A 57,671-nucleotide genomic window follows, 5' to 3' on the forward strand; every position below is an offset into this window, starting at 1 on the left:
AGACTCAAAGACATGGCTGAGGTGCTTAGAATTCAACACTTTGAGCGTAACCCTCAGCCTTTCTTTCTGCACTTCACTCGTTGTCGAACTCAGGTTTTAAGCAGGAACACCTGGCCAAGATTTTGAGAGATCAGACAATCTCGTCGGCAGCGCCGCAGCCTAGACGAGTAAAGCAGTTTGAGCACTTGTTGGAGCTATCGCTACGAATCATCGCGATGCTTAAACTTTTGGCTCTAGACCTAGTCGCCGCATGTCTAATACCGCAGTTTATTTGAATACCCCCGCTTTGCAGGGGCGTAGCATGCTGCGCCCCGACGAGGTCTCTGATTATGAATGGGGTTTCCCAAATTGAATTTCGGGCAAGATGGACCTGCCTAGGGCCACAGGGGTTAACTACCCTATACTACTGGCGCTGGTTTCATCGCCTCTGGTGCAGCGTTAGAGGCGGCGAAATTTAGCTAACCAAAAAAGCTCTTACTATCCCAAAGTGGGGAAATTTGTCTTGCAGCCAACCCAGGGCTGGATTGTCGACTGAAGTAAGCATCGAAGCTGACGCCCCAACATCCCCAGCCTGATTCTAAAGAATCTTGCAAGAGAGGGAGGTCGCCGTCTTCATGCCGGACGGTATGACTCGGGTTTAGACTTGAGGATTAGGCCCAATGCCCCACTCGTGCTTGAGAAAATGCTTGTACATCGTCTCGCGCATCATCATCTGCTCGTACATTTTGACCAGGAACTGCTGGGCCTGCTCCCGACTCATTTTGTCAACCTGAGTCTCAAAAGACCGCAGATTAAACTGCTGCTCCAGGGAAAGTTGCATGGGTTCGTTCATGGATTTACTCCTGAGAGAGAGAACAACATTCCGTTAGTTGGTGACCCAAATGGTTAACCTAGGCCACTGCTGCTATTACCTGTGGTCATTCTCCAGCAATGGATTGTGACACTGGGGCATTGGGCTGCGCCTACGGACGTTAGTTGTAACCACAGTTAGGACAAAGTCAGTTCACCATGGTTTACAAATTATAACAATCATTTGACAAAGATCCACTTGTTGGAACTACAAGCGAATATAACAAGTCATCCCCAGATCGTCATCTATCGATCGGTGATTTACAATTTTTAGCAACGGTTGCTAAGTAATAATGCTCAAGGCAAACTTCTTAACGTATTCTTTGCCTTGGTTCAGGCTTGGGGTCAAAGACCGTAGGCCACAGTCAAGATCCCTGAACCGTTTTGCATACCCTTAGAGCCCTGGCCATAGGTTATGACAATGTCTCAGGTTGCATCTGATATCAAATCCGAGTCCTATACCCCCGATTCCCGGCCGACAAACCTGTAGGGGCTAATGGTATTGGCGTTCGTCGCCTCAGTCTTGGCTAAAGACAGTACTGACGGTCTTTAGCGGTCAGTACCGAAGGAGTATAGGCCCATGGCAGCGGTTTATTCGGCGGGAGAGAGGTTGAGAACGACCACCGTTATATTGTCGCGTCCTCCCCGCTGTTTGGCGGAGTTTACCAGGGCTGCTGCCGCTGCCTCGCAGGCGCGGATCGACTTGAGGTGCGAGGCAATCAGGTGATCAGACAGTTCTTCGGTTAGGCCGTCGCTGCACAGCAACAAGCGATCGCCCCCCTGAACTTCGATGGGCTGAATATCTACCTCTGCCAGATCGCTGCGCCCCAGGCACTGAGATAGCACATGACGCCAGGGGTGGCTGCGCGATTGAGCCTCGCTGACCTCGCCCGCACGAATAGCTTTAGCAATCCAGGTGTGGTCTTGGGTAAGTTGCTCTAGGTGGTGACCCCGCAGCCGATAGAGGCGAGAGTCGCCCACGTGGGCGCACCAGGGTTGCCCATCACGATCGCGAAAAGTGACCACCACAATGGTAGTGCCCATGTCACCTCGCACCGGATGCTGGCGCTGATCGTCGAGAATCGCATTGTTGGCTTGTTTGAGAGCCTGCTCTAGCAGCAGGGGCATGGATGTCTCAGAGTGCCAATACTCGTTGAGGTAAGCTTTAGTGGTGGCGGTAGCAATGCGGCTAGCCTCCTGCCCTCCGGCGTGCCCCCCCATACCATCGGCCACAATAAAGAACCGCCCACTGGGGTCAATGTAGTAGTCATCTTGGTTGCTGGAGCGCAGCAGTCCGGGGTCAGATAGCCCTGAAAATAAGCGATCGATCATAGAGAACTTGGGGCTAAACCATTAGGGCATGCGGTCGGCCCGGTTGACCTTGAGCACCGATCGCAAAAATGCAATGCCAGTGCCCACCGCTAGAACTCCGGGGAGCGCCGCCAGCCAGACAAACTCTGACAGCAATAGCACTGTCGCTGACAGGGTAAACGCCCCTACCAAGATCGCATAGTTATTGGCCATCGTCACGCCGCTGATGCGCCGCAGGGCACGGTCGGTCTCAATCGATCGCACCCGCACCCGAATATCGCCCCGCTCTAGCTTGTCGAGGGTGTCTTCTATGCGCCGGGGAAGACCCAGGGCAGAGGTGCTCACCTGGGCTGCTTGGCGGCTGAGCTCGCCCAGCAGACTGTTTGCTCCATCGGTCGGGTTGCCATTAGTCATAAGCTGTGCAGCAAACGGCTTAGCCGCTTCCATAAAGTTAAACTCGGGGTCGAGCCCTTTGCCCACCCCCTCAAGGGTAGAAAAGGCCCGCATGACAAAGGTAAATGTGGCCGGAAAGCGAAAGGGCTGATCGTAGGCGACGGCGTACAGGTCGTCGCTGATAGCATTGATGGACTGCTCCTCAAAGGGCTTGTCCATAAAGTTATCCAAAATATACTGGATGGAGCGGCGCACCGGGCTCATGTCTTCTACCTCGGTCAGCGCCCCCAGCTCCACCAGCGAATCCATCACTTGTTCAGCGTTGCGCTGGGCTACCCCCATAAAGGTACTCATCAATCGCTGGCGGGTGAGGGGTTGTACCTGGCCCATCATGCCAAAATCGTAGAAAATCAGCGCCCCGTCTAGGCTGACGGCGATGTTGCCGGGGTGAGGGTCGGCGTGAAAAAAGCCCTGGTTGAGCAGCTGGTGCAGGTAGGCCTGGGCTCCCAGCTTGGCTAGGCGCTTGCGATCGAGACCAGCAGCCTCAAGGGCGTCGTAGTGGCTGATCTTGATCCCTGGCATGTACTCCAAGGTGACCACTCGAGAAGAGGTCAGCCGCCAAAACACCCGGGGCACATTGACCCAGTCTTCGCCCCGAAAGTTGCGGCGAAAGGTGTCGGCATTGCGGCCTTCGTTGAGGTAGTCGATCTCTTCCCAGAGAATGCGGCAACACTCTTCGTAGATGCCAATCCAGTCGCGGCCCTTGCCCCAGCTGGGATGCCTTTGAAAGTAGTGGGCAATACCTTTGAGAATCTCAAGGTCGATGGTGAACAGCGATCGCAGCCCCGGCCGCTGCACCTTGACTACCACATCCTCACCGCTGTGCAGCTGGGCTCGATGCACTTGGCCCAGGCTAGCCGCTGCCAGAGGGATGGGATCAAAGCTGCGGTAGAGGGTGTGGATGGGCTTACCCAGATCGCCCTCGATAATGTCTCGGCTCTGTTCGTAGCTGAAGGCCGGCACCCGATCCTGGAGCTTTGACAGCTCTTCTACAAACTCAATAGGGAAAATGTCAGCCCGGGTCGAAAAAAGCTGACCCACCTTGATAAACGTTGGCCCCAGATCGAGCAGGGTCTCACGGATCCACACCGCCAGCTTGCGCCGCCGCAGCGCTTGGGCCTCGGGGGTGATGCTACCCCCAGGGTAGCTCCAGGCTTTGCCATAGAGCCAGCGGGTACCTAGCAGCCGCAGCACAAAGCTCCAGATATCGACAAAGCGACGACGACGAGAGTAGCGCCCCCGGTTCCAGCGGTAGGCTTCCTGACCGAAGGGAAGGGGCTTTTCTGCGGCGGTGGACAGGGTTGTTGTACTGGCCAGAGGGAGAGGGTCAACTGGCAATCGAGCATGGTCGAAGCTCTCAGGCTGAGGGTGCGCCGCAGGCCTAGCTGTGTCCAGAGCATAGCCCAGGTCTCCCTCCCCGAGGGTGGGAAGAGACGTTGTCTGGGGCAAAGATGAGGAATCAGAAACAGCGGACACTCAGGCTCCTAACAGATGAGAAATAAAAATATAGCCAAGGGGTAGACAACAGCTAGCTCCTTGGCGGCAAGGGCTGCCTTCCCAGGGCTATCTGTCCTTTGCTTGCTAGACCTGAGAGGTAGACCGATACTGCTGAAGCGCTACTCTCACTTGGGCAATTTCGGCCCTCAGGGTATCAATGGTGGCTTGCAGGTCGGTACCGGTAGCAGGCTCTCCCGAGGTGCCAACGGCCCCGGCCTCAGCCTCAGCCTGCTGAGCCCGAGCTAATACCTCGGCAGTGAACTGCCGTAAGTGTTCCCGCTGCTCAGCGTCAAACTTGCCCACTAGGCTCAAGCCGTCAGTCAAGAGCTGTTCGGCGCGCTCGTTAACAGCATCGGCCAGGGCACGCCCGACAAAGAACGCATGCAGCACGGGGCTACTCATGGTTAACCTCAAGAAAACTTGTTCGTAACATAACGCATGTAACTGTAGAGAATTATAACGTCCTTATTCTCCCTCTACCGGACATATCTCTCCAGCGATCGCCGTCTTTTACAGCGATCGCTCACTTGGTAGGGAGAACTCAAGTGGCGGAAACCAGAGTGTAGACATCAGCCCGAGCTAGGGGCCGGGGCCGGGGCCGGGGCCGGGGTATCAAGGGGAGGTGGGGTTACCTCAATGGGGCGAGGTGCCTCTAGGGGCGGCGGCGCAGCCGGAGCCGGAACGACCGGTTCTGGCGCTGGAGCTGGGATGGTGGGCTCTGCGGGGGCAGGCTCGGACTCGGGTGACGTCGGCTCGGGCAGATCTTCAAAGGGGGTGAGGGGGGCCGGAGTGTCGATCTCGGGCTGAGTCACTGCCGGAGGGGGGGCCGCCGGCTCGGTGGGATCGGGGGTGTAGTCTCTTTCGGGAGCCAAATTGGTCGGTGGGGTGGTGCCGTAGTTGGGGCGGTTGCGCAGGGTCGGCGCTTCTTCCCAGGGTTGCCAGAGGGTATCGCCACTCCAGTCAGACTGGGGTGGAAATGACTGGTTGGGGTTGAGCCGCTCTTGGCCAGCGACGGAGCTAGCGGGCTGAAGGCGAATATGAAGACCCGCCCCGAGACCGACGACGGTGGCTACTAGGCCGGTTAGCCCGAGGGCTAAGGCCGAAGTCGATCGCGGCTTGGCGATTGCCCTCGGGGGTGCCAGTGATACTTCGGGTCGTACTTTGGATTCACTGCTCGCGACGGTGGCCATACCAGCGCCCGCTACAACCTGGGTGGGCTGGGGCTGGGGCTGGGGCTGGGGGATCGGCGGCGGGTCGAGGGGCAGATCTGCGATCGCAGGCAGGCGCGATTTCCACTCCGTTAGGGAAACGGTGGCCAGCTCTTGAGCGGGAATCTGCACGACCTCCAACGCTCGGTCTAGGCTGCCGGGCAGGGTTGGAGGCTGACGACGTACCTCCACCGCCAGCGGAGCCTGAGTGGCCTCGGCCCGCTGCCCGGTGAGTAAAAAGTAGAGCAGTTGGCCCAAACCTTTGACCACAGCCGACTCTTGCTCAGGCGCTGTGCCAGCGACGGGCACAGCTAGGTCAAACCCGGTGAAGTAGATGTCAGATTCGCGATCGGCGCACCACACCTGGTCAGGGGTTAGTTGCAGCCCGGCCCAGCCCAAGGGGCGCAAAGCTTCTAGCTGATCGATGAGGGGGTAGATGATGGCGAGGCTACGTCGGGGGGGCAAGGGGGCGATCGGGGTAATCCAGCGATCGAGGGGCACACCCTCGGGGGCGATCAGGGTTTGGTAGCAAATGCCCTCCTCCTCAAAACCGCCCAGCCGAGCTGGAAAGGCGGGATTCTCTAATTGTTTGACGTGATCTAAGTACTCATAAAATCGCTGGCGATCGCTCTCTTCGGGCAGTTGCCCCAGACGGCGGCTGCCCAAAATTCGCAGCTGCACCCACTGGCCTGTGGGCACGTGCATGGCCAGGTAAACCGGGCCAATGGTATCTTCGCCCGCCCAGGCATCGACGACGTAGGTGCCATGCTGAAGAGTAGTGCCAACGGCTAAGGTCATGGCTAGAAAGAGACAGTAACCCTGCCACTTTAACCCGTCTTTTCGTTCCTGAGATTTGCATTGTGCCAATAAAACCCGTCTCAGTTCAGACGGGAAGTTTTGTCTGTTCTTTAGGTTTGACGCAGCCCTAGGGTAGGGGGGTAGTGCAGCGCTAAGAATGCCTCGGCCTCGGCCTCTGTGGTGACAGTGCCATCAATTTGGGCCGCCAAAACAGCGTCTAGCATGGGCCGAAAAGCCCGGCCAGGCTTATACCCTAGAGCCTTGAGCTGATTGCCGTCGATCAGCGGTGCAGTGGTCGACCACTGTCGCAGGTGTCGCCAAATCGGTGGCCCCAGGGTTTGGGGGTGGCGCGCACTGGCTAGCAGTAGGGTAAACGTATCGGCTTGGCTAAACGCTGCATAGAGAACACTGGGGGCAGGCTGGGTAGCTCCTAGGGCCTGCCACTGGCACTCTAGCTGGTCTAGGTGGGCCAGGCGCTCAACGGTGCGATCGGGAAGTTGTAGGGCGGCGGCCAGGGGCGATCGCGCCTCCTCTGGCACTGCTGCCAGCAGCCCCTCAAGGCGCAGTAGCCAGGGCTCGCCAGTGGCCCAGGGAAAGTGGTTGACCCAGCGGCTGAGGCGGCGCAGCTGCTGCCATAGGGCGGGGGTCATTGTCAGGTCGCTGTGCAGACAGCGCAGAGCCTGGAGCTGGTCAAGCAGGGCCAGGGCAGGTTGCCAGTAGGGCGCGGCGAGAATGTACTTCAGCTCCTGCTTAAGCCGAGCTTGCAGGGCGGGCACCTGCCTCACCTGGCGCTGCATCTGGGCGTAGATACCGCTGGCCATGGCGTGGTGAATATAGCCCTCGGTTTGGCCGTCAAGGCTAAAGCCCAGCCGCACCGCAAACCTCACCGCCCGGTAGATCCGGGTAGGGTCTTCGATAAAGCTGTTGGCGTGCAGCACCCGAATCACCCCTTGGCGCAGATCGATCAGCCCACCAAAGTAGTCGAGCAGCTGCCCCGCCCCAGGCTGAGTCAGACGCAGCGCCAGGGCATTAATTGTAAAATCGCGGCGGTAGAGATCTTGCTGAATGGAGCTGGCTTCGACCTCAGGGTTAGCGGCAGGATAGGGGTAGAACTCGGTGCGGGCCGTGGCAATATCGATCATCAGGCCTGCCAAAGGGTGATCTAGATCTCTGCGCCACACGAGAGACGCGGTCTGAAACCGCCCGTGCACCTGGAGGTCAACCTCTGGAAAGCATTCTTTAATCACCGTAGCTAGCTCTACTCCAGCTCTGGCTTGGGCAGCGTTGAAAAAACCATCTACGACTAAGTCGAGATCGGGCAGGGTGGCGGCTGGGTCGTGGCAGATCAGTAAATCGCGCACGGCTCCCCCCACGAGGTAGAGATGCCACCCCCGAGACTGGGCCGCAGCGACAATCTGCCGCAGCACAGCCTGAAGATCAGGGGAAAGGCAGGAGTCTAGAGTATGTTGCAGGTCCTCGGCAGGAGGTAGCGCTATTGCTGCCGATGGGATCGGGTACCGAGTGGTTTCCTGATGTCGGTGGCGCAGTAGATCGGTGCGAGTGACCATGCCCACCAGAGATCCCTCGGCGAGCACTGGCAGGCGGCCAATGTCGTAGGTCACCATCAGATGTTCGAGGGTGGACAGGGGGGTGTCGGGAGTGATGGTTTTGAGCTGGGTGGCCATGTAGCCCTTGACCGGAGCATGGCTGAAGCCGTGGTGCAGTGCTAGATCAATATCGCGGCGCGAGATAATGCCGACTAGGCGATCGCCCTCATCGACCACGGCCAGACCCGAGTGGCCGTAGCGCAGCAAAATGCGCTGGGCTTCAGTAATGGTGGTGTCGGGGCGCAGGGTGCGTACCGGCGACGACATTAGATCGCGGGCAATGGGCTGGGGGGGCAGCTGCGATCGCGCCTTAGCCATCAGCTCCGATACCACTGACTCAGGATCTGTGGTTGTGAGGTTAGCCGCCGCCGCCGTGGGGTGCCCGCCGCCCCCCAGCGCTGTTAGCAGATCGCCCCAGTCGAGGCGATCGCCTGTGGAACCTCGCGCCCGTCCAATCAAGGTCAGCTTGTAGGCGGTCGATGTCTCTGGCTCAGTTCCAGATAGCTCTGTACCAGACGACACTGTAGGCACCACTGGCTCCTGGCTTGGGTAGTAGGCCCCCAACAGCAGCCCATCCACATCAGCCAGTGAGATCAATCGCTCTGCTAACCCTGACAGACCCGGCACATAGCCACTGACTGGCATCAGCACCGAGGCCAGTCTATGCCCCCCGACCACGTCGACTTGTACCCTGTCCATAGCTGCGGCCAAGAGATCTTGCAAAACCGGGCTCAGACCCGGCTCGACAAAGTCAGCCACCACTGGCAGCCTGGCTCCGTGGCCCATCAGCCAGGCCAGGGCAGCGGCATCTCGCGCCGTCGCTCCTTCATAGAGCAACGACCCCGTATCCACATGAATGCCCAGGGCCATGACCGTGGCTTCGGCGATGGTGGGTTCAATATCTGCCCGCTGAAGCGCCTCGACCACCAAAGTAGTGGCGGCTCCCACCGACTCGATAACCTGCTGAGAGGGGCTTAGATCGTTGCTAGGCAGGGTGATGGCAGGGTGATGGTCATAGACAGCGATCGGGATCTGGTTGCGCTCGGCTTGGGCAATCCACTCGGCGGCGGGGCCAAAGCGATCGCGCTGCTGAGCGTCTACCAGCACGATCTGGCGAATGTGGCTGGGGTTGACCGCCCGCCGCTCGATCAGCGGATACTCATCTCGATAGAGGGCCAAAAACCGCTGTACCGTTGGATGGCACCCCCCGGTCAGCACAATACGTCGTCCTGGTTGCAGCCGCGCCAGCCCCACGGCAGCCCCTAGGGTGTCGAAATCGGCAGTCGTGTGACAAAGTACCAGATCCATACTTTTCTGGGGTGCCTCTTTCTGATAGCGTACTGGTTAGGGTAGTGTGGCCAATGGCTTGGCCCTTGAGCTGCTTCCCAGGCCGTTCACCACCATCTCCGCTGCTGTGTTTGAGAGAGTAAAGATAAACCCATGGTAATTCTGTTTCAACTCGCTCTGTTTGCCCTGGTGCTGATGTCCTTTGTTTTGGTAGTGTACGTGCCTGTGGCCTACGCCTCTCCCCAAGACTGGGATCAGTCTAAGAAACTGATTTTGTTTGGCTCCATTATCTGGGGCGTGCTGGTTGTGGTGGTGGGCGGCCTTAACTATTTTGTGGTGTAGGCACTAGACTAAACATTTACGTCTATGGCTGTTTTTGAAGGCACGTTAGTTTCCACAGGATCACCCCGGTTTGCCATTGTGCTGGGTCGATTCAATGATTTAGTTACCGGCAAATTGCTAGAGGGCTGTCAAGACTGCCTGAAGCGCCACGGTATCGATGTCAGACCCGAGGGTACCCAGGTTGATTATGCCTGGGTGCCTGGCAGTTTTGAGATTCCGCTGGTGGCGCGGCAGCTTGCCTTGAGTGGCCGCTACAACGCGATTATCTGCCTGGGAGCGGTGATTCGTGGGGCTACTCCTCACTTCGACTACGTGGCGTCTGAGGTGGCTAAGGGCGTTGCGGCGGCGGGCTTTCAGACGGGGGTGCCCATTATTTTTGGGGTGCTGACTACTGATACCCTCCAGCAGGCTTTAGAGCGAGCGGGCATCAAGGCCAACCACGGCTGGGACTATGCCATGAGCGCTTTAGAGATGGCCAGCCTGATGGGAGAAATTCATGCAGCCATGGGGTCTGGTGGGGCCAACGGCTCGGCCCGGTTGGGTCCTGGAGTTGCCGTCTCGGCTCAGCCGATCATCGCTCCAGAGGCCAGCTCACTCTAGCCTCTAAGCAATCTCAAAAAAGTGTTGACATTGCTACACTTTTTTGAGATTCTAGATAAAGTCAAAACCGGCGACGAATTCTTCTGAGTCTGGTTTTAAGTGCGGGTATAGCTCAGTGGTAGAGCGTCACCTTGCCAAGGTGAATGTCGCGCGTTCGAATCGCGTTACCCGCTTATTGAGATAGCTTTTGAAGCCGAGCAACTAGCTTGTGCGAGCAGTTGTTACTGTTTGAGCGTTAGGCCATCGGGCACTGTTCAGGCCCTGAGAGGCTTAGCAAAAGGGGCCACCGGTATGGCTTGAACTTCCCTTTGCTCAAGTGGCGTCGGTTAGGGCGGTCACCATGCCCCGAAAGGTATAGCAATCGCCCCCGATGGCAGGAGGTTTTGTCTAGAAGCTCTTGGGAGGTTGCGAGCCGTTTTAGGTTTGCTGACGAACTGAGCGGCTGCGTCCTAAGCTTGCTGGCAGCACTATAAACGGCGAGGGAAATAGTGCGCTGCCGCTGAAATTCTGACTGTAGACCACCGCTAGAATGGGGCCATCGGAGGGGCATGACCATGACGGAGCCTAACCTAGAGGCCAGGCGCATTCTCAAAACTCGGGTGGATGCTACCAACTACGGGGATGCCTGCGATCGCATCCAAACCTGGGCCAACTCTGGCATCTCCTGCTACGTGGTCGCCGCCAACGTGCATGTGGTGATGACCGCCTACTGGGATGCGCAGTACCAAGGCATTCTAGAAAACGCTGCCTTGGTGACCTCGGACGGGATGCCTCTAGTAATGGGGTTGCGCCTGCTGGGGGTAGCGGGCCAAGAACGAGTCTATGGGCCTGACTTGATGTTGGCCTGGTGCGATCGCGCCGCGCAACTCGGTATGCCCATCTATCTCTACGGCGGCACTGCCCCCATGCTTGAGAAGATGCAAGCCTACTTAAAACACCGCTTCCCTGGGCTGCCCCTGGCCGGAACTCATTCCCCTCCTTTTCGCCCTCTTTCCCCACAGGAAGCTACAGCCGATGTCGATCGCATTAATCAATCTGGGGCAAAGGTCGTCTTCGTCGGCCTCGGCTGTCCTAAGCAAGAGCAGTGGATGCATCGCCACCAGGGGCAAATTCAGGCCGTGATGATCGGGGTTGGGGCCGCTTTTGGCTTTTTTAGCGGCGAGGTTTCCCAGGCTCCCCGGTGGGTGATGCGGCTAGGGCTAGAGTGGCTCTACCGGTTTTGCCAAGAGCCGCGTCGCCTGTGGCGGCGCTATCTGGTGAACAACCCTCTGTTTGTATGGCTATTTGGGGTGCAGGTAGTCAAATATCAGCTTTTAGAACGCCTCAGACAGAGGCCTGTAAACAAATTTCCGCCCTGATAATTTCTCAGCATAATTGCGGAATACTAAGGGCAACGTGATTCCCCTGCGTCTGCCCCCGCTATGGCCCCTGTTATCTCCTGTCGCCGCTCTCTCTCGCCTGTCCTAGGTCAGCGCTCTGGCCCCCGCCCCCGCCAGGATATTCGTGCTCCTCGGGGACTGCGGCACCAGCTGCGCGCGGCCCTTACGGGCTCTGGGCTGAAGGGGCTAGTGCTCTTGGCTACCGATATTGTGGCCCTGGGGCTATCGTGGCACCTGGCGCGATCGCTCAACCAGTTCTTTTCGCCCATTCCCTCCCAGTTGGTCTGGTGGAAGTGGCTGGGGTTGCCCAGCCCGTTTTGGGTGCTGGTGGCCTGCACCGTGGGGCTATTTGCCTACGGTGGCCTCTACGAGACTAACGCCCACAAGCACCTGCGGGCGGGCAAGCTGCTGAGCCTGGTGTATCTGGGGTCGCTGGTGGGGATGTATTTTTATGACCCGAAGCTCGATCTGCCGCGATCGCTGTTTTTCTCAGCCTGGTTTAGCGGGGTGGGGCTGGTGGTAGGGCTGCGGCTCATGGCTACACTGCTGCTGCGCCCCCTCACCCAAGCCAAGATACCGGCCTCAGTTTTTCTCATCGCCCCAGCTCCCCGGCTGAAGCGCCTAGCCGACGTACTCTCCCAGAGGGCTAAAGTGCCGGTGATTGGGGCTGCCCTGGCCACCACGGCCAATTCGCCCACCACCTATCAGGCGATTTTGGCCTCGGGGGCCACCCTGGTGCTGGCCGAGAGCATTCCCTCCGCTGACCTGGCTTCAGAGCTGTACTGGAAACTACAGCGATCGGGCATTGCCATGCAGCTGCTGCCCACCAGTCGCGACATGCTCTACCGACGGGGCACCCCCGAAACCGTGGCGGGTCTGCCCACCCTACGCCTTGATGCGCCGCTGATGGGCGGTTGGGACTACCGCCTCAAACGCTGGATGGACTATGTTGGGGCGGGGCTGGGGTTAGTGGTGTTGGCCCCGATGCTGCTGGGTATTGCTGTGGCCATTCGCCTCGACTCAGCCGGGCCGATCTTCTTTCGCCAGGAACGGGTGGGTCTGCACGGCAAGGTCTTTCAGGTATGGAAGTTTCGCACCATGGTAATGGATGCGCCGCTGCTTCAGGCCGACCTAGAGCAGCAGAATGAGTCGGCAGACGGGGTACTGTTTAAGGTCAAACATGACCCTCGCATTACCCGGGTGGGTCGCCTACTGCGCCGCACCAGTCTAGATGAGCTGCCGCAGTTGTTTAATATCCTCTGTGGGCAGATGAGTCTGGTGGGGCCGCGCCCCCTGCCGGTGCGCGACGTAGCCAAGTTTGACGGCTGGCACAACATTCGCCATCAGGTGCTGCCGGGGGTAACGGGTCTGTGGCAAATTTCGGGCCGTTCTGACATTGACACCTTTGACGATGTGGCCCGCCTCGACCTGCACTACATTGACAACTGGTCGCTCAACTTAGACCTCGAAATTCTTACCGCTACCCTGGGCATTGTGCTCTGGGGCAAAGGAGCCTATTGACCGCCGACTTGCCCCAGAGCCCGGCAGTGGGGCAGGCTACCGATGGGCAGGGTTGGCTGGCTAGGCCGGGCCTATGGCTGGCGGGGGGGCTGGTGCTGCTGGTGTTTAGCTGGTTGCCCCTGAGCTACTACCGCATGGTGGGCTGGGCCTGGATTTTGCTCTGGCAGCTGGGCGGTGTCGCCCTGTGGGTAGGGCTGTGGCGGCAGTTGCGAGCGGGGCGAGCCATCTACGCTCTGGGCCACGGTCTCGATTGGGTAATGCTGGGGCTCGGTATCGCCCTGGGTGGATCGGCACTGGTCTCTCCCTTCCCTCGGGTGGCGCTGTGGAATGTGGGCCTGGTAGTGACCTACGGGGCAGCGCTGTACTTCTATCGCTACGAGCTGGATGGGACAGGCCACTGCCCTAACCAGAGCAGTGGCCTGCCCCGCCAGCGACTTTGGGGAGGCCTGGTGGGCATCGCGGCGGGGACAGCGGTGGTGAGCCTGGCCCTGTGGCGACCCGATGCCGCTATGTGGGTATCAGACAATTTTTTGACGGCTCTGCGAAATCACCAGCCTCTGGGGCACCACAACTTTGTGGGCGGCTATTTTGCTCTGACCCTGCCTCTGGCGGTAGCGGCGGCGGTAGCTACCCAAGGCTGGCGGCGGTGGTTGTCTATTACTGCCGCTGCGTTGATGCTGGTGGCGCTGTATATCAGTGGTTCGCGGGGAGCGGTCTTGGGTCTGGCCGTTTGGCTGGGGGTAACTTGGCTGACTCGGCTGGGGCGCATTCAGCCCGCTCAGCGCTGGCGCTGGGGGCTAGCCGGGGTGGGTGGGGCGATCGCCCTAGGGATAGCCCTCATCAGCAACCCTCGCATTCGGGCTTGGTTTAGCGCGGGTGGGTTTACCCCCGATGGCCCCACCCTCGATCGCTGGTTTATGGCGCGTCTGGCGGTCAATATTCTGCGCGATCGCCCCCTTTTTGGCGTTGGGCCTGGGGTGATGGGCCGGGTGTCAAATCTCTACCGCCCCATCGAAACCGGGGCTGGCCTTGACCACATTCAGCAATTGCACAATACACCCCTTCAGATCGTCGGGGAGCTGGGTTTGGTCGGCTTTGCGGTGGTGCTGGCAGGGGTGGTGGTGCTGGTGAGGTTGTGGGCGCAGCTGTGGCAGCAGCCCCTAGCCCCCGTAGATCGCGCCCTGCTCGGTGGCATTGGCGGTAGTCTGCTGGCCTACGGGGTCTCGAGCCTGACTGACTATCAGCTAGAGAATATCCCCATTGCCGGTGTGCTGGTGGGGCTAGTGGTGCTACTGCTGGCCCTGGCCGATACCTACCTGCCCATGGCCCTAGCCCTGGGGGGAGATGCCCGACGGCGATCGCGGCTGGCTGTCGGCCTGGGTCTGGGGCTCTTGATCACCCTGTGGCTGCCCTTTACCCTCACCGTGGCCTTTGGCGCGTTGGCTGACGAAGCGTTTTATACCCAGCAGCTCAACCTGGCCGACACGCGCTGGTACAAGGCCCAACGTCTCAGCCCCTGGGATCCGACCGCTCCGGCGGTGGCCAGCGAGGCGCTGTGGGGGCTAGACCAGATGCTCGGTGAGTCTGAGGCCCAAACCAACCTGCGATCGCTGTTGTTAGACTACGCCCGCCAGGCTCAGCAGGCTGCCCCCAACGACGCCTGGTTTAACCACAACCTGGCAGTGCTGTACCAGGCCACCGACCCAGCTACTGCCTTGCCCTACGCGGCCCGAGCCGTGCAGCTAATGCCTCGCAATCGCCACTACGGATATTGGCTGCTGGGCGATCTGCTGCTGAGAACAGGGGATACCCAGCGGGCGATCGCCGCCTTTACCCTCGAAACCTTGGTCAACCCGGCGGCTCTCACCTACCCCCAGTGGCAAGAGGCCCCCTACCAAGCGATCTACCCCGCCGTTACCCAGGCCACCCTAGACGAATACGACCGTCTACTGGCTGAGGTAGCCCCTACCGGCCTGGGGGCCAGTGTTTACGAAACCCGTGCCCTGCTGGCTTGGTGGACGGCCCAGCCTGAGATCGAGGCTGATCCCAACCTGCTGCGCCCAGTGGTGGCAGGGTTGCTCTTGGCCGACTCTGATCCTGCTGCGGCCCTAGAGGCAGTCATGCACCACCTGCGCCTGGGACAACAGAGCCCCGAGCTAAACCTGCTCGCCGCCTGGCTCGCCCCCCAGACCGACAATCTGCCCCGTCAGCCCCAGCCACCGCCCACTGACCAGCCCCCTGATTTAGATGCTCTGCTGATCGAAGAGAGTCTGTCGATTCGCCCCCTGCGATCGTGGCTAACCTCAACAGTGACCACCCCCGACGAAGGCTATCGAGGGATGCTAACCTTTGCCTACCGTAACTACCAGGCTAAGCAAATTACCAAAATACTGCTGCCGCAAAATCTTCAACGCTATACCCTAGTGGGTGAGCTCAACCTGTTTCTCCCCTGGCCGAGAGAATGGCCTACCCTCGATCGCCGCATTGAGACCCTGCGCACCCAGATGCTGGGCTTACCTCACCCCACGCACAACCAGTTTCGCCTAGCTCAGTTCAGCCTGAACTAGCGGTTTGTCATCACTAAATTTTAGGGTCATAGATACCTCGAAGACCCTTCCGCAAACTCAGGGTGACCGTCAGCAACCTCTTCGGGCTGAGCTTGTGGAAGCTCGAATGCTTAGCCTTGACGCTGAACTCGCTAGGCCTTGTGCCAAGTCCGAGTCACATAACCCCGATTCCAAACAGAGAACTTCTGTAGGGGCAAACGGTGTTTGCCCAGCCCAACCGAGGGTAGCCAAGGCGGATTCAGTATTAATCTAGAGGAAGCCTAGATCGGGCTACTTGAGCTTTTGCTTAATAAAGGCCAAAACCTTGCCCAACTGACCTTTTAGCTGCGCTACTTCGCCCTGGAGCTGTGCTACCTGGGCCTGGAGGGCTTTGAATTCGGCGGCGCTAATGTTGTCCCCAGTCGCGCTGGCGTCGCCCGTGGCCGCAGGGGCACCTGCCGTGACCGTGGTGCGGCGCGGCTTGCGAGCCTTGACCATAGCCCCTTTGATAGCTTCGATCAGCTCTTTTTGCTCGAAGGGTTTTTGAATAAACTCAAAGTACTCAAAGGGTTCGGTCATTTTCTCCGTGACCTCTTCCTTCCGTCCTGACATCAGCACTAGGGGAATATGCTGAAGCTCTGGATTGGCCTGAATTTCTTGAAATACTTCCCAGCCGCTCATGCGGGGCAGCAAAAAGTCGAGCATGATCAGGTTGGGGCGCTGGCTGAGAATGGCATCGAGGCCTTCTACACCGTCTTGGGCCTCGATGACCTCAAAATTGCCCTGGGGCAGCATGTCGCGCACGCGCATGCGAATAACCCGGCTATCATCGATGACCAAAATCTTGTGATTTGTCACGGTTGACTCCTCTTGCGGTGTCGAAAGGCTGGCAGACGTGAGATTTAGTATAGTTCAGGTTTTTGATCAGGGTCTCGAAAACCTGGGGTCAGAGCAAAAATGTTGCAAGATCCTGCCCTACTGGGCAAAACCTCGTGACCCAACTCAAAGCATAGTTACAGCATTCCCCAAAAGCCCGCTGATCTGACTACTCCACTGGCAGAGGGTCGTCAGACAATTGGGATAGAGCCTGGCGGTGGGCCATGGTTTACCCAAGGGGACTCGCGACCCTGGCATCAAGTACAAGCTGTGCCGCTTGTTTGACCTGATCGAAGGGGTTGGGGCTGGGAGCCAGGGCAGGCAGGCGCACGATGCATTGATGAGAAAACAGCTCGGCAGGTAGGTCTTGCCCTACCTGGTAGCGGTTGTGCACGATGTAGCGCTGGGCAATGCCTTTGTCTACTAGGGTGTGGTTGAGGCGGCTGGCCTCGGCTAAAATTGCCGACTGGTTTTGTACGACCCCAATGAACTCGGTGTATTGAGGGTCTTTGAGTTTTTCCTGGGCGGCGAGCACCCGCTGGCGCAGGGTGCGCAGTCGGCCCATAAATTCGACCCGACCAACCACGTCTTTGTACTTGATCCAGAGTTTAAAGATCCACCCTAGCCAGTCGCCTAGGGCGGTGGGCATGTCGAGAAAGCGCAGCAGGTGGCCGGTGGGGGCGGTGTCGAGCACGATCAGCTGTTGCTCATTGCGCTCTAGCAGATCCATCACCGTGATTAGCGAGAGCATTTCGTCGATGCCGGGCAGGGCCTGGGCGACGATCTGTCGCCAGGCCGCGGGGCCGTAGGCCATCTGAATGCCCTCGGCGATGTTGCCGTCTCCCGCCATCATGTCGGCTAGTTCCCACAGATAGTCCATGCGGAACTGGTCGAGCACCGCATCGGCGCTCACCTCCTGGGCCTGGAGGTTGGGCCGGAGCCGAATGGGCTCGTGGCTGAGGGGCTGGCCAAAGGCATCGCCTAGGGAATGGGCCGGGTCGATGGACATGACCCGCAGCTGGGCCTCGGGATGGCGATCGGCTAGGCCCCAGCTAATCGCCGCCGACACGGTGGTTTTGCCGACGCCCCCCTTGCCGCCAACAATAATCAACCGTCGCCCAGCATCCACAAAGTCTTGCAGGCCGGGGGGGATGGGCTCTGGCCACTGGCGGGTGGCGGCTGGCTCGGGCTCAGTATGGTCAGGGTTTTGCTCTAGGAGGAACGGCTTTACCTGGAGCATCAGCCCATCTAGAGCTTTGCCGCCTAAGGGTTCTGTGGTTTGGGCGGGCACCCAGAGCACCGGTTGCCCCTGGGCAATGGTCTCGAATTTTTCTAGTACCTGACGGTGGCTGGGGAGAAAGTGCCCTGCGCTGGACTGCACCCGGTTGACTACCAGCCCGCCCACGGGTATGCCCAGCTTGTCGAGGGCACCAATAAAGCGATCGCTCTCCGCCCAGCTCATGGGTTCGGGTATGCCCACCACCCAGCAGGTGGCCCGGCTTTGGTCTTGAATCAGCGATCGCCCCTGCTCTAAATCGTGATGCATGTCGGCGATGAACTGGTCGGCCTCATCGGGGGTGTAGCGACCTGCCAGGGTCTCAGTCAGGGTGCGGTGCTTTTGCTGAAACTGCCCCAAAGACTCCAGCAGGGTGTCCATAAAATCCATCAGGGCGAAGAGGCTGAGGGTGTGGCCGCTGGGGGCCATGTCAACGACGACGCGATCGGCCTCGCGATCGCGCAAAATCCGCTGAATTTCCAACAGTGCCATCAGCTCGTCGAGGCCGGGCCAGCCCATATCCCACACCGGGCTGAGGTCGTCACCTTCGACAAAGCTGCCCCGCTCTACCAGCAGCTCTAGCACCGGGCCATAGTCGGCGCGAAATTGTTCCAGCAGCGCCGTCGCGTCGAGGGCGCGCACCTGCAAATTCCCCAGATCAGGCAGTGCAGTAGGAGTGTTGTCTACCGGTAGCAGCAGCACGTCGCCCAAGGAATGGGCCGGGTCGGTGGAGAGCAGCAAAATGGTCTCGTCGGGGTGCTGCTGGGCGATCTGTCGGGCAAAGCCGCAGGAGAGGGTAGTCTTGCCGACGCCGCCCTTGCCGCTAAACATGATCAGTTGTTGGGGCGATGATGCCAGCATAGGTAAACCCTGGACGGTGCTCCTTTTCAGGGTGCCCGTTGTGGGGGGAGAACGCCAGCCCGACCACGAAACTTAATTGCCCATTCCCTACCGCACTGGATTCTCTGGCCCTCGTCCGCGATAGGCATCGATGAAGGTCGCCGCTGCTTCTGACTCAAACTCGGGCAGGCGCAGTTTGTGGTTCCAGGCCGTGAGTACCACTTCAGCACCTAGGCCGGGGCGGGGCACCACTACTAGACCGTCCCAGTAGCCAGGAAACTCCTGCGCCCAGGCGGTGAGGGTGTCTACAGCCACCTGGCCGGGCTGGTCAACGTAGATTACGATGTTGCCATGCTCGATGGAATGGACTAGCTCTTCTAGCCGCTGCTCTTGGCTGTAGACCCCTGGCAGCACGGGGTTGGGGTCGTGGGGGCCGGAGGTGGGGAAGTCGCTGTCGTAGTTGACGGGCTGGCCGGGGGTGACGTGGGCCTGCCCCCGGTCGGGAAAGGTTTGCACACTGGCCATGGCCGCTTCGCCAATGGTGGTATTGGGCTCAAAGGCGATTGACTGGGGGCGGTTGCGATACCACAGCCCGCCGATGACCGCTACCGTGGCGATCGCAATCCCCACTGGCCCCAGCAAAAATGACAGGGGGTTAGGGGAGTCACCCCGGCGGCGGCGTTTGGTTCGGGTAGTCTGGGTCATTATCTCAATAAAGCTAGAAAAGTAGAGCTAAAAACAATGCCACGCAGGCTTAACCATTATTCTCAGTCAGTGTAGCAATGCAGTCTCAGATCAGTGGGTGTCAGTGGGTGCAGCGCGACTACTGACAATTCTCCTAAGCAGCCTGGGTGTGAAGATAGCACCAGTGAAGGCCGCTCAGCGCCATCTGAAAGGGCTGTGTTGCTCAAGGATTGTGTCGCTCAAAGGGCGGTTCTCATTTTGAGATACTTTGTAAATGCGGCGGTGGCTTTGGCATTCCGGTAACTATCGTTCCTAGCCCTATTCTCTAAAGCGCCTCATGTCTGAAGTCTTTATTTCCTACTCTCGCAAAGACAAGGCCTTTGTGCAAAAGCTCTATAGGGCTCTCGCCGAAGACGATCGCCAGGTCTGGATCGATTGGCAAGACATTCCCCTCACCGCTGACTGGCGGCAGGAGATTTACGACGGCATTGATGCGGCCCACACCTTTATGATGGTGCTCAGCCCCCATTCAGCCAGCTCTACGGTGTGTGGTGAAGAGTTGGAGCGGGCGATCGCCAGCCATAAGAGGCTAGTTCCCCTGGTCTGTCGCGATGTGGCTTCTAGCCAGGTACACCCGGCTCTGGCCAAGCTGAACTGGATTTTTTGGCGCGACAGTGACAACGCAGATCAGGCCTTTCAGGCACTCAGGGCTGCCCTCGATACCGATCTGGATCATGTCAAAGCCCACACCCGCCTGCTTACCCGCGCTCTAGAGTGGGATCACAAAGGCCGAGACCACAGCCTGTTGCTCCACGGCAGCACCCTTAAAAATGCCGAAGACTGGCTGGTGGCGGGCAGCGAAAAAGAGCCGTTGCCGACCCAGCTCCAGCGACTCTACGTCAGCCAAAGCCGCCAGGCCGAAACCACCCGCCAGCGGCGGCTAACCCTGGGCATGGCCGTAGGTACGGTGGTGGCTATGGGGCTGGCGATCGCTGCTGGGTTCGGCTGGCGTGAGGCCAGCCGCCAACGGGTAGTGGCCGAGCAAGAGATGGTCAGGGCCGAGAGCACCGCGGCGCGATCGTTGGCAGCCTCGGGCTACGGCTTTGACGCCATTATGACCAGCCTCAAGGCTGGACTTCAACTCCGGGGAGCCCGGTGGCAGGCTGAGCCCCAGCTCCAGCAGCAGGTGGTCGCCGCTCTGCAAGACACGGTGCACGGCGCTCGCGAACAAAACCAGTTTGCCCGGCAAGACGAGGCCGTCTACGGCGTCAGCTTTAGCCCTGATGGGCAGATCATTGCGGCGGCGGGGGGCGACAGCGGCATCAAACTGTGGAGCCGCGATGGGGCCTTGCAGCAGACCCTCAGCGATCACGGTGATGTGGTGCACCGCGTCGTGTTTAGCCCCGACGGCAGCACTTTGGCCTCTGCCAGCGCCGATGGCACCGTCAAACTGTGGCACCCAGATGGCACCCTGCGGCAGACCTTGACTGGGCATAGCAGCACCGTCACCAGCGTGGCCTTTAGCCCCGACGGCGGCACTTTGGCCTCTGCCAGCGCCGACGGCACCGTCAAACTGTGGAATCTAGAGGGAGAACTGCTCAGTACCCTAGGGGCGGGGGCGGGTCTTCAGGCCTCTGGCTATCATGACCACTACCGGGTCTTCAACCCCCACCTGCCAAATTTGATGGGCGGCGTGCGCGATGTCACATTTAGCCCCGACGGCGAAACCCTGGCCGCTGCCAGCGGCAACAGCATTCAGCTCTGGAGCCGCACTGGCACCCTGCTCACCACTATTGAGGGCTACAGCCGCCCGGTTTTGAGCGTCAGCTTTAGCCCCGACGGCCAGCGGCTAGGGGCCACCAGCGAAGACGGCACCATTCGCCTATGGGGTCTAGACGGCACGCCCCTGGGCAGCGTTGCCGAAGGCAGCGTGGTGCACCAAATCGCCTTTAGCCCCGACGGCAAAACCATGGCCTCGGCGGGGGGTGACACCCTGGTTAAGCTGTGGACTGCTGACGGTAGCCCGCTGCAAATGTTTAGCGGCCATCAGGACGGGGTGTTTGCCTTGGCCTTTAGCCCCGATGGCGAGGCCATCGCCTCTGCCGGTGCCGACGGCACCGTGCGGGTGTGGCAGCCCAATGGCATTTCCCAAAGGCGCTTCCACGAACACACTGACGATGTCTACGAGGCGGTGTTTAGCCCCGATGGCCAGACTATGGCCTCTGTGGGGGCCGACAATGTGGTGCGAATTTGGTCCCAGGATGGCCAGCCTCTCAATACCCTAGGGGGGCATACCGACCTGGTTCACAGTGTCGCCTTTAGCCCCGATGGCGAAACTCTGGTCTCTGCCAGTTGGGATGGCACCGCCAGGCTTTGGCGTACTCGCGACGGCATTCTTAAGCGCACCTTGACCGGTCATACTGGACGGGTATATGGTGCGGTCTTTAGCCCAGACGGCGACATGATCGTCACCAGCGGGGATGACGGTACGATCAGAATCTGGACGGCGATGGGCGAGCTGCTCGATACTCTGATGGGCCATACCGATGTGGTGCATAACGTTAGCTTTAGCCCCGATGGCCAGTCTATGGTGTCGGCCAGCCACGACAAAACCCTACGCCTATGGAGTCGAGATGGTCGGCTACTGCGTACCTTTGAGGGCCACACCAACTTTGTGCACGCCGTCGCCTTTAGCCCCGATGGTGAAACCATTGCCTCTGCTGGCCACGATCGCACCGTCCGTCTGTGGACTATCGATGGCACTCCGCTCCGCACCCTGTGGGGCCACACCAACCGGGTGCAGGGGGTAGCCTTTAGCCCCGACGGGCAGACCCTAGCTTCCTCCAGCGAAGACCATACTATTCGCCTCTGGCATGTGGCTGACGGCACTGAGCTGGGCATTTTGCGGGGCCACAACGGCACCATTCATGGCCTCAACTTTAGCCCCGACGGGCTAGTACTCTCATCGGCCAGCGAAGACAACACGGTGATGCTCTGGGCCCTAGGAACCCTGAACGATCTCGATGGTTTGCTCACGCTGGGTTGTACCTGGCTGCGGGGTTTTTTGCAGCATAGCCCGGCGGTGGAGGAGGACGATCGCACCCTTTGCCACAGCATCTGAGATGGAGAGGTCAGCCTCGCTGTCATGGAATAATGGGACGTTGCATTTTAGGCAAGGGCCATGGCACAGACCAGCAGGGTAAAGACAGTTGGGGTGATTGGCGGCGGGCAGCTCGCCTGGATGATGGGGCCAGCGGCCCAGACCCTAGGTCTAGACCTGGTGGTACAGACTCCCAGTAGCTCTGACCCCGCGATCGCGATCGCCCATAGCGCCCTGCTGGCCCCGGTCGCCGACGCTGCCGCCACCGCTACCCTAGCTGCCCAGTGCGACGTCATCACCTTTGAGAACGAGTTTATCGACTGCGAAGGGCTGCAACCCCTGGCCGACCAGGGCACCCGCTTTTGCCCTAGCCTGGGGGTGCTGGCGCTGGTGCTCGACAAGCGATCGCAGCGAGAATTTTTTGAGCGAGTGGGTCTGCCTAACCCCCGCTACAGCTTCCTAGACGGCGACGAAAGCGACGCTGAGCTAATGGCTAGGGCCGAGACCTTGGGCTATCCCCTGGTGATGAAGACCCGGCGGCTGGGCTACGACGGCTACGGCACCTCGGTCGTCAAGCAGTCATGGGAACTAATTGCCGCATGGCAGGCCTTCAACCGGACGCCAGTGCTGCTAGAAGAATTTGTGCCCTTCAAGCAAGAGCTGGCGGTGATGGTCGCCCGCTCAGCAACCGGGGCAGTGGCGGTCTACCCCACGGTAGAAACCCAGCAGGTCGACCAGATCTGTCGGCGCGTTTTTGCCCCGGCCAATGTGTCGCCCCAGGTCGCTGCCCGCATGGAGAGAATCGCCCGCACCCTGGTAGACCAGCTCGATCTGGTGGGCATCGTCGGCATCGAGTGCTTTTTGACCGAGGATGATCAGGTGCTGATCAACGAGATCGCCCCCCGCACCCACAACTCCGGCCACTACAGCCTCGACGCCTGCGAAACCTCTCAGTTTGAGCAGCAGCTGCGGGCTGTGGGCGATCGCCCTCTCGGCCCCACCGCGCTCACGACCCCCCAGGCGGTGATGGTCAACCTGCTCGGCCTAGACGCATCAGAGGCGACCCACCACCGCCAGCTCGAAGCGCTGAAGCAATTGCCCCAGGCCACCGTCTACTGGTATACCAAAGGCATTCGCCCCGGTCGCAAGCTGGGCCACGTCACCCAGTGTTTGGCTGCTGAGGCTGACCCTGTGGCGGCGGCAGCGGCGATCGAAGCGATCTGGTACGGCGCATCGTAGTCCCAGGTTGAGGTCGAGATCATGGTCTCCTACACCCTGAGGTCTAGAGAAGATTCTCCCCGTTGCTGAACTCTGAGGCAGGCAAGTGGGTCTGCCCCTATGTACACCCCATCATCCATCCTCTCCCATCCCCCTATTCCACCGCCCCATGCCCTACACCCTAGCCCAGCTCAACACCATGTCCGAGGCCGACTTCATTGCCGCCATTGGCCCCGCTTTCGAAGACACCCCGACTATTGCCGCCCAGGCCTGGCCCCAGCGACCCTTTGCCTCGGTGGCCGATCTGCATAGCAAAATGGTGGCGATCGCCCAGGGCATGTCTTCCGCAGAGCAGCTGACCCTGATCAAGGCCCACCCCGATCTCGGCGCTCGGGTGTCAATGGCCGAGGCCTCGATCGCCGAGCAGAGCCAGGCCGGGCTCAACACCCTCAGCGCCGCAGAATATGAGCAGTTTCAGAGCCTCAATCAGCGCTACAAAGAGACCTTTGGCTTTCCGTTTATTTTGGCGGTGGCGGGGCACACCAAAACCTCGATTCTCGAAAACTTTGCCCAGCGCCTAGACAATTCTCCGCAGCTAGAGCAAGCCACCGCCCTGGAAGAGATCAAAAAAATTGCTCGCCTGCGGTTGGAAAGCTGGATCGAAGAGGTCTAGTCAGGAGACTTCCAGGCAAGACGATACCCGCTGCAAGCCAGTGACTTGAGCCGCTGTAGGGTAGGCACTGCCCACCCATGGGCAACTATTTTTCAGAAGTCGCCCAATGAGTCTGAGAAGCAATCGAGGAAGACGGGCAGGTGTGGGCTAGGGTTGAGTGGTCTTTAGCGTTCTGAGGCGGTTGATGGCCGCCGCCAGCTCTAGCCCCCGAAAGCTGACCAGGTCGCCCATGGGCCATTCGGTGAGGCCGTCGAGCCCGTACTGATCGACATCGGCCATGACCGCTGCAATGACCTCTGGCAGTGGGGTGGTCGCCGTCATGCGGTAGCGCTGGGCGTAGACGATCGCCTCTGCGATCGCCCGCACCTGACCCTGTTCGACCAATTGCTCTACTGCCGAGAGGTCGATGGCCTCGGTGCCAATCTGGAGCTGATCGACATCCCGCGCCCGCAGTTTGACGCTGTGCTTGCCTGTGCTGGGGTCGATGCTGGTGGGCTGAATGATGCGAGCAGTGAGGCTGCCGAATCTGGGGCCACCTTCAAGGTCGCGATCGGTCTTGTACTCGGCTGCGATCGCCTGCGCCTGCCTAGTCACATCCTGGGGGACAAAATCATCCATGGCGATCACCCTATCGGCCACGTCGAAGTAGTCGCCGCTGCCCCCCATCACCAGCACCGTCGAGATGCCGTAGTCGGTGTAGAGCTGCCGCACCTTGTCGATGAACGGGGTGATCGGCTCCCGGTCTTTGGCGATCAGAGCCTGCATTCTGCGATCGCGAATCATAAAATTCGTCGCTGAGGTGTCTTCGTCTACCAGCAGCGCCGTCGCCCCCGCCTCGATTGCCTCAATAATGTTGGCCGCCTGGGAGGTGCTGCCGCTGGCGTTTGGCGTAGAAAAATGACGGGTCGATTTGCCCTGGGGCAAACTGCCGATAAAGGGCGAAATGTCGACCCCTGCAATGCTGCGGCCATCCTCTGCTCGCACCTTGACTGCGGTGGGGTCGGTCACCACCTGCTCCCTGCCGTCACCGGGGATGTGGTTATATACCCCCATCTCGATCGCCCGCAGCAGGGTCGATTTGCCGTGGTAGCCGCCCCCCACAATCAGCGTAATGCCCTGGGGAATGCCCATGCCCGTCACCGCTCCGGCGTGGGGGCACGTCAGCGTCACCCGCAGCGATTTAGGGGATTTGAAAGGAATTGCCTGATCCGTCAGGGGCCGCTCATCGACGCCGCTGCGCCGGAGCAAAATCGAGCCATCGGCGACGAAGGCCACCAGGTTGTGGGTGGGGAGCTGCGATCGCAACACCTCTGCATCCTCTGCCGCATCTACCTGGTGCTGAATAGCCTCCCCATCTAGGGATTTATAGAATAGAGTTTGCTCTAATAAATCTGGCACCGCTCGACACAACAGCTCCGCCGCCTGTCGTCCTGCGATCCGCCGCCCAAAGGCCGGCAAGCCCACGGTGAACCGCAGCTCCACCGAGTCTGCCGTCACCTGTGCCGCACTGCGGTTGAGCATCGCCTGGCTGGGCCGCACAATGCCAATCAGCCCGCTCTTGCCCGAGCCCGAGGGGCGCTGCAATGTCTGGCTCGCCCGATGAAACTCGCGGGTTAGGTAATCGGCCAGGGCTACAGCCCGACAGGGCAATGACCACAGACTCTCTGGAAACCCCGCCATAGTCTGGGGCACCACCACCCGCGCTCGACTCGGAGCCGCAAATGGGTCGCCCTGCACATGGTCAATGTGCAGCACAAAATGCCCAAAGTCGTACTCTCCCCTGAGCGACTTATAGGCCCCGTAGCTCTGGCCATCTAGGCGATAGAGCTGGTCATAGAGTTTGCTATGGGGGGTCATGGTTCAAACGGGTCTGCCAAAATCCAAACAGTTTACCGCGCCTCTTCATCCTTCGCTGCCCACCCATCAGGCCCTACCGGCTCGACTCTTGACCACTGCCACCGCCACATCCATCGCTGCCACCATGCTGCTGGCATCGGCAATCCCCTGACCGGCAATATTAAAGGCAGTACCGTGATCAGGTGAAGTGCGCACAAAGGGCAGACCCACCGTCGTATTCACCGCCCGGTCAAAGGCCATCAGCTTGACCGGAATCAGCCCCTGGTCGTGGTACAGAGCCAGATAGGCGTCGTGGGCAGTGGCTATGGCTCTGCTGTCGGTGCCAAACCAGGCCTGCCCAGGGCGCACCCACATCGTGTCGGGGGGAAGCGGGCCGTCGATCTGCACCTGGGGGTAGCGCTGGCGCTGCTGCTCCAGCCAGAGAATCAGCCAATCCACTTCTTCTCGGCCCAGCTGCCCGCCTTCGCCACTGTGGGGGTTGAGCCCAGCCACGGCAAGGCGGGGCTGGGTCAGGCCAAAGTCTTGCTTTAGGCTGTGGATCAGCAGGTCGAGCTTTTGAGTCAGCAGCTCGGGCGTCAGCGCTTGAGGCACCTGGCTGAGGGGAATGTGGGTGGTGGCTAGCAGCGCCCGCAGCCACCAGCCCGTGTGGGGAGACTGGGCGACAAAGGCCATCCCAAAGCGATCGCTCTTGGCCCCCTCGGCTAGCAGTTCGGTCTGACCGGGGTAGTTATGTCCGGCGATTTTCCAGGCTGACTTGGCGATCGGCCCGGTGACGATCGCATCGTACTGCCCTGCCCCCGCGCCTTTGATGGCGGCTTGTAGGTAGGCAAAGCTGGCCGCCCCGGTAGCGGCGCTGGGCTGGCCGAAGTCTACAGTCTCTAGGGGTAGGGGCGGGGGGATTTCGACAAAATTTAGGGGCTCTAACGCAGGGAGAGGCCCAGAGTAGCTAGATTGCACTAGGGAAATTGCCGTTTGGTTCAACAGCGATCGCGTCCCAAAGAGTGTGATCTCGGCGATCGCACCCCAATCCTGCTGCCCCAGCGCCTTGAGCACCACCTCGGGGCCAATGCCTGCCGGGTCGCCCAGGGTTAGCGCCAGCCGAGGTCGATGGTCTAAAAAGGATGCCTTGGGGGGAGATGCCATAGATGAAGTTAGAACCAACGTTTACTTCATCAGGCTAACGCGCTAGCGCAGTATGGTTGGCCTTGGCTAGGAGCTACCCAAGGCAACGGGCTTTTAGGGAAACCTTTTATATCAAATCCTCCTTGTATGCCCCCGATTCAGCAGGGCAAACAACCGTTTGCCCCGACGGTTCGGTCTTTTAGAAATTGGGGTTATGTAACTCGGATTTGGTGTCAGGCGCTGCTGGCGGAGGTGGCCCGTATTTGGCAACGGGTTGCGGGTTAGCGTCTGACGAATCCAACATCAACCCGCCGAGATAGCTGTTTCAACTATCCAATGTCACCCACCCCATGTTGCTAAAACCGTAACCCCACACGGCTTCCTTATAGTTCGTTGGTAGATTGCTAATGGACTAAGGGGATAGTCAGTCTGCGTTCTAAGCCACGCCACTACCAACGGCTGCACATCCCCTGGTAGATCGTTTAGGTGTGAGACAACCATGAAAAAGCACATGTTTTCTGCCCTGGTGGGAGCCGGTCTGATAGCCGCTGCCCTGGGGAGTGGGATGACGGGGGCAGGAGAGGCCCTGGCTGAGACGCAGCCCGAGTGGCACAACTGCCTGACCCGCGAGGTGTTTACCCCCGAGAAGCAGGCCTGGTGCGATCGCTGGAGCACCCTGCAAAACGGCACCTATATCGTGCCCGTGGGTTTTGGCCCCGAGCCCAGCTTTGAAACGGTGACCCTCGAGTTTGGCCAGTATGAACGGCCCGGTGAACTGCTGGTGAGCCTAGCCAACGAGCCCAACTGGCTGACCTTTGGCGATATTGACGGTGACGGCAAAGACGATGCCGCCGTGATCTTTGGCGTCAACCAGGGGGGCGGCACTAACCTGGCCACCTATCTAGCGGCAGTGATGGATATCGACGGCGAGGCCCAGGCGCTGAGCCCCGTGGTGCTCGGAGAGCGGATTATGCTCAATGGCCCGATCGCCATCGACAATCAGCGCATTCAGGTGCCCCAGCTGACCCAGACCGAGGTGATCAATCGCAGCTTTGTGGTCGAGGGCGAAACCCTGAGCGAGCTGGCCCAGCTGCCCAGCCCCGAGCGGGCCGAGGTACCCGACGGCACCATTGTGTTTTCGCAAACATCCACCTACGCGGTGCGGGTGTTTACCCAAAATGGGCAGCCCCGCCTCAACCTGTTTAACCGGGCTACCGGGCGGCAAGTGCTGAACGCGGTACGGGCTATAGCCGTCTCTTCCGTAGAGGGCATCACCTTTACCTACGCGGGCTCGACTTCTGAGGGGCTGCCGTCGGCTCGAGTCAGCATCGCCCCCGATGGCGCTCAAACTTTGGAGGTAAACGACGTGGTGCAGACCGACAAAGCTACCGTAACCGGCACCGTCAGCTACCTGCCCCGCATTGCCATGCCTCCCAACGCCATTCTGGAGGTGCAGCTGGTGGATGTCAGCCGGGCCGATGCCCCGGCGATCGTGCTGGCGTCTCAGAGTACGGTGTTTGGCGGGCGGCAGGTGCCGATCCCCTTTGAGCTAGTCTATAGCCCGGAGCAGATCGACCCGCGCTTTTCCTACGCGGTGCAGGCCCGCATCATGGTCGATGGGCAGCTGCGGTTTATCAACACCAGCCGGGTGGCAGTGATCACCCAGGGCAACCCCACCACGGTGGATGTGCGGGTCGACCCGGTTTCGGCGCAGCCTCGGTAGGGCTCAATTAATCTGGATTTTCTCTAACCACAGATAGATATTGGCTAGGGCCGCTGAGGGGGCTTGTTAAACTAACGGCAGCTGCTGCCGGGAGTGCTCCATTCTCAGCGGCCTGTCAATCTATGCTGCGAAAATCCCCGTGACCGTCCAAGAACCTGCTCTCAATTCTCCTGCGATCGCCCAGCCAACCCTAGAGCCCCTGGTCTCGCTAGTTGAAGACGAAACTCAAAACCTGCTTGACTGGGCCGCAGCGGTAGAGCACTCTACCGAAACCTATTTTGAGCGGGGGCAGCATCTGGCTCGGCGGCTGGGGGCTCACTACCGCAGCGATGGCCTCACCGAGTTTGGCTTTTGGACGCCGGAGCTAGCGGCGGAGGTCATACAGTCAGAGCGATCGCTGGAGCTAGAAATTCTCACCCCGCTGCAACCTATCGACTTTCGTGCCGCTCAGCAGACCCTGCGATTTCAGCGCGATCGCCTGCCGGTAATGCAGCAGGGCGAATATGTCTGGGCTGTGGTGGCGGGGGTGGTGCCGGGTGGCCGCGATCGGGCGGGCTGCTTTTATTGGCTGCACTACGTCGATGCCGAAGGGCGGATCAACTACATTCGTGACCCCCTGGCCTACTCCCTGCCCTACGGCGTGTTTGCCCCCGCCGAAGTCTACGACATCGATCGGCTTCAGCGCGATCGAGCCGACCTGGGCTACCTGGCCCACAGCGCCAACCTCAGCCAAGCCGCGCCCTCCCCCGACGACCTCGATGACGGCATTGTGCGAGTTGCCCCCCCCAGCAACATTCTGCAAATCCACGTCACCACCGCCAGCGCCGAGGGCACCCTAGAGGGGCTGACCCGCATTTACACCACCATCTCTGCCAAGCTGGCCACCGGAGCCGATCTGGCCCCAGCCGAAATGGCCTACATTGGCTACGAAGCCATTCAGCTGCTGCCGGTAGAGCCTACCATCGAGTACCGCCGCGAAGACACCAACATCGAGCATGAGTTTTTTGCCATGGTCGAACCCGGCAATAGCGAGGCCCCTAGTACCCACCTCACCGCTACTCTGCGCCAGCCCCATACCCAAAACTGGGGCTACGATGTGCCGATTTTGGGCAGCGCCGCCACCAACCCAGCGGTGCTGGGCAGTCTGCGCCCCGACGAGGTGGTCGATTTCATCGCCACCCTGCACACCTTCTCTGCCGGGCCAATTCAGGTGATCTACGACCTGGTCTACGGCCACGCCGACAACCAGGCCCTAGAGCTGCTCACCCAGCAGTTTTTCAAAGGGCCGAATATGTATGGCCAGGATCTCAACCACCAGCTGCCCCAGGTGCGGGCCATTTTGCTAGAGATGCAGCGCCGCAAGCTCAACACCGGGGCCGATGGCATTCGGGTAGACGGCGGTCAAGACTTTCGCTTTTTTAACCCGCTCAGCGGTCGGGTCGAGCAAGACGACATGTATCTGCTGGCGATGAGCGATCTGGTGCAAGACATCGAAGGCTACCAGCGGCGCATGTTCACCATCTACGAAGACGGTCGCCCCTGGCCCGAGCCCGGCTGGGAAGAGACCTCTACCTATCGCGAGCTGCTGGAGGCCAAGCCGGGGTCGTTTCAGTGGGGGCCGCTGATTTTTGCCCACAACACCCCCACTCTCAAGGGCTTTTGGGATCGCAAGTGGTCACGGGTGTGTGAGGTGATTTCCCAGGGCGATCGCTGGATCACCGGCTGCGGCAACCACGACACCGTGCGCCGAGGCAACCAGATTTCCCTCGACACTGACATCAACTGGAACCTGGGCGACACGCTGCCCGCCGCCCTCAACCGCGCCTACAACAGCCCGGCCACCCGGCTGTGGGTCTATGGCTTTAGCCCTGGTCTGCCGATGGACTTTCTCAACGCCAGCCTGGAAACCCCCTGGGGATTTTTTCGCAACACTGACGATCGCTACGGCGTCAAGGTAGTCTCTGAAGAAGTGGGCTTTCTCGATTGGGAAATTGAGCCAGAGCTATACCGGCAGCCCCATGCCTTTCCCCAGCTCAAATCTCTGGGGTTTGAGACCCTGAGCCAACTAAAGAATTTTGCCAATGCCCTACGGGATGCCATGGTTGAGACTGACTACGATCTAGAACAGGTAGCCCTGATCTGTCAGCGTTGTCTGGGGGATGGGGCTGACCCCGGCCAGTGCCAAATTCCGGCGATGGAAGAGCTGAAGGAAGCCAGTCTGCCCCATTTTTTGGCCACCCTGGATGTGCCCAAACTGAAGCACTTTGCCATGGCCTTTATGGAAGATGGCCACGACATCTGCAACGCCGCCCACTATTTTGATAGCGCCAACCGCGACCAAACTCAGTTTGGCCTGGCCCTGCGCCAGTTTCGGCAGCAGCGCCCCTGGCTGCGAGGAAATTTGGTGGGACGCGATCGCTTTAACCGCATCAGCGACGATAACCAGACCATCTTCTACGGCCATCGCATCGAGCGCCCCGCCGATGACACCGCTGAGCCGACCGTTGCCGACGCCACCCCGCAGGAGGTGGTGATGGTGGCCCACATGGGCGGCGACCCGATCACCGCGACCCTGGGTGACTGGCTCCAACTCGATCTCGATCAGTGGCAGGTGGCGGTCGCGTCGCCAGGGCTGGTAGCCAAATTAGACCCCTCCGATCTCCGGGCCGTTGAGCTCAGCGACGGCGAAGGGCTGCTGTTGATCAGCAAATTAGACCACCATAGGTAAAAGATGTGGGCCAAACCCTTTTTGCTGCTGGAGGGTCATGGGGGGCGGCAGGCTGGGCGATCGCGCTCCCGCCGCTTTTCTCGCCAGTTGTCGACAGCACAAAAATCTGGCTACTAAAAAGCCGGGGTCACGCCCCGGCTTTTTAGGTCTGCGTCATCTCGATTTAACAGCCGTCTGGGCCGCAGAACTTGTGCGCGTACAGTACTTCTGCGTCACAGATATAGGCGATGCCCGCATAGTCGTTGAAAAACTGCAAGGCGACTCGATCCGAAATCTGCAGGGCCATGTCCTGATTTTCAGTGAGCACCTCAAACTTGACATTCGAGGTCGTGTCAGAGACGCTGGGTTGTCCGGACGAGCGCACGCTGCGACTACCTTTACCGCCAGTTTCTACCACTGTATAACCGGTCGCTCCACATTCATCGATGATTTTAGCGACTTGTTTCAGCAGCACTTTTTCGGTGACAATAACGAGCTTTTTGGCTGACTTGGCCATCTAGGTTAACCTCCTTATGACTATATTCATTGAACCACTGGGCCGCCGGGGCAGGGGAGCACCGGCAGACCCGATCCGCCTGCGATTAGCCACCCGTCATCGCCTGGGCAAGCCCAACGAAGAGCGGTATGCAGAGGGCGATCGCAACGGGCGTGCCGATGGCTGTAGATGCGCCGATGTAGGCGGAAGGATTGGCCGACGGAATACCAGCCCGCAGGGTGGGCGGCCCGGAGATGTCTGAGCTAGAGGCGGCAATGACGGCCAGGAGGGCGACGCCGCCAGGGCTAAACCCGGTTGCGTAGTGGGCAATCATGCCGAGACCGAAGGCGATAAACCCGTTCAGAAAGGGGGACACAAAGGCATACAGGGCGTACCACTGGGCCACCTGGCGCAGCTCATTGAGTCTGGCCCAGGCCTCCATACCCATGATCAGCATCAGAATCGAAAGCAGACCGCGGAAGAGGGGATCGTAGAAGCTCTCGTAGACGCTTTCTGGCCGGGTCAAGATGCCTAGGGCGAGACCGAGCAGCAGGGCCGAGAGGGCAGATCCCTGGATACTTTCCTTGACGATGGGCCAGATCTTGACCCGATTGCTGGGGGCACCGCCCGACCCGCTAGAATAACCGCCTGCGCTACCGCCCGCATACCCACCTGCAGCACTGCGCGGATCGCTGGTGGAATAACCGCCTACGGGAACGGGCTGGTCGATGGGTGCTCCGCCTGCGGCAACCGGCTGCATGCTGACATACTCTTCATTTTTGAGATACTTCTCATTTTTGAGATATTTATCGCGCTTCTGCTTATTGGTGTAGATGCTGGCCAAAACGATCGCCGTCACCAGCGCGGGGATATCCATAAACGGATAGAGTGCGCCGGCCCAGGCCTCATATTCAATGCCTTGCGACTCTAGTACCGTGATGCCAGCGACCATGGTAGAACCACTCACCGCACCGAATAAGCCCCCGGTTGCAACGGCATCTACGACTTTGATACCCGGTAGCTTGGCGAACGTGTAGCGCGCGATCAGTACGATCACGATCCCCGTTAATATGGCGAATAGCGCAGGCAGCAGCATCTCCCCAAGACTGGCATTGCGGATCGCCATGCCGCCGGTCAGGCCGACCTTGATCAGCAGCATGAAGACGATGAACTTATAGATCGCATCGGGAATGGCCAGTTCGCTGCCGAGGGCGGCAATGACGATACCACCAATCAAAAAGCCAAGAGTTGGGGACTGCAACTGCGCCCCAAATTTTGTTAAGAACTCAGACAAGAAATCCATTAAAACCTCCTTTTGCCTCCCCTAACGAGGAGTGGTTGTTGTGATGGCTGAAATTGGTTGAACGTTAAAGAAAACGAGGGTGCAGCGATACACCCCTGCATCACAGGTGTTGTCGATAGGGTTGTTCGGAGGTGGCCGCCATCCGAACAGGACTGGAAGATGGCGCTCTTCCGCAGTCCCTTTGATAGAACTTTGTCTATCAAGACCTCAATCTCTATGTGCTCAAGTCTATCCTGAAATCCGCAGGGTTTTTACGCTTCGTCGCCGTATTTGGCACTGCGTTTCAAATGAGAGTCATAAGTTTTACTTCTGTTTGATGCTTCCTGATATATTTCTGACTGATGTAAATCGTAGGCCCAGAGTTTTCTCAATGGATTGTCGATGCTGCGCCGCTGCAAAATTTGGCGGAGCTGCGATCGCCCTCGTTGGGTAACCAGTCAAAACCAGGAGCAGGGCTAACGACCGTTTGCCCCTACGGGATACCCGGCTTGATTAGAGATGTTTGAATTCGGATTTGGTATGGGCTAGTCAACCCACATTTCGGGGGGAATGGTTGTGGGCGCAGGAGTCGCGGGTGGACTGTAGCTGGCCAGGTTAAACCATCCCACGGCTAGTAAAAACCCGAACACACCGCCCCATAAAAAAGTCCAGGCGTGGAACGGCTCAAGCACGCACAGCAGGCGGCGATCGCTGCTATAGACCTGCACTAGCCAGCCTTCGCTGGTATGGTCAAATCTGGTTCGCAGTTTATTGGGTTCAAACTTGTTCACGGTGTCTGCTCCATGCTGATCAGTTGTGTGTAGTGGTGGCGAGCCAAAGCCCGCCCGTGACGGCAACACCCGTTAGAAAGTCACCGGTGAATGGAGAGTGTCTGAAGAAGAGCGGCTGATACCGAATCCGAATTCCATACCCCTGATACCCAATCGGCCAACCGGTAGGGCGTTGGCGTAGCCTGGCCGAAGGCCTTACCGCTGTTCGTCCTGCTGAATCGGGGGCAGGCGAGCAAGATTTGGTATGAGTCGCTCAAACCCGACATTGGTATTGATATAGAAGCGGTCAGACAGAAGGCAAGAGTCTATGCTTTTTTCTTAAACGATATTTATAAGTCTATACACTGGATACGCTGGTTGACCGGTGGCCATAGCGCCAAAAGGATAAGTGTTTTTTATCGAATGCTTCTGCTAATCTGCGCCAAGCTCTCTTGACAGAGGTTAATTGCGCTGCCGCAGCTTTTCTCGCCAGTTGTCAGACAGCAGCGGGCAATGGGCTAACTCAGCGGCGGCGGCTTTGTCGTTGAGATCGTGGTGCATGATCTGGTGGGCGCGGGTGATAGTCCACTGGGGGAAGGGGCGATCGCACAGCTCGACCGCCTGCCCCGCTGCCACCGACCCCTCCTGAAGCACCCGAAAGTACCAGCCAGAACGACCGTTGGCCAGCACCTGTTGAGCCAAATCGGCAATCCGCCAGCGGCGGGAGAGCTTCCAGCAGGGTTTGCGAGGTTGCGACACCTGCACTGTGGCCCCCCCGACTTGATAGACATCGCCGACGCAGACCTCGAACTCTGTCTGGCCGACAATGGTGAAATTTTCGCCAAAGGCACCGGGGGGCAGGTCGTGGATGGAGAGGTGCGATCGCCAATAGTCGTAATGCGCGGCGCTGTAGGCCAGTACGGCTTTATCTACCCCACCGTGGTTTTTTAGGTCGGCTTGGCCATCTCCTTCCAGGTGGGTGGTGCCCAGCCAGAGTGGCCCTGCTACCGGCTGCTTAAAAAAGCCCGTCGTCCAGGGGCGATCCATTGGGTCGGGGGCATTGTCTCGGCCCAGGGTCTGGGGTAGGCCGACTTGAATGGTGGCCACCATTGCGCAGGTCATGGGGGTACTCTCCTCCACCGGGCCGATCGTCTTGGCTATGGTACAGCACCTGCGATCGCCCAAACTCACCATAAACCTGACATTTCGATCTTACCCCCGTTAAGGTGGCTAACCGATGCAGAAAGGTCTCTAGAGCGGTGATGAAATCGGGGCTCTGGCCACCACCACCCGGGAGCTTACTCCCTGGCTCACAGCCTGCTCTAGCAAACTGAGGAACTCGGCTGCCAATCGTCTGAAGTGGATTGGCAGCTTTGAGCCTTAGCCAGTCTTACTGATTCAACACATCGCGCTTGTGTTGAGGGGCGGCGGCAATAGCGGCCACCTGGGCTCTCAATTCCTCTGATATACCCAATTCCTCCAGGGTGATCATCAAGTCTTCGGCCACGGCATCGAAGTGCTCGCTGTTTAGCCCCTGGTGTTTAACCAGTTCTTGATGGGCTTCGCGCATGTAGCGACCATCGTACTTGTCGGTGCCGCCAAAGGCATAAGTCAAGAATGCTTTTTGGTGTGCTCGCTGCTTAGCCATGTCTGTATCGGCAAAGAAATGCTTAATGCGGTCATCCTGAAGCACTCGCTCGTAAAATTTGTCGACGGCTAAATCAACCGCCGCTGCGCCACCCAATTGGTCAAATAATGTCGTCATTGGTTGTCCTGAGTTACTCAACTCAATAGTTACTAACTATAAGATAGCGTTGAGAGTCTCCCCTATACCCCGCTTTGGGGGCGTCCACCGGGCTTAGCAGTGGTCAGTAAGCCCCACTGGTCTCGGGTTAAGTTGCTGGGGTAGCCTCACTCCGGTGTTGCTGACGACTATCTGCAACCTACCCGGAGTAAGCTTTGTTCCTCACGCCCTAACTTTGCAAATACCCTCGAACAGGTATCACCCGTCGAGTTCGCTGCTGATGTACTGATTGACGAAAGCTTCAGCGGATCCTAGATCCAGAGCTTTAAGGACGTGGACTATTGCCAGAATAGTGTCGCCTGTGGGGTCGATTTTGCCTCTGCCCCAGCGGTAAATGCGGTTACGTCCGGCTGCAATTTGAGTTGATTAGGTCGCTACTGCCCTAGGCAAAGCCCGAGGGTCGTGCCCAAACAGTTTGCCTGTAGGTTGTGCCCAATACCATCTCTGTAGGGTGGCTGTGGCGCAAAATGATAAGACATCACTTGGCCAAGATGATATGAAATATAGAACTTTAGAGTCTAAACTAGGCGGTGCAAATCTCCCAGATTTGCGCCCCTAAAACAAGGGTTGTGCGCTTCGACAAAGGATCCGCCTACACGTTTCTTGATGGAGATATGTGAAGGGAAAAAACGATCTTTTATGAAGGCTAAAGCTGAAGTAGATTGTTGAGGACGGATATATACGCCTGCCTTTGCCAAAAACGCAAGGCCACCAAGGCGTTGCCCTAAAGGGCTGAAGTCTGTCGCTATTTGCCCTAGGGTTGTCGGCTACTTTTCTAGCCCTCTTTCCTCTGCTGGTATGTTGGTAGAGAAATGAAATAAAAGATGTGGTGGAGATGGCGGGCTGTTCTCTGCCTGGGGCGTAGTCATTAGACTCTCTTGGCCATTAATCTTTCTGACCCTTGGATGGTGTTTGAAAAGTGATGTGCTGTAGCTTTAGTTATCTGCCGATTCCCCCTGCCTCCCTTAAAAAGGGGGATGAAAACTCTCTTTATTAGGCTCAGCTACTGGTGTAGGACAATGATGAAAACATACGCGATTGGTATTGTCAGCTTAGCCCTAACCCTGGGGCTATCCGCAGCAGCCCAGGCTGAGACCGTGATTGAGAAGGTGGCCCGCACGGGGGTATTGACGGTGGGTACCCGCTTTGATCTGGTGCCCTATTCTTACATCGACACCGACGGTAATTTAGTCGGCTATTCGGTGGATATTGTGAACCGCATTGAGGCCCAGCTAGAGCAAGAGCTAGGCCGCGACATTGTGGTGCAGCGGCGAGAAGCCCAGGGGCTAACCGAGCGGATTCCCATGATTATCAGTCGTGAGATTGACCTGTCCTGCGATACGCAATTTACCTGGGAGCGCGATCGCCATGTGGACTTTTCCATGAGCTATGGGCTGTCGGGCATTCGCCTGCTCACCCGCGAGGGCAGCACCCTGGGCACGCCCGAGTCCCTGGTGGGCCAGCGGATTGGGGTGATCCAAAACTCCCTGGGCCAGCAGGTGATGGCGCTGGTGCAGCCCCAGGCTACCCTGGTGCCCCTGGGGTCTCTCGATGACGCCTTTGCGGCCCTCCAGTCGGGCGAGGTGGCGGCGATCGCCGGGGACTCGGTGCTGTTGGGGGGCATGGTGGCCCAACAGGGAGGCACCGAGGTATACGAACTGGCCCCGGCGCAGCCCTACCAGCGCTATGGCGTGGCCTGCATTGTGCCGCAAAACAACTCCACCTTTTTGAATATGGTCGACTATGCGATCGCGGGCCTGCTGCAGGGCTACGTCAGCGGCGACTCCGCCGCCCTCGCCACCGTCAATCAGTGGGTTGGCCCCGGCGGCATTGTGCCACTCCCCCAAGACTTGATCACCGACTTCTTTGAGATGGTGCTCATTCAGCGGGCGCAGGTGCCCCCGACCACCCCCACGCCCTAGCGGCCCCTCCCTTCTCTCCCCCGTCCCCTACCCCCAGACCGACCGATGCCTATCTCCAACCGCACCAGTTTTGTCGGCTTTTTAGTCGCCCTGTCGGCCCTCAGCGTGCCGGGTGCCGCCCTTGCCACCAGCCCAGACACGGCTACCCCCACCGTCGCCGCCGCGGCCACCATTGAAGATCGCCTGGCGCGCCTGTCCGCAGCGTTGCAGGCGCGGGCCGAACAGTTGCCCGCCGAGAGCCAGCCTAGCTCAGGAAACTTGATGGCCATTGGCTTTGCCGACGGGGCGGGTCGGGGCTGGGTAAATGGCGTTCGTGGTGGCTGGGCCGATGGCCACGGTGGCAGTTTCGTCAATCGCAATAACTGGCGCAATGGCTGGGGCGATGGCGGTGGTTTTGCCAACTGGCGCAATTATTAACCCTAAAGGAACCCGGCAGCCATGACCTCTGTCTATCGCGCCCCAGCCCCCCAGCCCCATGCAAACCCGGTAGATACAACAGATTTTGGCCCTATTTATCTGGCCGTAGTTCAGCCCACGTCGTTTTGCAATTTGGACTGTGATTACTGCTATTTGCCCGATCGCCATCTGAGACACCAGATGTCCCCGGACCTGATCGAGCCGATTTTTAAGACGCTGTTTTCCAGCCAGTTTCTCCGGGCCAATTTCAGCATTTGCTGGCACGCGGGGGAGCCCCTGGCGGCGGGTCTCCAGTTCTACACAGCGGCCTTTGCCCACATTGAGCAACTGGCTGCTACCCACAAACCCGAAGGCATTTGCTTTAACCATTCCTTGCAGACCAATGGGCTGTTGCTCAACCAGGCCTGGTGCGATCTCTTTAAGCAATACCCGGTGCATGTGGGGGTCAGCATCGACGGGCCAGCCTTTCTCCACGATGCCCACCGCAAAACCCGCACCGGCCTGGGCAGTCATGCCGGCACCCTCCGGGGCATCAAACTCCTGCAAGAAAACGATATTCCCCTCAGCGTGATTGCCGTTTTAACGGCGGATTCTTTGGACTATGCCGACGAAATGTTTGAGTTTTTTGAGTCCCAGGGCATTACCAACGTCGGCTTTAATATGGAAGAGACCGAGGGCATCCATGCCCAATCCTCCCTCAGCGCCGAGGGCGTTGAGGCCCGCTATCGCACCTTTTTGAAGCGGTTTTGGGATTTGGTGGCGGCAAATAATAGCCCTATGAAAGTCAGGGAATTTGAAGCGATCTGTTCGTTGGTGTACAACAACGCCCGACTCACCAGCACCGACATGAACCACCCCTTCAAAATTGTCAGCATCGATTATCAGGGAAATTTCTCAACCTTTGACCCAGAACTGCTCTCGATGCCGAGCGACCACTACGGCGATTTTGTGCTCGGCAACGTGGCCCATCAAACCTTTGAAGCCGCCTGCCAAACGCCGAAGTTTCAGCGGTTGTATGGCGAGATGCAGGCAGGGGTCGCCCTGTGTCAGCAAAGCTGCGACTATTTTGGTCTCTGCGGCGGCGGCGCTGGCAGCAACAAATACTGGGAAAATGGCACCTTTGCCTCCACCGAAACCCAGGCCTGCCGCTATCGCATTAAGGCAGTAGCCGATATCGCCTTAGATGCCCTTGAACAGGCTCTGGGAATGGATAACCCGTGAATTGCACTGATTTTTAGCCGATCATTAATGGCAGTCCACCGCAATGCCTAGGTCAGCACCATGAGGGGGCTATCTTTGCCGTTGAGAAAGCGGGCCTCAATGTCAGTCGCTGGTAGGGGTTTAGAGAATAGATAGCCCTGCCCCAGCTCACAGTTGAGCTGCAGCAGCCGCGCCAGCTGGGACTCGGTTTCGATCCCTTCGGCGGTAACGGTGAGGCCCAGCTGCTGGCCCAGGGTAATAATGGTGTCTACGACTTTGTATTTAGAGCTCAAAACTTGGATTTGGCTCGTAAACGAACGATCGATTTTGAGGTCATTGACCATAAATCGGTGCAGGTAGCCCAGGGAGGAATAGCCGGTGCCAAAGTCATCGATGCTGATCTGAATCTGCCGCGATCGCAGCGCCTCCACCAGAGCAATGGCGGTTTCAGCATTGTCCATGATGGCGCTTTCGGTAATTTCCAGCTTGAGGCGGGCGGGGTCAATGCCGGTAGCGGAGAGAATTTGGTCAATGTCGTCGAGCAGAGTCGGGCAGGCAAACTGTCGCACCGACAGGTTGACACCCATAGTCAAATGGGTCCAGCCCTGCTGCTGCCAGTGGTACAGCTGTTGACAGGCCTGCTTGAGAACGAGCAGACCCACCGGCACCACCAGCCCGGTGGTTTCCATCAGCGGAATAAATTCGCCAGGGGCCACCAGTCCACGGCTGGGGTGCTGCCAGCGCACCAGCGCCTCTAAACCAACCATGGTGAGAGTTTTAAGGTGAACAATGGGCTGGTAGTGCACCACAAATTCCTGGCGCTCAAGGGCGAGCTTGAGGTCATTTTCGAGGGCCAGGCGATCCACCATAGTTTGGTGCATTTGCGGGTCAAAAAATTGATAGCTGCCGACTCCCTGCTGCTTGGCTCGATACATGGCAATGCCAGCATCCTGAAGCAGGTGTTCGGGGCAGGCGTAGCTGCTGTGGCCGAGTACAATGCCCAGGCAGGCCGTGATAAAAAGATCGAGCCCTGACACGGTGAAGGGGGTCTTAAAGCTGTCTAAGATGGTTTGGCTCAGCGATTCGATGTACTCCCTATCGCTGGTCTGGCGCAGCAAAAAACAGAACTCATTGCCCCCCAGACAGGCCAGCAGCCCGTCGCCGGGTACGAGTTGCTGAAGTCGCTCTACGATCGCCTTGAGCAGCTGGTTGCTCAGGGTGTAGCCAAAGGAGCCGTTGATCAGCTTGAACTGGTCGCAGTCGAGATAAATCACCGCAAAGGCCGAGCTCCTGGCCTGTAGTAGCTCAGCCAAGCTCTGGGTTAGGGCGGCCCGGCTGGGCAACTGGGTTAGGGCATCTTGGGAAATGATCGCCTGGAGCTGGGCCGTACGCTCTAGCACCTTGGCTTCGAGCTGGGCGTTAAAGGTTTTGAGCTGCCGATACTGCTCCCGCAGCAGCAGCATCGATTGCACCCTGGCAATTAGCTCTAGCCGGTTGATGGGTTTGCTGATAAAGTCATTGGCTCCGGCGCCAAAGCAGCGGGCGAGGTCCTGTTTTTCGCTCAGGGCCGTCACCATAATCACCGGCAGGGTAGCCCAGTTGGGCGACGACTTGATCTGGCGGCAGACCTCAAACCCGTCGAGGCCAGGCATCATCACATCGAGCAAAACCAGATCGGGTTGCAGGGTGTCGAGGGCGGCGATCGCCGCTTCTCCGGTGCTGGCGTAGTGTAGCTGATACCCCTGGGCATCGAGCAGGGTGTCGATGACATCAAAGTTGTTGGGGTCGTCGTCAACGATCAATATGGAGGCGGGTGTCATAGGTCTGCTGATAGGTTAGAGGGTGGAGGGCGCGATCGGGTTGAGCCAGTGTTGAATGGCGGCGGCCAGCTGCTTGAGCTTCAGCGGTTTGTCCAGGTGCTGGTTAGCCCCGGCCGCCAGGAAGCGATCGCCATCGCTTGCCGCCGTCGGCTCCGTCAGCACAATGATCGGGCGATCGGCCAGGTGCGGATCGTCGCGGATGCGGCGAATCGCCTCCAGACTATCCAGTCCCAGCAGCGGCGTATCGATCGCGATCAGATCGGGATTTTCGGCCTGGGCCAGCGCCAGGGCCGCTTCGCTATGGCGCGCCACTAGCAAACGGTACCCCTTGGCGGTCAGGTAGTTGACCACGGTACTGATCGTGGCCTCCTGGTCGCCCACCAGCAGAATGAGGGGCAATGGCTGGGGCGGGGCAACCGCTGGGGCAACATCGCTGAGGGAAGCGGCAGACAGACTCAGCGGTCGTGGCCCAGTCGGGTCGGCAGGCAGGTCAATGGTAAAACAACTGCCGACGCCGACCTCACTGGTCAACCCCACCTGGCCGCCGTGCAGCTCGGTGATCTGCTTGACCAGGGTGAGGCCCAGCCCCGTGCCCTGGTATTGACGGTTGAGAGCACTGTCGATCTGAATAAAGGGCTGAAACAACTTCTGGCGATCGCCGGGGGCAATGCCAATGCCCGTATCTCTGACGGCAAAGCGCACTACGGCCTGGGTTTCGCTGCCGATGGAGGACACCTCTGGCGTGACCGTCAGGCTGACACGGCCCCCCTCAGGCGTAAATTTGACCGCGTTGGTGAGCAGGTTGATCAACATCTGGCGCACGCGGCGCTCATCGATTACCAGGTCGGGTAGATGGGGGGGAATGCAGCGCAGGAGCTGAATGCGTTTTTTGTCGGCCTGCTGCTGCACAAAGGTGAGGCTTGACTGGCACAGGGGGGCGATCGCCGTGGGGGTCAGGTGCAGAGTAATCTGGCCCGACTCGATTTTGGCCACATCGAGAATGTCGTTGATCAGCGCCAGCAGGTGGGAGGCGCTGGTCTCAACGATGGTGAGAGCCTTGAGCTGGCGATCGTTGATCGCGCCAAACACCTGCTCTTGCAGCCCCTCGGTCATGCCTAAAATGGCGTTGAGCGGCGTGCGCAATTCATGGCTCATGTTGGCGAGAAACTCGTCCTTGAGACGGGTGGCGCGCAGCAGCTCGGCGTTGGTCTGTCGCAGTCGCTCCTCAGCGCACTTGCGATCGGTGATATCGGCTAGGTAGCCGATGATCTCCTGGGGCTGACCGCAGGCGTCGTAGGCGACGCGGGCCTCATCCTGCAACCACAGGTAGTGGCCGTCCCGGTGTCGAAAGCGATACTCCATAGCGTAGAAGCCGTCCTCGACGGTGGCGGGAATGCCAGCCCAAATGCCGTCAGCCTCGTCGGGATGGTAGTACTCGCGCCAGTCGGTAAAGTTGGCGATAAACGCCTCTGACTCGTAGCCCAGAATATCCGCCAGGTTTTGGCTAATAAAGGTGGGTCTGTAATTGCCGACGGGTTCAACGCTGTAGATAATGGCGGGGCTAGAGTCGAGCAAAAAGCCCAGGCGATCGCGCAGGCGCTGGTTTTCGGCTTCAATCCGCCGGCGTTCGGCGTCGAGCCGCGCCCTTTCGCTGACATCGCGAAAAATGCCCTGCACCACTCGATTGGTCCCTAAATTGATGGTCGTCGCGGTAATATCCACCGGAATCTGTCGGCCATCGGCGTGCAGAATGGGGATGTTCAACGCCTGAAAATGGGGCACATCAATCGACGCTTGAAAGAGGTCAACCAGCTCTGCCCGGTGGTCGGGCGGATGCAGCTGGGACTGGTGCATCTGGGTCAGCTGATCGCGGTAGCGGCCAAACAGCTCCTCCGTTCGGCGATTTACCTCCAGAATGTGGCCTTCCATATCGGCCACCAGAATGGCATCGCTCGCCCCTTCCATCAGGCCTCGGTAACGCAGTTCGCGCTCCTGGAGGGCCGCGGTGCGCTCGGCCACCTGCCGCTCCAGCGATTGGTTAAGTTCCTTGAGCTGCTGTTCGGCCCGATCGCGCTCCCGCAGGGCCGCTTTTTGACCGCTGATGTCGCGCACCAGAGCCAGCACCTCATCGTCCCGGTAGGGCACCACCCGCACTTCTTCGATCTGCATTTTCTCCGCCGTAGACAGATCGTGCTCATAGAACTGGATGGTTTGGGTGGCCAGGGCCAGAGCGATCGCATCGAGCCGCTGCTGGGCCGCCGCCGGGGGCAGCGACTCGCGCACGTGGGTGCCGATCAGCTCGGGCAGATTGCCCACCACATTGAACGTAGGACTGGCAACAAACTCCAGGTAGATGCCATCTTTGCTCAACCGGGCCAGCAGATCGGGCAGGGCCTCGACCAGCGCCCGCTGGTGGGCCTCACTCTGCTGGAGGGCTAGGGCGGTGCGCTGGCGTTCGGCTTCGCTGCGTTTGCGTTCGGCTTCGCCGCGTTTACGCTCGCTGATGTCGCGAATTAAAAACAGCACCTCGTTCTCGCCGCACCGCACCGCCCGCAGTTCTTCCTGCTGGAGGCGATCGCCCACCCAAATCTCCTGCTCGTAGGTTTGCACCTCGCGGGTGACCAGGGCCCGATGGATGGCCTGGAGCTTGAGTTCAGCCAGATCTGCGGGTAAAAACTCTGATACGTGATGGCCAATCCGGTCTTGGGAGGGGACAACTATATCCAGGGGGTGATTTTGACTCAGCACTTCGCGGTAGTGACCATCGGCCCCCATGCGAATCAGCAGATCGGGCATGACCGAGAGGACGGCCCAGCTGTGGGCCTCACGCTGGGTCAGCAGGCGCTCGGCCTGTTTGCGGTCGGTCACCTCCTGCACCACGCCAAGCCACTGCACATCGCCATTGGACAGGCGCTCGGGCTGGCTATTAACCTGAACCCATTTGGTCTTGCCTGAGGGGGTAACGATGCGCCCCTCGTGGCGCAGGGGGGTGAGGGTAGCGGTACTGTGGGCCAGGGCCGCACCGACCCTGGCCCGGTCTTGGGGAGGCAACAGGGCAGCGATGGCGCTCAAGTCGGGCAAGGCGGTTGCAACGGGAAGCTCGAAGAGGCTGGCTCCGGTGGGGCTTAAATACGTTAGTGCGCGATCGCCATTGCTCCGCAAAATCGCGGTAAACACAGTCCCTGGCTGGGTTGCCACCAGGGTTTGAAACCGGGCCTCGCTCCGCTGCAAGGCTCGTTTTGCTCGCTGGTGATCGCGGCGATCTTGGGCGGCCCGTAGCTCCCGACGCAGCACCGCTGGCAGGCGAGCCAGGCTGTCTTTCGTGATGTAGTCTTGGGCACCGGCCTTCATCAGGGCCACGGCCTGCTGTTCATCGAGCCTGCTAGAGACGATAATAAAGGGCACATCTAGCCCCTGCTCGCGCACGATGGTCAGCGCCGCTAGGGCATCAAACCCCGGCAGGTTGTGTTCAGCGATAATCGCATCCCAGCGGCGAGTCGAGAGCATGGGTTCGAGGGCAGCAACGGTTTGTACCCGCTCCCAAGTCACCGCTAGGCTATCGCTACGCAGCGTCTCAACAGTCAGTAACGCGTCGTCTTCGCTATCTTCCACAATTAGAACAGTTAAGACGTCAGCCATCTTGTCTCTACAACGCACGAAGACAAACCTATCTGAGGTGGTAGACGGGCTACCCATGCCCAGTTTTAGAGTACCCGACCCCAGCCCGTAACCCTTGCAGGTCAGTGAAATCGGGATAATAAACTGCGGCCTTATAGACAATAGGTTTCGATCGCACCCGGGCATTGAGACTGAGACCGGTGACGGACTTGTCGATAAGATCATTGGCCCCAGTGGCAAAGCAGCGAGCTAAATTGACCTTTTCGGCTCAAAACTGGTGGATTCATCGGCTCAAAACTGGTGGATTCATCGTCAACAATCAAGGGTAGAAATTGGTTGAGGTCTAGCCATAGAAGCATTGGTTGAACTGCTTCAGCAATAGCACCTCAGCTGCCCACTAAGTGCAAAAAAGTCAGCATTCTATGTAGAACCTGCATAACCCATTGGGAGTCAGATTTGACCACAACTTGTCATGACAAGCCTCGGTCGAGTCGAGGGGATACACCATGCCTTTAAAGGCATGGCATGACAACTTAAAGGCTGGAGCAAAGTATAGCCAATAGATTAAATATTCTAAATACTTACTCAACATTGATCCAAAACTGCCACGCATCGATAGGTGGTAGCCGATCGTAAGGAAGCTGGCAGGCTCAGTATCTTTAAATACAAGCCCTGGGAGAGAATTAAATAAATATAAAAACTGTCTGATTGCCCAGGCCCTGGGAAAACTAGTCTGACTAGACTGAACAGAGATTTCCCATTCGCTGCTTGTATGCGTCACGCTTTCGTCAACAATACCGCTTCTGTAAGCTGCACAACATCGGTGAGCGATGTCGTGCGTTTAATGGGGGATAGCCAACCGCAATTGTCCGGTGTTTTTATTGTTGACGGGGACAATTTAGTCGGCAGTTTTACCGAGGGCGCGCTGCTGTCGCTGGTGGCCCAGGGGCGATCGCTCGCCGAGCTGACCATGGCTGAGGTGATGCAGACGCCGGTAATCAGCGTGCGGCAATCTGAACTCAGCGATGTTTCGGTGCCGGCCAGGCTGCTACAGCAGCACGCCACCGACTGTCTGGCCGTGGTGGACGAGCAGGGCACGCTAGCCGGAGTGATTACTGCAAAAAGTCTGCAACCCCACCTGTGGGAGGCGTTTCGGGGGCAGCAGGCGGAACTCGCGCACCAGCGAGAGCTGGCTGCATGCCTCAGCCAAAGCACTGCCCAGTACCAGTCTTTGCTCCAGGCGCTGCCCGACTTGGTGGTGCGCACCTCGGCGGAGGGGGTCTATCTCGAACGCGTGGGCTCTGCTGACTTCGAACTCTACTGTGGTGATGCGGATCTGGTGGGCAAACGGGGCGATGAGATCTTGCCTGCCGAGCTAGCGGCCCAGCGCCTGGCGTGCATTCAGCAGGCCCTACAGACAAGAGAACTGCAAATCTACGAGCATCAGATTGTCATCAACGGCAGCCTGCGCAGGGAGGAAGTCAGAATTAACGTCTGCGGCGACGACGAAGTGCTGGTGATCGTGCGCGACATTACCGATCGCAAAACCCTAGAAGACACCAACCGCGCCATTCTCGAAGCGATCCCCGATTTGCTGGTTCGCGTCAATCGCCAGGGGGAATGTTTGGGCATGTTGAGTGGCGACTCGGTGAAGCGAGTACTGCTGCCTCCTCCAGATTTCTCTGTCTACACTATCTACGACGTGCTGCCCCACACCCTGGCTGAGCAGAAAGTCAAGAAGGCCCAGCAAGCTCTTGATACGGAGACTGTTCAAATCTACGAGCAGCAGATTGAGATTGACGGCGAGCTGTGTTGGGAAGAGGTGCGAGTTAGCCCCGTCAACCCAGATGAAGTTTTGTTTGTAATTCGCGATATTAGCGAGCGCAAACGTAGCGAGGCCGAGCGCTTGCAGGCAGAACTCGCCCTCGCCCAGAGCGAGGCCACCCAGCGAGCTGTTCTCGCGGCGATTCCCGACCTGCTGGTGCGGGTGAGTGCCGAGGGGCGGTACCTCGATTTTATCGGCCCCGATCGCAGCTTTAATCTCTTTGAGCCCGCCCGGGTGCTCCCCGACGGGGCGATCGCCGACCTGCTGCCGCCGGAGCTGGCCCAGTCGCAGCTGGCCGCCATTCGTCAAGCGCTAGAAACGCGAGAATTGCAGGTTTACATACAGCAGATTCAGGCAGGCGATCGCCTGCGCTACGAAGAGGTGCGGGCCGTCCCGCTTGGCGACCATGAGGTGCTGCTGATGATTCGCGATATCACCGAGCAGCAAGCCGCCCTGCGGGAACGCAAACAGGCCGAGGCAAGGCTGCGTCAGAGCGAGGCCCAGGGCCGGGCCATCCTATCCGCCATCCCCGATCTGATGTTTCGCACCACCGCCGATGGGGTCTATCTGGAGTACATCGCCAGCCGCCGCGTCACCGATCTGCTGCCCTCGACGGTAAATTCTGTGGGGCAAGCGATGGTCGATCTACTGCCGCCCGAGGTGGCCCAACGCCACCTGGTCGCCATTCGGCGGGCCTTAGATACCCGCATGCTGCAAGTCTATGAGCAGCAGATCCAGATTGGCGATCGCTTGCAGTACGAAGAAGTGCGGGTGATCGCCAGTGGTGACAACGAAGTGCTGTTTATGATCCGCGATATCAGCGATCGTAAACAGGCTGAACTTGACATCCAGGCGCTAAACCATGAGCTAGAGGCGCGGGTGGCCCAGCGCACGGCGGCGCTTCAGGAAAGCGAGGAGCGCTGGCAGCTTGCCCTCCAGGGGAGCAATGCTTCCCTTTGGGACTGGAATGTGAAAACCGGTAAGGTCTTTCGCACCCAACGCTGGCACGAGCTGCGGGGGTTGACGGCGGAGACGGTGAGCGACAGGCCCGAAGAATGGTCCGATCGCATTCACCCCGACGATCGCGATCGCGTGTTGACGGCAATGGCTGACCATCTGGCCCAGAAGACGGCCTTCTACCAGCAGGAATATCGCCTCCGCCATGAAGACGGCCACTACCTGTGGGTTTTAGATCGGGGTCAGGCCGTTTGGGATGAGGCCGGGAACCCCACCCGCATCATCGGCTCCGAAATGGACATTACCCAGCGGAAAAAAGCCGAACTAGAGGCCCAAACCCTGAAGCAGCAGCTGGAGTTTGTGCTGTCCTCCAGCCCGGCGGCCATCTTTAGCTGTCAGCCCGCCGGTGACTATACACCCACCTTCATGAGCGACAACATTGTCAACGTCAGTGGCTATACATCGACTGAGTTTTTGTCTTGCCCCGACTTTTGGCAGATCCACCTCCATCCCGACGATGCCCCGCGCCTGTTGGCCGAGCTGCCGGCCCTGTTTGAGCGGGGGCATCACATCCATGAATATCGGTTTTTGCACAAAGCTGGGCACTACATCTGGGTACGCAGCGAACTGCGGCTGATTCGCGATGCCCAGGGCACCCCGGTCGAGATCGTCGGCTATTTTGCCGACATTGGCGATCGCAAAGCCATCGAAAATCAGCTGCGCAGGAGCGAAGCTGCCCTGGCAGAAGCCCAGCGCATGGTGCATTTGGGCAGTTGGGAGGTCGATGTTGCCACCCGCCAGCTGAGCTGGTCGGATGAACTGTTCCAGATCTTTGGGTTTGATCCTAGGGATCCTGAACCTGGCTATGCGGAGCATTTCAATCTGATTTACCCGGAGGATCGCGATCGCTTAGAGCAGTGTATCGATCGGGCTGTGGGGGAGGGCACTCCCTTCGAAATCGAGCTGCGAATTCTCCGGGTGGACGGTACCACCGGCTATCTAGACGCCCAAGGTAAAGCCAAACGGGATGACCAGGGGCAAATTGCCAAAATCTTTGGGACGGCCCTCGACATTACAGAGCGCAAAGTTGCCGAGCTAGAGCGCCAAAACCTCTCCCATCGTCTGACCCTCGCCCTGAATTCCGGGGCGATCGGCTGTTGGGATTGGGATATTCAGCAAAACACCATCTTCTGGGATGAGCGGATGTATGAACTGTACGGCATCGCTGCCGCCGATATGGCCGCCTCGGTGCCCTACGACATTTGGGCCAACAGCGTTCATCCCGCCGATCGCCTGGCGACGGAAACCCTGCTGCAACAGACTGTGCTGGGGCAAGCCGTCTACGATCCTGAGTTTCGGGTCATTCACGCCGACGGCAGCATTCACCACATCAAGGCCTACGGCATGGTGGTGCTCGACGCCGAGGGCAACCCCAAAAGCATGATTGGGGTAAACCTGGATATCAGCGAAAGGGCGCGGCTCGACGCCGAACGCAAGCGCAGCGAAGCCGAGCGCCAGCAGGCCGAAGAGCGCCTCCAGCAGATCAATGCCCAGCTTCTCTTAACCAATGCCGAACTCGATCGCGCTACCCGCCTCAAGGATGAGTTTTTGGCCAACATGAGCCATGAGCTCCGCACCCCGCTCAACGCCATCTTGGGCATGTCTGAGGGGCTCAAAGAAGATGTTTTTGGCGGCCTGAGCGATCGCCAACGGCAGGCGGTGGAGACGATCGAGCGCAGCGGCACCCACCTGCTCGATCTCATCAACGACATCCTTGAACTATCGAAAATTGAGGCCGGCAAACTTGAGTTAGAGATGGCCTTGGTCAATGTTCACTATCTGTGCGAGTCGAGTTTAACCTTTGTCCGACAGATGGCGCTTTCCAAGGGGATCAGCCTGAGCTTAGAAATCGGTCAGGCCATGCCCGAGGTCGTGGTGGATGAACGGCGTCTGCGCCAGGTGCTGATCAATCTCCTCAGCAACGCCGTCAAATTTACGCCCGCCGGTGGGCGGGTTACCCTGCGGGCTCGCGTTGAGCAGCAAAACAGCAGAAACCATCTCAAATTGTCGGTTGCTGACACCGGCATTGGCATTGCCCCAGCGGATCTTGCCAAACTCTTTCAGCCCTTTGTGCAAATCGACAGTCGTTTAAGCCGCCAATACAGCGGCACCGGCCTGGGGCTGGCCCTGGTGCGCAAGCTGACTGAACTCCACGGGGGCCATGTGTCGGTGACCAGCGAGGTCAATCGGGGCAGCTGCTTCACCCTCGATCTTCCCTACCTGCCAGAAATAGCTCTACCGGCGATCGCCACCCCCATGCCCCAACGCAGCCTGCTCGATACGAATAACTCCCGCGTGCTGGTGATCGAAGACTCTGCCGCGGCGGCGGATCTGATCGCTCGCTATCTCGAAGAGCAAGGGATGGAAGCCATCATCTGCCCCAGCGGCGATCGGGTGATGGCCGATGTAACTACGTTGCGGCCAGCGCTGATTATTCTCGATCTTTTGCTGCCCAATCTGTCGGGCTGGGAGGTGCTGCGCCAGCTCAAAACCGATCCTGAAACCCGGGCCATTCCGGTCATTGTGGTGTCCGTCGTAGACGAGCGATCCCATGGGCTGTCTCTCGGCGCGGCAGAGTATTTGGTCAAGCCCATTAGCCGCCAACAGCTCCAGCAGGCGATCGAAAGCCTGCAACACAGCCACCAGGCTCCGCTGTCCCGGGGATGGCGGCCTCTTCCCCCGCCTCGGCCAGCTCGACCGGCGAGATGCCGCTCATTTTGCTGGCCGAAGACAATGACATGAACGTAGCGACGGTTTCTAGCTACCTCACCGCCCTGGGGTACCGCCTGATCTACGCCAAAAACGGCCGGGTCGCCGTCGAGCTAGCCCAAACTCAGTCGCCTCACCTGATCTTGATGGATATTCAAATGCCTGGCATGGACGGCCTAGAGGCTATGCAGCTCATTCGCCGCGACCCTCGCTGTGCCCACATTCCCATTGTGGCCCTAACCGCCCTGGCCATGCCTGGCGATCGCGATCGCTGCCTAGCCGCAGGCGCGAACCACTACCTCTCAAAACCCTTCAAAATGAAAGCGCTCAAGGCGTTAATGCAGCAGCTCTTGCAGCCGACCTGATCGGTCGTTGCCATAAAAAGCCAAAGAGCCGCTCATGCCAAATCCGCATCGCACAACCCCGATTCCCCAATGGCAGAACGGTAGGGTGCATAGCGCCTTGGGCGGAGCCGCGTCCAGGGCGCGATACCCCCGTCCGGCAGCGCCCCGATGGAGATGACGGGCATTGTCCACGGCGCCTGAATCATGCAGGTTGGGTCAGGCTTGGGGGCGATCGCGAATTTCGCGCTGGGGAATGGCGAGCTTGATGCCGTGGGCTTTGAAGGCTTGATGGAGGCGCAGGCGATATTCGCGGGTGATGCCCATTTGCTTGCCGGGGCGGGTGCGGGTGCGAATTTTTAGCAAAATGCCCTGGGGATCCACCTGATCGACCCCCAGAATGTCGGGCTGGTCGATCAGCTTGGTGGCCCAGTCGGGGGAGGCCTGCATGGCGTCAAACACCGATCGCATAACCGCTAGGGCCTGGTTGAGGTCGGTGTCGTGATCGACCCCAATGGTGAAATCCATCCGGGCCCAGTCGCGGCAGTGGTTGGCTACAGCCGTAATATCGCCGTTGCGCAGAGTCACCAGGCTGCCGGACGAACTGCGAATTTGGGTGATGGACAGCCCCATGGTTTCGACCATGCCAAACAGGTCTTTGATCGTCACCAGATCGCCAGTCACGTAGGCATCTTTGGCCAGCAGGAGCAGGCCGGCCAGGGCGTCTTTGATGGCCGACTGAAAGGCCAGGGAGACCAGCACCCCCAGCACCCCCAGGCGCAGGGTCAGCGTCCAACCGGAGGACAGGGTGAGTAAACTGAAGGCTAACGCGACCCCCAAGACCACCCACAGCGCAGTAAAGAGGCTTTTCCAGACCGCGGAAAGGGTGATCGCCCGTCGCTGCTGCCGCTCTAGCTGATCGGTGGAGAGGGTGTCGCTGGGGCTAAACCAGTGGGTGAGGGACCAGTCGATCGCCAAGCGACTGACCCAGGTGAGCAGGGCTATCCCCAGGCCCAGGCCCAGCAGCCCCAGGGGTTGCTTGACTAACAAAACCCCAATAGAACGGGTTTGGGGAAAGCGCTGTAGGATCCAGGCCAGGGCCACCAGACTAAAGCCCGCCATGGCGATTTGCAAAAAGCGTCTTTGCCAAGTGCGGCGTTCTAACCGCCGCTGCAGCCGAAACGCCTGCTGTTGCAGGTCGGCGATGGTCTCGCTGGGGCCTTCGCTGATGGGGGAGTGCAACTTGGTCAGCGTGGTTTGCTGGGCGCTAACCTGCTGGCGCAGGTGTTGCCGCGATCGCTGGAGCCACCGTTCGACCTGGTAGAGCAGGGCGATGAGGAAAACCGCGATCACCCCTCCCACCCCAGCGCGCTGCGCCTGGGACCACAGGGCATCCGGCTGCCGCTCGGCCATTCCCCGCACCAGCCCCGCCTGAATGCGCTGGGCAAACTCTTCCCCCAGGTCGGCCTGGGGGAGGCCGTAGATTTCCGAATCTGGCGCGGTGACGGTGAGCAGGGGGCGGCTGGGTTTGCCTGCCACCACGGGCTGCACGGTCACCTGCTGGTTGAGGATGGTGGTGATCACCTGCAAGTCGCTGGGGTCAATGTCCTGCTCTAGAAGCGTTTGCAGCTGAGACTGCAGGCGATTTTCGATCCGGTTGCGGCGAATTTGCAGGGCCGCCACGTTAGTGCGATCGCTATCCCCCTCGGTGAGGGGAGCCGCGATGGAGAAGAGCACGTAGCCGTCGAGCCGCACCGGGGCATAGGCAATTTCGCCATCGAACCCAAAGGATTTCCAGCCCAGGGGATCCGATGGTCCCTGGGCCCACCCGCCTTTGGCCCCGCAGGTCAGGAGCAGGCTGACCACGAGCAGCAGGCTGAGCACCAGGGGTTTGAGCTTAAAACTAGCGAGAGTAGTAGAGACCACAGAGAACGGTAGATGACACCTCACAGATCTAGTCACCCTCAATGGTGGGCAGTTGCTTTAACGCCGATACGGTGCCTCCGCCCAAGTGCCAGTTAGAGGTCATGCCGTTGCTAAAGAGTAAGCGCATTTCTAGGGTTTGGTTGGGTAGGGCTGCGATCGCATCCTTCACCGGCATCAGGTCTAAGCGGCTACCCCCCAGGCTGCAATCGATCGCAGGCACATAGGTCGAGCTTTGGTAGGGCGTGCTGTAGTAGTAGGGGTTCCAGAATGGGTCATTAAAGGTGGTGCTGTAGTAGTAGGTGGCCTGCTGGGCTGGCCTCACCTCGTACAAGGTCGAGTTGGTAGACACCGCTGGCTGATCCAGCTTGACCAGGGTTTCTCCGTCTAGCCGCAGTTCCACTTCGACCAGGTGGGCACCAGCCTGGGCGATCGCCTCATCCGGCAGGCAGTAGCGAATCGCCACCTGCAATAGGTCAATCTCTGGGGCATCAGCCCACAGGCTAAACACCCCAATTCGGTTATTGCTGGGCTGGTAGTCTTGGTCTTTGATGGCAAAGGCCTGCCCGGCGTTGGGGGTGGTAAGGGCAAAGACCTGGCTAAAGGGCGCTTCTCGAATGGCCGCCAGCACCGAAGGCGCGACCGGCAGCACCGTCTGCTGGACGTTGTCTTGGGCGTAGGTGGGCTGGGCAACGGTGGACAAGGGCGGCACCGCCAGCGCAGCGCCTGTTGACAGCAGCCCGATCGCCAGAAGGACACGGTGCGGACGCTTGAGCAAGTTTGACAGTGAGCGTTTCATAGGGATTTTGCCTCCAAAAAAATGGGTTTTGAATTCTTAGGGTTGAGTGGGGTAGTCATTCACAATTCGCAGGTCACATGGCGGGTATCATTCCACAGGCGAATGACGGGCTGAGACCAGCTGGTTTCGTAGCCCAGGGCGCTGAGACTGGCGGTGCTCAGCATAAAAGAGCGGGCGTTCACGGTGGGCTCAACGCCAATCCAGCGGCAGGCCAGCACCCGCATCAAATGCCCGCTAGAAAACACCAGCCCATTGCCCTCGCGAATACTCCGCAGGCGGGCAATCACCTGATCCGCCCGGTCGGCTACCTGCTGGGGCGACTCGCCCTGGGGGCAGCCATCGCGAAACAGCTGCCAGCCGGGGTGCTCCGCCCGAATCTCGCTGCCGTGCCGCTCTTCATAGTCGCCGTAGTTCCACTCCACCAGGTCGGCATCGACGTGGGCCACGGCCCCAAACCCCGCCAGTTGGCAGGTGCGCAGGGCTCGCTCGAGCGGGCTGGTATACACCTTGGTAAAGGGGATGCCCCGCAGGCGCTTGCCCAACTGCCGGGCCATCTGGTCGCCCCGTTCGGTCAGGGGCAGATCGGTGAGCCCGGTAAGCTGCCCGGTCAGACTCCAGGCGGTTTCGCCGTGGCGAGCCATGTAGATGATCGGAAAAGGGTCGTCCATAGTCCCTCCTGTCTCCCTAACTCAACACGTTCTCCCCTACTCCAAATGCTCCATCAGCCAGGCCACCACCCCCGTCCAGCCCGTCTGGTGCGACGCGCCAATGCCTGCGCCGTTGTCGCCGTGGAAGTATTCGTAGAACAAAATCAGGTCGCGCCAGTGGGGGTCGTTCTGGAACATTTCGGTGCCGCCGTAGACGGGGCGGTGGCCCGCTTCATCCTGGGTGAACAGGGCGACCAGGCGGCGGCTGAGGTCTTGCACCACTTCCTTGAGGGTCATCCAGTGGCCAGAGCCCGTGGGGCACTCGACCTTGAAGTCGTCACCCAAAAAGGTGTAGAACCGCAGCAGCGACTCGATGATCAGGTAGTTGACCGGGAACCAAATGGGGCCGCGCCAGTTGGAGTTGCCGCCGAATAGTCCGGTGGAGGACTCGGCGGGTTCGTAATCGACTCGGTGCTCCTGGCCATCCACCACCATGACAAAGGGGTGCTCGGCGTGGTGGCGGGAGATGGCGCGAATGCCGTAGTCGCTGAGAAACTCGTTTTCATCCAGCAGGCGAGCGAGGACGCAGCGCAGCTTTTCGGGGGTGAGCAGCGAGAGAATGCGGACCTCGTTTTCGCCGTGGGTGGCCACGTAGCCGATGTCTTCCACTAGGTGGGGTCGCTGCTCTAAAAACCAGATGGCCCGCCGCCGGAAGTTGGGCAGCCGATCCAGCGTGGCTTGGGGAATGAGGGCGACGGCGAACAGGGCAGCCAAACCCACCATCGATCGCACCTTGAGCTGAATTTGCTGGCCATCGGGCAGGTTGAGCACGTCGTAGTAAAACTGGTCGGTGTCGTCCCAGAGTTTGGTCGTGCCTTCCTCCAGGCCATTCATGGCGGCGGCAATGTAGATGAAGTGCTCAAAGAATTTGCTGGCAATGTCTTCGTACACCGGCTTTTCTAGGGCCAGTTCTAGCGCCACGGTGAGCAGGTTGAGGGCATACATGGCCATCCAGCTGGTGCCGTCGGACTGCTGGATGTAGCCCCCGGTGGGCAGGGGGCGGCTGCGGTCAAACACGCCGATGTTATCTAGCCCCAAAAACCCGCCCTGGAAGACGTTTTTGCCCGCCGCATCTTGGCGATTGACCCACCAGGTAAAGTTCAGCAGCAGCTTTTGAAACACCCGCTCCACAAAGTCCAGATCGCCCTGGCCGTAGAGCCGTTTTTCGATGCGGTAAACCCGAATCGCGGCCCAGGCGTGGACGGGCGGGTTGACATCATCGAAAGACCATTCGTAGGCGGGCAGCTGGCCGTTGGGGTGCATGTACCATTCCCGCGTCATGCGATCGAGCTGCTGTTTGGCAAAGTCGGGGTCGAGCATGGCCAGGGGCACCGCATGGAAGGCCAGATCCCAGGCGGCAAACCAGGGGTATTCCCACTTGTCGGGCATGGAAATAATGTCTTCGCAGTGCAGGTGCCGCCAGTTACTATTGCGCCCGTGCCGTCGCTGCTCAGGCGGTTTGGGTTGGCCAGGGTCGCCATCGAGCCAGCGATCGCCCACATAGTAGTAAAACTGCTTTGTCCAGAGCATTCCAGCAAAGGCCTGCCGCTGCACATTGCGCTGGTCAGCGGTGAGATTGGGGGCCGCGAGGCGATCATAAAATTCATCAGCCTCGGCTATGCGGGTGTGAAACATCGAGTCAAACTCAGGCCCAAAGGGCTGGGGCAGATCGGGGCGATCGCTCAGCCGCAGTCGAATCGTTTGGGTGGCCCCAGGGGCAATGTCCACCGCATAGTGGGCTGACACCTTAGTGCCCAATCGCCCCGGATTCACCGCGTCGGTCTGACTGTGAATGAGGTAATTGTGAATGCCATCTTTGACGTAGGGCGAGGCATTGGGCGACCCCCACAGCCGCTCGGCATTGGTTTCGTTTTCGGTGAAGAGCAGTTCACCGTTGCCCTCGCAGTAGAGCCAGCGATCGCCCAAGGTCGGATGCGCCGCCTCGATCACGCTGTACCCACCATCGGCCTGGCGCACTTTGAGCATGGGTTTGGTCGCCTGGGCGTCCCACGACCAGGTATTGCGAAACCAGAGGGTGGGCAGCAGATGCAGCGGGTGGGCCTCAGGGCCACGATTGGTGGCCGAAATTTGAATCAAAATATCGTCCGAGGAAGCTTTGGCATACTCCACCACCACATCAAAATAGCGGTTGTCGGAAAATACCCCGGTATCCAGCAGCTCAAACTCCGGTTGTAGGCGGCCTCTGCCACGATTTTCGGCGACCAATTGCCCGTAGGGGAAAGCCGCCTGGGGATATTTGTGGAGGTACTTCATGTAGGCATGGCTGGGGGTGCTGTCGAGGTAGAAGTAGTACTCTTTCACATCCTCGCCGTGGTTGCCTTCGGTGCCGGTCAGGCCAAACAGTCGCTCTTTTAGAATCGGGTCGTTGCCGTTCCACAGGGCCAGGGCAAAACACAACCGCTGGTGGTTGTCAGAAATTCCGGCAATGCCATCTTCGCCCCAGCGATAGGCATAGGAGCGGGATTTATCATGGGGAATAAAGTCCCAGGCTTCTCCTGTGGCGCTGTAGTCTTCGCGCACGGTGCCCCACTGGCGCTCGCTCAGGTATGGCCCCCAGCGCTTCCAATAGGCGGTGCGATCTCTGTCTTGGGCTAACCGAATTTCCTCTGCGGTGGTCATGGTTTTATCCCTAATTTTTTATGGAAAGCCTTTTATGGAAAGCTGTAGGGTGCATTTCGCCTAGGCGAGGCTGTCGCCAACGCGCAGCAATGCACCAATCAAAATGTTTCGGTACTAAACCGTAAATGCTTTAAATTTGGCGGTGCATTGCGGCTTAGGAATTTGGGGTGATTGTCAAAGGTTTCTTAGCCGCGAATGCACCCTACACCGCGAATGCACCCTACTGTTCGTGGTAATTCCAGAGCAAGCCGCCATCGATGACGAAGGTGCTGCCGGTGATGTAATCGGCTTCATCGGAGGCCAAAAAAGCCACCATATCGGCCACATCATGGGATTTGCCCAAGCGGTTGAGGGGGATATTTTGCAGCAGCGCCCCCAGCTTGGCGGGGTCGTTCAGCAGTTTGGCGTTGATCGGGGTTTCGATCGCCCCCGGAGCCACGTTGTTGATGGTGATGCCGTAGGGGCCAAGTTCCACCGCCAGGTTGCGGGCCATCATTTTCATACCGCCTTTGCTGAGGCAGTAGGGGGCAAAGTTGGGGAAGGGCAGCTCTTCATGGACGGAGCTGATGTTGATGATTTTGCCGGGGCGTTCGGTGGCCATCCAGTGTTTGACCGCCGCCTGGGCAGCAAAAAAGGCTCCCTTCAGGTTCACGGCCATCACCTGGTCGTAAGCGGCTTCGGTCACCTCCCAAAAGGGGGCGTGGCGCTCCATCCCCGCATTGTTGACCAGAATATCGAGCTGGCCAAAGTGGTCAATGCTGGCCTGCACCAGGGCGTTCACCTGGGCCACATCGCCGATATCGGCCCGAAAGACGAAGCCCTTGGAGCCCGACTCTTGGCCGATCCGTTCTACCTCTTGCAGGGTTTGATCGGCATCTTCGGGGTGGGAGCGGTAGTTGATGATGAC

The 57,671-nt window shown here is 59.2% G+C and carries 38 protein-coding genes and 1 tRNA gene (1 of these 39 running past the window's edge); 16 read left to right on the forward strand and 23 right to left on the reverse strand.

Going from position 1 to position 57,671, the window contains the following annotated elements:
* Window positions 1–637 precede the first annotated feature (637 nt).
* The 6 genes from AC0QKW_RS07255 to AC0QKW_RS07280 all read right to left on the reverse strand — a co-directional run bounded on the left by AC0QKW_RS07255 (window position 638) and on the right by AC0QKW_RS07280 (window position 9,031).
* Window positions 638–832: an NblA/ycf18 family protein gene (locus AC0QKW_RS07255; RefSeq protein ID WP_473150395.1), complete on the reverse strand. Its 195-nt coding sequence runs from the start codon at window positions 830–832 to the stop codon at window positions 638–640.
* A gap of 608 nt (window positions 833–1,440) precedes the next feature.
* Window positions 1,441–2,181: a PP2C family protein-serine/threonine phosphatase gene (locus tag AC0QKW_RS07260; protein ID WP_473150396.1), complete on the reverse strand. Its 741-nt coding sequence runs from the start codon at window positions 2,179–2,181 to the stop codon at window positions 1,441–1,443.
* Window positions 2,182–2,202: 21 nt separating this feature from the next.
* Window positions 2,203–3,930: an ABC1 kinase family protein gene (locus AC0QKW_RS07265; RefSeq protein WP_473150438.1), complete on the reverse strand. Its 1,728-nt coding sequence runs from the start codon at window positions 3,928–3,930 to the stop codon at window positions 2,203–2,205.
* A gap of 264 nt (window positions 3,931–4,194) precedes the next feature.
* Entirely contained in the window at window positions 4,195–4,512 is a 318-nt protein-coding gene (locus AC0QKW_RS07270) for a DUF6825 family protein (RefSeq protein WP_473150397.1), read from the reverse strand.
* Window positions 4,513–4,679: 167 nt separating this feature from the next.
* On the reverse strand, window positions 4,680–6,116 hold the full coding sequence (locus tag AC0QKW_RS07275; protein ID WP_473150398.1) for a serine/threonine-protein kinase: 1,437 nt from the start codon (window positions 6,114–6,116) through the stop codon (window positions 4,680–4,682).
* Between the two features lie 110 nt (window positions 6,117–6,226).
* The gene (locus tag AC0QKW_RS07280) at window positions 6,227–9,031 is read right to left on the reverse strand and encodes a CBS domain-containing protein (protein ID WP_473150399.1); all 2,805 of its coding nucleotides are present in this window, start codon (window positions 9,029–9,031) and stop codon (window positions 6,227–6,229) included.
* Window positions 9,032–9,163: 132 nt separating this feature from the next.
* On the opposite strand from AC0QKW_RS07280, the gene psbZ reads away from it, so the two are divergent.
* The 6 genes from psbZ to AC0QKW_RS07310 all read left to right on the forward strand — a co-directional run bounded on the left by psbZ (window position 9,164) and on the right by AC0QKW_RS07310 (window position 15,419).
* Complete coding sequence (gene psbZ, locus AC0QKW_RS07285; RefSeq protein WP_035994570.1) at window positions 9,164–9,352, forward strand: photosystem II reaction center protein PsbZ; 189 nt, start codon at window positions 9,164–9,166, stop codon at window positions 9,350–9,352.
* 24 nt (window positions 9,353–9,376) lie between these two features.
* Entirely contained in the window at window positions 9,377–9,952 is a 576-nt protein-coding gene (gene ribH, locus AC0QKW_RS07290) for a 6,7-dimethyl-8-ribityllumazine synthase (protein ID WP_473150400.1), read from the forward strand.
* A 101-nt stretch (window positions 9,953–10,053) separates the two neighbouring features.
* Window positions 10,054–10,125 (forward strand) — tRNA-Gly (locus tag AC0QKW_RS07295).
* A gap of 381 nt (window positions 10,126–10,506) precedes the next feature.
* Window positions 10,507–11,310, forward strand: a complete 804-nt coding sequence (locus tag AC0QKW_RS07300) for a WecB/TagA/CpsF family glycosyltransferase (RefSeq protein WP_473150401.1) — start codon at window positions 10,507–10,509, stop codon at window positions 11,308–11,310.
* Window positions 11,311–11,373: 63 nt separating this feature from the next.
* Window positions 11,374–12,852 (forward strand): sugar transferase, encoded by a 1,479-nt coding sequence (locus AC0QKW_RS07305; protein ID WP_473150402.1) that lies wholly within the window; start codon window positions 11,374–11,376, stop codon window positions 12,850–12,852.
* Entirely contained in the window at window positions 12,849–15,419 is a 2,571-nt protein-coding gene (locus AC0QKW_RS07310; protein WP_473150403.1) for an O-antigen ligase family protein, read from the forward strand. The genes AC0QKW_RS07305 and AC0QKW_RS07310 overlap by 4 nt, the downstream gene beginning before the upstream one ends.
* Before the next feature lie 270 nt (window positions 15,420–15,689).
* On the opposite strand, the gene AC0QKW_RS07315 is transcribed toward AC0QKW_RS07310, so the two are convergent.
* The 3 genes from AC0QKW_RS07315 to AC0QKW_RS07325 form a co-directional block, all read right to left on the reverse strand.
* Complete coding sequence (locus tag AC0QKW_RS07315) at window positions 15,690–16,256, reverse strand: response regulator (protein WP_473150404.1); 567 nt, start codon at window positions 16,254–16,256, stop codon at window positions 15,690–15,692.
* 247 nt (window positions 16,257–16,503) lie between these two features.
* The gene (locus AC0QKW_RS07320) at window positions 16,504–18,411 is read right to left on the reverse strand and encodes an ArsA family ATPase (RefSeq protein WP_473150405.1); all 1,908 of its coding nucleotides are present in this window, start codon (window positions 18,409–18,411) and stop codon (window positions 16,504–16,506) included.
* A gap of 87 nt (window positions 18,412–18,498) precedes the next feature.
* Entirely contained in the window at window positions 18,499–19,095 is a 597-nt protein-coding gene (locus AC0QKW_RS07325; protein ID WP_473150406.1) for a DUF3105 domain-containing protein, read from the reverse strand.
* Between the two features lie 316 nt (window positions 19,096–19,411).
* Between AC0QKW_RS07325 and AC0QKW_RS07330 the strand changes: the two genes are divergently transcribed.
* The 3 genes from AC0QKW_RS07330 (at window position 19,412) to uraD (ending at window position 24,065) form a co-directional block, all read left to right on the forward strand.
* Entirely contained in the window at window positions 19,412–22,195 is a 2,784-nt protein-coding gene (locus AC0QKW_RS07330) for a TIR domain-containing protein (RefSeq protein WP_473150407.1), read from the forward strand.
* Between the two features lie 60 nt (window positions 22,196–22,255).
* On the forward strand, window positions 22,256–23,413 hold the full coding sequence (locus tag AC0QKW_RS07335; protein WP_473150408.1) for a 5-(carboxyamino)imidazole ribonucleotide synthase: 1,158 nt from the start codon (window positions 22,256–22,258) through the stop codon (window positions 23,411–23,413).
* A gap of 148 nt (window positions 23,414–23,561) precedes the next feature.
* Window positions 23,562–24,065 (forward strand): 2-oxo-4-hydroxy-4-carboxy-5-ureidoimidazoline decarboxylase, encoded by a 504-nt coding sequence (uraD, locus tag AC0QKW_RS07340; RefSeq protein WP_473150409.1) that lies wholly within the window; start codon window positions 23,562–23,564, stop codon window positions 24,063–24,065.
* 147 nt (window positions 24,066–24,212) lie between these two features.
* On the opposite strand, the gene AC0QKW_RS07345 is transcribed toward uraD, so the two are convergent.
* Together AC0QKW_RS07345 and pdxA are read right to left on the reverse strand one after the other, a co-directional pair.
* The gene (locus AC0QKW_RS07345; protein WP_473150410.1) at window positions 24,213–25,922 is read right to left on the reverse strand and encodes an ABC-ATPase domain-containing protein; all 1,710 of its coding nucleotides are present in this window, start codon (window positions 25,920–25,922) and stop codon (window positions 24,213–24,215) included.
* A 66-nt stretch (window positions 25,923–25,988) separates the two neighbouring features.
* On the reverse strand, window positions 25,989–27,065 hold the full coding sequence (gene pdxA / locus AC0QKW_RS07350; protein WP_473150411.1) for a 4-hydroxythreonine-4-phosphate dehydrogenase PdxA: 1,077 nt from the start codon (window positions 27,063–27,065) through the stop codon (window positions 25,989–25,991).
* 478 nt (window positions 27,066–27,543) lie between these two features.
* On the opposite strand from pdxA, the gene AC0QKW_RS07355 reads away from it, so the two are divergent.
* Window positions 27,544–28,767: a YbaY family lipoprotein gene (locus AC0QKW_RS07355; RefSeq protein ID WP_473150412.1), complete on the forward strand. Its 1,224-nt coding sequence runs from the start codon at window positions 27,544–27,546 to the stop codon at window positions 28,765–28,767.
* A 175-nt stretch (window positions 28,768–28,942) separates the two neighbouring features.
* Entirely contained in the window at window positions 28,943–31,495 is a 2,553-nt protein-coding gene (gene gghA / locus AC0QKW_RS07360; protein ID WP_473150439.1) for a glucosylglycerol hydrolase, read from the forward strand.
* A gap of 163 nt (window positions 31,496–31,658) precedes the next feature.
* Here gghA and AC0QKW_RS07365 read toward each other — a convergent pair whose 3' ends face one another.
* From AC0QKW_RS07365 to AC0QKW_RS07385, 5 genes are all read right to left on the reverse strand, one after another.
* Complete coding sequence (locus tag AC0QKW_RS07365) at window positions 31,659–31,991, reverse strand: P-II family nitrogen regulator (RefSeq protein WP_473150413.1); 333 nt, start codon at window positions 31,989–31,991, stop codon at window positions 31,659–31,661.
* Window positions 31,992–32,076: 85 nt separating this feature from the next.
* A complete protein-coding gene (locus tag AC0QKW_RS07370) occupies window positions 32,077–33,273 on the reverse strand; it encodes a sodium-dependent bicarbonate transport family permease (protein ID WP_473150414.1) in 1,197 nt (398 codons plus the stop codon).
* A gap of 524 nt (window positions 33,274–33,797) precedes the next feature.
* Window positions 33,798–34,043, reverse strand: coding sequence for a hypothetical protein (locus AC0QKW_RS07375; RefSeq protein WP_473150415.1), 246 nt, complete (start codon window positions 34,041–34,043; stop codon window positions 33,798–33,800).
* 441 nt (window positions 34,044–34,484) lie between these two features.
* A complete protein-coding gene (locus AC0QKW_RS07380) occupies window positions 34,485–35,144 on the reverse strand; it encodes an MOSC domain-containing protein (RefSeq protein ID WP_473150416.1) in 660 nt (219 codons plus the stop codon).
* A 268-nt stretch (window positions 35,145–35,412) separates the two neighbouring features.
* Complete coding sequence (locus AC0QKW_RS07385; RefSeq protein WP_473150417.1) at window positions 35,413–35,787, reverse strand: group I truncated hemoglobin; 375 nt, start codon at window positions 35,785–35,787, stop codon at window positions 35,413–35,415.
* 1,058 nt (window positions 35,788–36,845) lie between these two features.
* On the opposite strand from AC0QKW_RS07385, the gene grrP reads away from it, so the two are divergent.
* From grrP to grrM, 3 genes are read left to right on the forward strand one after another with little or no spacing between them, the layout of a single operon-like run.
* Complete coding sequence (grrP, locus tag AC0QKW_RS07390) at window positions 36,846–37,748, forward strand: extracellular substrate binding-like orphan protein GrrP (RefSeq protein ID WP_473150418.1); 903 nt, start codon at window positions 36,846–36,848, stop codon at window positions 37,746–37,748.
* 45 nt (window positions 37,749–37,793) lie between these two features.
* On the forward strand, window positions 37,794–38,165 hold the full coding sequence (gene grrA, locus AC0QKW_RS07395; protein WP_473150419.1) for a GrrA/OscA1 family cyclophane-containing rSAM-modified RiPP: 372 nt from the start codon (window positions 37,794–37,796) through the stop codon (window positions 38,163–38,165).
* A 21-nt stretch (window positions 38,166–38,186) separates the two neighbouring features.
* Window positions 38,187–39,386 (forward strand): cyclophane-forming radical SAM/SPASM peptide maturase GrrM/OscB, encoded by a 1,200-nt coding sequence (gene grrM / locus AC0QKW_RS07400; RefSeq protein WP_473150420.1) that lies wholly within the window; start codon window positions 38,187–38,189, stop codon window positions 39,384–39,386.
* A 47-nt stretch (window positions 39,387–39,433) separates the two neighbouring features.
* Here the strand turns inward: grrM and AC0QKW_RS07405 are convergent, their stop codons facing one another.
* Together AC0QKW_RS07405 and AC0QKW_RS07410 are read right to left on the reverse strand one after the other, a co-directional pair.
* Entirely contained in the window at window positions 39,434–41,185 is a 1,752-nt protein-coding gene (locus AC0QKW_RS07405; RefSeq protein WP_473150421.1) for a two-component system response regulator, read from the reverse strand.
* 15 nt (window positions 41,186–41,200) lie between these two features.
* The gene (locus tag AC0QKW_RS07410) at window positions 41,201–44,824 is read right to left on the reverse strand and encodes a PAS domain-containing protein (RefSeq protein ID WP_473150422.1); all 3,624 of its coding nucleotides are present in this window, start codon (window positions 44,822–44,824) and stop codon (window positions 41,201–41,203) included.
* Between the two features lie 751 nt (window positions 44,825–45,575).
* Here AC0QKW_RS07410 and AC0QKW_RS07415 point away from each other — a divergent pair.
* Together AC0QKW_RS07415 and AC0QKW_RS07420 are read left to right on the forward strand one after the other, a co-directional pair.
* A complete protein-coding gene (locus AC0QKW_RS07415) occupies window positions 45,576–50,387 on the forward strand; it encodes a PAS domain-containing protein (protein WP_473150423.1) in 4,812 nt (1,603 codons plus the stop codon).
* Window positions 50,351–50,719 carry a response regulator gene (locus tag AC0QKW_RS07420; protein ID WP_473150424.1) on the forward strand — a complete coding sequence of 123 codons (369 nt, stop codon included), beginning with the start codon at window positions 50,351–50,353 and terminating at the stop codon, window positions 50,717–50,719. The genes AC0QKW_RS07415 and AC0QKW_RS07420 overlap by 37 nt, the downstream gene beginning before the upstream one ends.
* Before the next feature lie 195 nt (window positions 50,720–50,914).
* Here the strand turns inward: AC0QKW_RS07420 and AC0QKW_RS07425 are convergent, their stop codons facing one another.
* From AC0QKW_RS07425 to AC0QKW_RS07445, 5 genes are all read right to left on the reverse strand, one after another.
* Window positions 50,915–52,621, reverse strand: a complete 1,707-nt coding sequence (locus AC0QKW_RS07425) for a mechanosensitive ion channel family protein (protein WP_473150425.1) — start codon at window positions 52,619–52,621, stop codon at window positions 50,915–50,917.
* 28 nt (window positions 52,622–52,649) lie between these two features.
* The gene (locus tag AC0QKW_RS07430) at window positions 52,650–53,417 is read right to left on the reverse strand and encodes a hypothetical protein (protein ID WP_473150426.1); all 768 of its coding nucleotides are present in this window, start codon (window positions 53,415–53,417) and stop codon (window positions 52,650–52,652) included.
* Between the two features lie 59 nt (window positions 53,418–53,476).
* Window positions 53,477–54,085 carry a histidine phosphatase family protein gene (locus tag AC0QKW_RS07435; RefSeq protein WP_473150427.1) on the reverse strand — a complete coding sequence of 203 codons (609 nt, stop codon included), beginning with the start codon at window positions 54,083–54,085 and terminating at the stop codon, window positions 53,477–53,479.
* A 36-nt stretch (window positions 54,086–54,121) separates the two neighbouring features.
* Window positions 54,122–56,764, reverse strand: coding sequence for an MGH1-like glycoside hydrolase domain-containing protein (locus AC0QKW_RS07440; RefSeq protein ID WP_473150428.1), 2,643 nt, complete (start codon window positions 56,762–56,764; stop codon window positions 54,122–54,124).
* A gap of 220 nt (window positions 56,765–56,984) precedes the next feature.
* Window positions 56,985–57,671, reverse strand: partial view of a glucose 1-dehydrogenase gene (locus tag AC0QKW_RS07445; RefSeq protein ID WP_473150429.1) — the 3' portion only. It continues 93 nt past the right edge of the window; the window shows 687 of its 780 coding nt (coding positions 94–780); the start codon falls outside the window, past its right edge; it ends in the stop codon at window positions 56,985–56,987.

This window comes from Pseudanabaena sp. PCC 9330, from assembly GCF_055795045.1.

What these genes read in the sequence shown, in the direction of transcription:
- AC0QKW_RS07255 (WP_473150395.1), bottom strand. Translation starts at nt 832, where the DNA reads ATGAACGAACCCATGCAACTTTCCCTGGAGCAGCAGTTTAATCTGCGG.
- AC0QKW_RS07260 (WP_473150396.1), bottom strand. Translation starts at nt 2,181, where the DNA reads ATGATCGATCGCTTATTTTCAGGGCTATCTGACCCCGGACTGCTGCGC.
- AC0QKW_RS07270 (WP_473150397.1), bottom strand. Translation starts at nt 4,512, where the DNA reads ATGAGTAGCCCCGTGCTGCATGCGTTCTTTGTCGGGCGTGCCCTGGCC.
- AC0QKW_RS07275 (WP_473150398.1), bottom strand. Translation starts at nt 6,116, where the DNA reads ATGACCTTAGCCGTTGGCACTACTCTTCAGCATGGCACCTACGTCGTC.
- AC0QKW_RS07280 (WP_473150399.1), bottom strand. Translation starts at nt 9,031, where the DNA reads ATGGATCTGGTACTTTGTCACACGACTGCCGATTTCGACACCCTAGGG.
- psbZ (WP_035994570.1), top strand. Translation starts at nt 9,164, where the DNA reads ATGGTAATTCTGTTTCAACTCGCTCTGTTTGCCCTGGTGCTGATGTCC.
- ribH (WP_473150400.1), top strand. Translation starts at nt 9,377, where the DNA reads ATGGCTGTTTTTGAAGGCACGTTAGTTTCCACAGGATCACCCCGGTTT.
- AC0QKW_RS07300 (WP_473150401.1), top strand. Translation starts at nt 10,507, where the DNA reads ATGACGGAGCCTAACCTAGAGGCCAGGCGCATTCTCAAAACTCGGGTG.
- AC0QKW_RS07305 (WP_473150402.1), top strand. Translation starts at nt 11,374, where the DNA reads ATGGCCCCTGTTATCTCCTGTCGCCGCTCTCTCTCGCCTGTCCTAGGT.
- AC0QKW_RS07320 (WP_473150405.1), bottom strand. Translation starts at nt 18,411, where the DNA reads ATGCTGGCATCATCGCCCCAACAACTGATCATGTTTAGCGGCAAGGGC.
- AC0QKW_RS07325 (WP_473150406.1), bottom strand. Translation starts at nt 19,095, where the DNA reads ATGACCCAGACTACCCGAACCAAACGCCGCCGCCGGGGTGACTCCCCT.
- AC0QKW_RS07330 (WP_473150407.1), top strand. Translation starts at nt 19,412, where the DNA reads ATGTCTGAAGTCTTTATTTCCTACTCTCGCAAAGACAAGGCCTTTGTG.
- AC0QKW_RS07335 (WP_473150408.1), top strand. Translation starts at nt 22,256, where the DNA reads ATGGCACAGACCAGCAGGGTAAAGACAGTTGGGGTGATTGGCGGCGGG.
- uraD (WP_473150409.1), top strand. Translation starts at nt 23,562, where the DNA reads ATGCCCTACACCCTAGCCCAGCTCAACACCATGTCCGAGGCCGACTTC.
- AC0QKW_RS07345 (WP_473150410.1), bottom strand. Translation starts at nt 25,922, where the DNA reads ATGACCCCCCATAGCAAACTCTATGACCAGCTCTATCGCCTAGATGGC.
- pdxA (WP_473150411.1), bottom strand. Translation starts at nt 27,065, where the DNA reads ATGGCATCTCCCCCCAAGGCATCCTTTTTAGACCATCGACCTCGGCTG.
- AC0QKW_RS07355 (WP_473150412.1), top strand. Translation starts at nt 27,544, where the DNA reads ATGAAAAAGCACATGTTTTCTGCCCTGGTGGGAGCCGGTCTGATAGCC.
- AC0QKW_RS07365 (WP_473150413.1), bottom strand. Translation starts at nt 31,991, where the DNA reads ATGGCCAAGTCAGCCAAAAAGCTCGTTATTGTCACCGAAAAAGTGCTG.
- AC0QKW_RS07370 (WP_473150414.1), bottom strand. Translation starts at nt 33,273, where the DNA reads ATGGATTTCTTGTCTGAGTTCTTAACAAAATTTGGGGCGCAGTTGCAG.
- AC0QKW_RS07380 (WP_473150416.1), bottom strand. Translation starts at nt 35,144, where the DNA reads ATGACCTGCGCAATGGTGGCCACCATTCAAGTCGGCCTACCCCAGACC.
- AC0QKW_RS07385 (WP_473150417.1), bottom strand. Translation starts at nt 35,787, where the DNA reads ATGACGACATTATTTGACCAATTGGGTGGCGCAGCGGCGGTTGATTTA.
- grrP (WP_473150418.1), top strand. Translation starts at nt 36,846, where the DNA reads ATGATGAAAACATACGCGATTGGTATTGTCAGCTTAGCCCTAACCCTG.
- grrA (WP_473150419.1), top strand. Translation starts at nt 37,794, where the DNA reads ATGCCTATCTCCAACCGCACCAGTTTTGTCGGCTTTTTAGTCGCCCTG.
- grrM (WP_473150420.1), top strand. Translation starts at nt 38,187, where the DNA reads ATGACCTCTGTCTATCGCGCCCCAGCCCCCCAGCCCCATGCAAACCCG.
- AC0QKW_RS07405 (WP_473150421.1), bottom strand. Translation starts at nt 41,185, where the DNA reads ATGACACCCGCCTCCATATTGATCGTTGACGACGACCCCAACAACTTT.
- AC0QKW_RS07410 (WP_473150422.1), bottom strand. Translation starts at nt 44,824, where the DNA reads ATGGCTGACGTCTTAACTGTTCTAATTGTGGAAGATAGCGAAGACGAC.
- AC0QKW_RS07415 (WP_473150423.1), top strand. Translation starts at nt 45,576, where the DNA reads ATGCGTCACGCTTTCGTCAACAATACCGCTTCTGTAAGCTGCACAACA.
- AC0QKW_RS07420 (WP_473150424.1), top strand. Translation starts at nt 50,351, where the DNA reads ATGCCGCTCATTTTGCTGGCCGAAGACAATGACATGAACGTAGCGACG.
- AC0QKW_RS07430 (WP_473150426.1), bottom strand. Translation starts at nt 53,417, where the DNA reads ATGAAACGCTCACTGTCAAACTTGCTCAAGCGTCCGCACCGTGTCCTT.
- AC0QKW_RS07435 (WP_473150427.1), bottom strand. Translation starts at nt 54,085, where the DNA reads ATGGACGACCCTTTTCCGATCATCTACATGGCTCGCCACGGCGAAACC.
- AC0QKW_RS07440 (WP_473150428.1), bottom strand. Translation starts at nt 56,764, where the DNA reads ATGACCACCGCAGAGGAAATTCGGTTAGCCCAAGACAGAGATCGCACC.